General features: G+C 53.7%; 53 protein-coding genes, 3 tRNA genes and 4 pseudogenes (1 of these 60 only partly in view). 32 read left to right on the top strand and 28 right to left on the bottom strand.

All coding sequences use genetic code 11. The annotated features are described in order from the left end of the window. The first annotated feature begins 120 nt into the window (after positions 1-120). From IM317_RS11815 to IM317_RS11805, 3 genes are all read left to right on the top strand, one after another. Positions 121-822, top strand: coding sequence for a phosphohydrolase (locus IM317_RS11815; RefSeq protein WP_033145910.1), 702 nt, complete (start codon positions 121-123; stop codon positions 820-822). A gap of 61 nt (positions 823-883) precedes the next feature. Beyond that, positions 884-2,299 carry a DNA cytosine methyltransferase gene (locus tag IM317_RS11810; protein WP_033145909.1) on the top strand — a complete coding sequence of 472 codons (1,416 nt, stop codon included), beginning with the start codon at positions 884-886 and terminating at the stop codon, positions 2,297-2,299. Then, complete coding sequence (locus tag IM317_RS11805; RefSeq protein ID WP_033145908.1) at positions 2,280-2,771, top strand: very short patch repair endonuclease; 492 nt, start codon at positions 2,280-2,282, stop codon at positions 2,769-2,771. The genes IM317_RS11810 and IM317_RS11805 overlap by 20 nt, the downstream gene beginning before the upstream one ends. Here IM317_RS11805 and yedA read toward each other — a convergent pair. After that, the gene (gene yedA, locus IM317_RS11800) at positions 2,743-3,657 is read right to left on the bottom strand and encodes a drug/metabolite exporter YedA (protein WP_033145907.1); all 915 of its coding nucleotides are present in this window, start codon (positions 3,655-3,657) and stop codon (positions 2,743-2,745) included. The two genes, IM317_RS11805 and yedA, sit on opposite strands and share 29 nt — an antisense overlap. A 178-nt stretch (positions 3,658-3,835) precedes the next feature. Between yedA and IM317_RS11795 the strand changes: the two genes are divergently transcribed. The 3 genes from IM317_RS11795 to dgcQ all read left to right on the top strand — a co-directional run bounded on the left by IM317_RS11795 (position 3,836) and on the right by dgcQ (position 6,770). Continuing rightward, positions 3,836-4,747, top strand: a complete 912-nt coding sequence (locus IM317_RS11795) for a DUF808 domain-containing protein (protein ID WP_032658668.1) — start codon at positions 3,836-3,838, stop codon at positions 4,745-4,747. A gap of 78 nt (positions 4,748-4,825) precedes the next feature. Then, on the top strand, positions 4,826-5,008 hold the full coding sequence (locus IM317_RS11790) for a YodC family protein (protein WP_023312315.1): 183 nt from the start codon (positions 4,826-4,828) through the stop codon (positions 5,006-5,008). 73 nt (positions 5,009-5,081) lie between these two features. Beyond that, on the top strand, positions 5,082-6,770 hold the full coding sequence (gene dgcQ / locus IM317_RS11785; protein ID WP_033145906.1) for a cellulose biosynthesis regulator diguanylate cyclase DgcQ: 1,689 nt from the start codon (positions 5,082-5,084) through the stop codon (positions 6,768-6,770). Here dgcQ and IM317_RS11780 read toward each other — a convergent pair. Further along, the gene (locus IM317_RS11780) at positions 6,767-7,567 is read right to left on the bottom strand and encodes a mannosyl-3-phosphoglycerate phosphatase-related protein (protein WP_033145905.1); all 801 of its coding nucleotides are present in this window, start codon (positions 7,565-7,567) and stop codon (positions 6,767-6,769) included. The two genes, dgcQ and IM317_RS11780, sit on opposite strands and share 4 nt — an antisense overlap. A 301-nt stretch (positions 7,568-7,868) precedes the next feature. Continuing rightward, positions 7,869-8,096: a YodD family peroxide/acid resistance protein gene (gene yodD, locus IM317_RS11775; RefSeq protein WP_008500310.1), complete on the bottom strand. Its 228-nt coding sequence runs from the start codon at positions 8,094-8,096 to the stop codon at positions 7,869-7,871. A gap of 129 nt (positions 8,097-8,225) precedes the next feature. Here yodD and dsrB point away from each other — a divergent pair, with 129 nt between their 5' ends. Next, positions 8,226-8,414 (top strand): protein DsrB, encoded by a 189-nt coding sequence (gene dsrB, locus IM317_RS11770; RefSeq protein ID WP_013097741.1) that lies wholly within the window; start codon positions 8,226-8,228, stop codon positions 8,412-8,414. Positions 8,415-8,514: 100 nt separating this feature from the next. Here dsrB and rcsA read toward each other — a convergent pair whose 3' ends face one another. The 14 genes and pseudogenes from rcsA to fliF all read right to left on the bottom strand — a co-directional run bounded on the left by rcsA (position 8,515) and on the right by fliF (position 20,052). Next, positions 8,515-9,138 carry a transcriptional regulator RcsA gene (gene rcsA / locus IM317_RS11765; protein WP_008500313.1) on the bottom strand — a complete coding sequence of 208 codons (624 nt, stop codon included), beginning with the start codon at positions 9,136-9,138 and terminating at the stop codon, positions 8,515-8,517. A 287-nt stretch (positions 9,139-9,425) separates the two neighbouring features. Further along, positions 9,426-10,218, bottom strand: a pseudogene (fliR, locus tag IM317_RS11760) (flagellar biosynthetic protein FliR); the annotation flags it as partial. A gap of 7 nt (positions 10,219-10,225) precedes the next feature. Beyond that, positions 10,226-10,495 (bottom strand): flagellar biosynthesis protein FliQ, encoded by a 270-nt coding sequence (gene fliQ, locus IM317_RS11755; protein WP_008500315.1) that lies wholly within the window; start codon positions 10,493-10,495, stop codon positions 10,226-10,228. A 9-nt stretch (positions 10,496-10,504) separates the two neighbouring features. Then, positions 10,505-11,242, bottom strand: a complete 738-nt coding sequence (gene fliP / locus IM317_RS11750) for a flagellar type III secretion system pore protein FliP (RefSeq protein ID WP_033145903.1) — start codon at positions 11,240-11,242, stop codon at positions 10,505-10,507. Next, positions 11,242-11,616 carry a flagellar biosynthetic protein FliO gene (gene fliO, locus IM317_RS11745; protein WP_023312309.1) on the bottom strand — a complete coding sequence of 125 codons (375 nt, stop codon included), beginning with the start codon at positions 11,614-11,616 and terminating at the stop codon, positions 11,242-11,244. The genes fliP and fliO overlap by 1 nt, the downstream gene beginning before the upstream one ends. A gap of 2 nt (positions 11,617-11,618) precedes the next feature. After that, positions 11,619-12,032, bottom strand: coding sequence for a flagellar motor switch protein FliN (gene fliN, locus IM317_RS11740; RefSeq protein WP_023312308.1), 414 nt, complete (start codon positions 12,030-12,032; stop codon positions 11,619-11,621). Next, positions 12,029-13,033 (bottom strand): flagellar motor switch protein FliM, encoded by a 1,005-nt coding sequence (fliM, locus tag IM317_RS11735; RefSeq protein ID WP_023336184.1) that lies wholly within the window; start codon positions 13,031-13,033, stop codon positions 12,029-12,031. Before fliM ends, fliN begins: the two co-directional genes overlap by 4 nt. Before the next feature lie 4 nt (positions 13,034-13,037). Then, on the bottom strand, positions 13,038-13,508 hold the full coding sequence (gene fliL, locus IM317_RS11730; protein ID WP_023312306.1) for a flagellar basal body-associated protein FliL: 471 nt from the start codon (positions 13,506-13,508) through the stop codon (positions 13,038-13,040). A 106-nt stretch (positions 13,509-13,614) separates the two neighbouring features. Then, entirely contained in the window at positions 13,615-14,850 is a 1,236-nt protein-coding gene (gene fliK / locus IM317_RS11725) for a flagellar hook length control protein FliK (protein WP_033145902.1), read from the bottom strand. After that, positions 14,847-15,290 (bottom strand): flagellar export protein FliJ, encoded by a 444-nt coding sequence (gene fliJ, locus IM317_RS11720; RefSeq protein WP_023312304.1) that lies wholly within the window; start codon positions 15,288-15,290, stop codon positions 14,847-14,849. The genes fliK and fliJ overlap by 4 nt, the downstream gene beginning before the upstream one ends. Before the next feature lie 21 nt (positions 15,291-15,311). Beyond that, on the bottom strand, positions 15,312-16,682 hold the full coding sequence (gene fliI, locus IM317_RS11715; RefSeq protein WP_023336182.1) for a flagellar protein export ATPase FliI: 1,371 nt from the start codon (positions 16,680-16,682) through the stop codon (positions 15,312-15,314). After that, a complete protein-coding gene (gene fliH / locus IM317_RS11710) occupies positions 16,682-17,389 on the bottom strand; it encodes a flagellar assembly protein FliH (protein ID WP_023312302.1) in 708 nt (235 codons plus the stop codon). The genes fliI and fliH overlap by 1 nt, the downstream gene beginning before the upstream one ends. Next, complete coding sequence (gene fliG / locus IM317_RS11705) at positions 17,382-18,380, bottom strand: flagellar motor switch protein FliG (RefSeq protein ID WP_023312301.1); 999 nt, start codon at positions 18,378-18,380, stop codon at positions 17,382-17,384. Before fliG ends, fliH begins: the two co-directional genes overlap by 8 nt. Further along, the gene (gene fliF / locus IM317_RS11700) at positions 18,373-20,052 is read right to left on the bottom strand and encodes a flagellar basal-body MS-ring/collar protein FliF (protein WP_033145901.1); all 1,680 of its coding nucleotides are present in this window, start codon (positions 20,050-20,052) and stop codon (positions 18,373-18,375) included. The genes fliG and fliF overlap by 8 nt, the downstream gene beginning before the upstream one ends. Before the next feature lie 228 nt (positions 20,053-20,280). Between fliF and fliE the strand changes: the two genes are divergently transcribed. Continuing rightward, positions 20,281-20,595, top strand: a complete 315-nt coding sequence (gene fliE, locus IM317_RS11695; RefSeq protein ID WP_008500329.1) for a flagellar hook-basal body complex protein FliE — start codon at positions 20,281-20,283, stop codon at positions 20,593-20,595. A gap of 26 nt (positions 20,596-20,621) precedes the next feature. Here fliE and IM317_RS11690 read toward each other — a convergent pair. Continuing rightward, positions 20,622-21,181: pseudogene (locus tag IM317_RS11690) on the bottom strand (tyrosine-type recombinase/integrase); the annotation flags it as partial. An 860-nt stretch (positions 21,182-22,041) separates the two neighbouring features. Between IM317_RS11690 and IM317_RS11685 the strand changes: the two are divergent. From IM317_RS11685 to yedD, 8 genes and pseudogenes are all read left to right on the top strand, one after another. After that, positions 22,042-22,344 carry a hypothetical protein gene (locus tag IM317_RS11685; protein ID WP_049015904.1) on the top strand — a complete coding sequence of 101 codons (303 nt, stop codon included), beginning with the start codon at positions 22,042-22,044 and terminating at the stop codon, positions 22,342-22,344. Positions 22,345-22,352: 8 nt separating this feature from the next. Beyond that, entirely contained in the window at positions 22,353-22,595 is a 243-nt protein-coding gene (locus IM317_RS11680) for a hypothetical protein (protein WP_049015906.1), read from the top strand. After that, positions 22,579-22,854 (top strand): hypothetical protein, encoded by a 276-nt coding sequence (locus IM317_RS11675; RefSeq protein ID WP_049015908.1) that lies wholly within the window; start codon positions 22,579-22,581, stop codon positions 22,852-22,854. The genes IM317_RS11680 and IM317_RS11675 overlap by 17 nt, the downstream gene beginning before the upstream one ends. 45 nt (positions 22,855-22,899) lie before the next feature. Further along, positions 22,900-23,259 (top strand): hypothetical protein, encoded by a 360-nt coding sequence (locus tag IM317_RS11670; protein WP_049015910.1) that lies wholly within the window; start codon positions 22,900-22,902, stop codon positions 23,257-23,259. A 163-nt stretch (positions 23,260-23,422) separates the two neighbouring features. Continuing rightward, positions 23,423-23,569 (top strand): annotated as a pseudogene (locus tag IM317_RS24260) (tail fiber domain-containing protein); the annotation flags it as partial. A 271-nt stretch (positions 23,570-23,840) separates the two neighbouring features. Beyond that, complete coding sequence (locus tag IM317_RS11660; RefSeq protein ID WP_049015911.1) at positions 23,841-24,998, top strand: acyltransferase; 1,158 nt, start codon at positions 23,841-23,843, stop codon at positions 24,996-24,998. 111 nt (positions 24,999-25,109) lie between these two features. Continuing rightward, a pseudogene (locus tag IM317_RS23945) lies at positions 25,110-25,495 on the top strand (S24 family peptidase). Positions 25,496-25,723: 228 nt separating this feature from the next. Continuing rightward, positions 25,724-26,137: a lipoprotein YedD gene (gene yedD, locus IM317_RS11655; protein WP_023312299.1), complete on the top strand. Its 414-nt coding sequence runs from the start codon at positions 25,724-25,726 to the stop codon at positions 26,135-26,137. Positions 26,138-26,239: 102 nt separating this feature from the next. On the opposite strand, the gene amyA is transcribed toward yedD, so the two are convergent. From amyA to fliD, 4 genes are read right to left on the bottom strand one after another with little or no spacing between them, the layout of a single operon-like run. Continuing rightward, a complete protein-coding gene (gene amyA, locus IM317_RS11650) occupies positions 26,240-27,727 on the bottom strand; it encodes an alpha-amylase (protein WP_033146551.1) in 1,488 nt (495 codons plus the stop codon). Positions 27,728-27,778: 51 nt separating this feature from the next. Further along, on the bottom strand, positions 27,779-28,153 hold the full coding sequence (gene fliT / locus IM317_RS11645; RefSeq protein ID WP_033145899.1) for a flagella biosynthesis regulatory protein FliT: 375 nt from the start codon (positions 28,151-28,153) through the stop codon (positions 27,779-27,781). Between the two features lie 5 nt (positions 28,154-28,158). Further along, positions 28,159-28,563 (bottom strand): flagellar export chaperone FliS, encoded by a 405-nt coding sequence (gene fliS, locus IM317_RS11640; protein WP_033145898.1) that lies wholly within the window; start codon positions 28,561-28,563, stop codon positions 28,159-28,161. Between the two features lie 21 nt (positions 28,564-28,584). Further along, entirely contained in the window at positions 28,585-30,009 is a 1,425-nt protein-coding gene (gene fliD / locus IM317_RS11635) for a flagellar filament capping protein FliD (protein WP_033145897.1), read from the bottom strand. A 401-nt stretch (positions 30,010-30,410) separates the two neighbouring features. Here fliD and IM317_RS11630 point away from each other — a divergent pair, with 401 nt between their 5' ends. The 9 genes from IM317_RS11630 to sdiA all read left to right on the top strand — a co-directional run bounded on the left by IM317_RS11630 (position 30,411) and on the right by sdiA (position 38,323). Next, on the top strand, positions 30,411-31,235 hold the full coding sequence (locus IM317_RS11630; RefSeq protein WP_033145896.1) for a flagellin: 825 nt from the start codon (positions 30,411-30,413) through the stop codon (positions 31,233-31,235). Between the two features lie 62 nt (positions 31,236-31,297). Next, positions 31,298-32,503: a flagellin lysine-N-methylase gene (gene fliB, locus IM317_RS11625; RefSeq protein ID WP_033145895.1), complete on the top strand. Its 1,206-nt coding sequence runs from the start codon at positions 31,298-31,300 to the stop codon at positions 32,501-32,503. Positions 32,504-32,632: 129 nt separating this feature from the next. After that, positions 32,633-33,352 (top strand): RNA polymerase sigma factor FliA, encoded by a 720-nt coding sequence (locus IM317_RS11620; protein ID WP_014170714.1) that lies wholly within the window; start codon positions 32,633-32,635, stop codon positions 33,350-33,352. A gap of 54 nt (positions 33,353-33,406) precedes the next feature. Next, positions 33,407-33,958 (top strand): flagella biosynthesis regulatory protein FliZ, encoded by a 552-nt coding sequence (fliZ, locus tag IM317_RS11615; RefSeq protein WP_008500339.1) that lies wholly within the window; start codon positions 33,407-33,409, stop codon positions 33,956-33,958. An 86-nt stretch (positions 33,959-34,044) separates the two neighbouring features. After that, on the top strand, positions 34,045-34,845 hold the full coding sequence (gene tcyJ / locus IM317_RS11610; RefSeq protein WP_033145894.1) for a cystine ABC transporter substrate-binding protein: 801 nt from the start codon (positions 34,045-34,047) through the stop codon (positions 34,843-34,845). 108 nt (positions 34,846-34,953) lie between these two features. Continuing rightward, complete coding sequence (gene dcyD / locus IM317_RS11605) at positions 34,954-35,940, top strand: D-cysteine desulfhydrase (protein ID WP_033145893.1); 987 nt, start codon at positions 34,954-34,956, stop codon at positions 35,938-35,940. A 21-nt stretch (positions 35,941-35,961) separates the two neighbouring features. Then, positions 35,962-36,630, top strand: a complete 669-nt coding sequence (gene tcyL, locus IM317_RS11600) for a cystine ABC transporter permease (RefSeq protein ID WP_014884380.1) — start codon at positions 35,962-35,964, stop codon at positions 36,628-36,630. Beyond that, positions 36,627-37,379, top strand: a complete 753-nt coding sequence (gene tcyN, locus IM317_RS11595) for an L-cystine ABC transporter ATP-binding protein TcyN (RefSeq protein ID WP_033145892.1) — start codon at positions 36,627-36,629, stop codon at positions 37,377-37,379. Before tcyL ends, tcyN begins: the two co-directional genes overlap by 4 nt. A 221-nt stretch (positions 37,380-37,600) precedes the next feature. Then, positions 37,601-38,323, top strand: a complete 723-nt coding sequence (gene sdiA / locus IM317_RS11590) for a transcriptional regulator SdiA (RefSeq protein ID WP_033145891.1) — start codon at positions 37,601-37,603, stop codon at positions 38,321-38,323. 66 nt (positions 38,324-38,389) lie between these two features. Here the strand turns inward: sdiA and IM317_RS11585 are convergent, their stop codons facing one another. After that, positions 38,390-38,614, bottom strand: a complete 225-nt coding sequence (locus IM317_RS11585) for a DUF2594 family protein (RefSeq protein ID WP_008500345.1) — start codon at positions 38,612-38,614, stop codon at positions 38,390-38,392. A gap of 466 nt (positions 38,615-39,080) precedes the next feature. Between IM317_RS11585 and uvrY the strand changes: the two genes are divergently transcribed. The 7 genes from uvrY (at position 39,081) to IM317_RS11550 (ending at position 43,515) form a co-directional block, all read left to right on the top strand. Then, positions 39,081-39,737 carry a UvrY/SirA/GacA family response regulator transcription factor gene (uvrY, locus tag IM317_RS11580; RefSeq protein WP_013096026.1) on the top strand — a complete coding sequence of 219 codons (657 nt, stop codon included), beginning with the start codon at positions 39,081-39,083 and terminating at the stop codon, positions 39,735-39,737. Then, the gene (gene uvrC, locus IM317_RS11575) at positions 39,734-41,566 is read left to right on the top strand and encodes an excinuclease ABC subunit UvrC (protein WP_033145890.1); all 1,833 of its coding nucleotides are present in this window, start codon (positions 39,734-39,736) and stop codon (positions 41,564-41,566) included. Before uvrY ends, uvrC begins: the two co-directional genes overlap by 4 nt. A 56-nt stretch (positions 41,567-41,622) precedes the next feature. Next, positions 41,623-42,171, top strand: a complete 549-nt coding sequence (gene pgsA, locus IM317_RS11570) for a CDP-diacylglycerol--glycerol-3-phosphate 3-phosphatidyltransferase (protein WP_028019572.1) — start codon at positions 41,623-41,625, stop codon at positions 42,169-42,171. A 152-nt stretch (positions 42,172-42,323) separates the two neighbouring features. Continuing rightward, positions 42,324-42,399, top strand: a tRNA-Gly gene (locus IM317_RS11565). A gap of 46 nt (positions 42,400-42,445) precedes the next feature. After that, positions 42,446-42,519: transfer RNA gene (locus IM317_RS11560), tRNA-Cys, on the top strand. Positions 42,520-42,531: 12 nt separating this feature from the next. Continuing rightward, positions 42,532-42,618: transfer RNA gene (locus IM317_RS11555), tRNA-Leu, on the top strand. 549 nt (positions 42,619-43,167) lie between these two features. Beyond that, complete coding sequence (locus IM317_RS11550) at positions 43,168-43,515, top strand: hypothetical protein (RefSeq protein ID WP_126327672.1); 348 nt, start codon at positions 43,168-43,170, stop codon at positions 43,513-43,515. 173 nt (positions 43,516-43,688) lie between these two features. Here the strand turns inward: IM317_RS11550 and IM317_RS11545 are convergent, their stop codons facing one another. From IM317_RS11545 to IM317_RS11525, 5 genes are all read right to left on the bottom strand, one after another. Then, positions 43,689-44,405, bottom strand: a complete 717-nt coding sequence (locus IM317_RS11545; RefSeq protein ID WP_033145889.1) for an ABC transporter ATP-binding protein — start codon at positions 44,403-44,405, stop codon at positions 43,689-43,691. Next, positions 44,402-45,277: an ATP-binding cassette domain-containing protein gene (locus tag IM317_RS11540; protein ID WP_033145888.1), complete on the bottom strand. Its 876-nt coding sequence runs from the start codon at positions 45,275-45,277 to the stop codon at positions 44,402-44,404. The genes IM317_RS11545 and IM317_RS11540 overlap by 4 nt, the downstream gene beginning before the upstream one ends. Continuing rightward, positions 45,274-46,548 carry a high-affinity branched-chain amino acid ABC transporter permease LivM gene (gene livM / locus IM317_RS11535; RefSeq protein ID WP_033145887.1) on the bottom strand — a complete coding sequence of 425 codons (1,275 nt, stop codon included), beginning with the start codon at positions 46,546-46,548 and terminating at the stop codon, positions 45,274-45,276. The genes IM317_RS11540 and livM overlap by 4 nt, the downstream gene beginning before the upstream one ends. An 11-nt stretch (positions 46,549-46,559) precedes the next feature. Next, positions 46,560-47,474, bottom strand: a complete 915-nt coding sequence (locus IM317_RS11530) for a branched-chain amino acid ABC transporter permease (RefSeq protein WP_033145886.1) — start codon at positions 47,472-47,474, stop codon at positions 46,560-46,562. 99 nt (positions 47,475-47,573) lie between these two features. Then, positions 47,574-47,944, bottom strand: the final stretch of a protein-coding gene (locus IM317_RS11525) for a branched-chain amino acid ABC transporter substrate-binding protein (protein ID WP_033145885.1). The gene runs 751 nt beyond the window's last position; the window shows 371 of its 1,122 coding nt (coding positions 752-1,122); its start codon lies off the right edge, out of view; its stop codon occupies positions 47,574-47,576.

The following is a 47,944-nucleotide window of genomic DNA, read 5'->3' as shown; positions in this document are numbered from 1 at the left end:
GAATTAATTCATTGAATTTATACGGTGTAATTATTATTAAGTATTTCGTGGCTCTATTTTTAAATTGATTTAATTCGGCTATGTTATAATTGATTCTCTTTTAAACAACAGGATATGACGATGGAACTTGCCCGGTGGCAGCAGCGATTTGAGCGCTGGCTTGAGGAAAACCACAGCACCGACGATACCGCACATGATATTTCGCATTTTCGTCGGGTCTGGATGACGGCGCAAAAAATAATGGATCACCAGGCGGTGGAACCGCTGGTGATCCTGACCGCATGCTATTTCCACGATATTGTCAGCCTGCCGAAAAACCATCCCGAACGCGGCCGGTCATCCCAGATGGCAGCGCGCAGGACGTGTGACATTCTGCGCCGCGACTTCCCGGACTTTCCGCCAGAGCATACTGCCGCCGTCGCGCACGCGATTGAGGCGCACAGCTTCAGCGCCGGGATTGCGCCGCAGTGCATGGAAGCCAAAATCGTGCAGGACGCAGACCGGCTGGAAGCGTTAGGCGCTATCGGCCTGGCGCGCGTCTTTGCCGTCTCGGGCGCGCTGGGCGTGCCGCTTTTTGATGCAGACGATCCCTTTGCCGATGCGCGTATCCTTGATGACCGTGCGTTTGCCCTCGACCATTTTCAGACCAAGCTGCTGCGATTGCCTGATACAATGCAAACGGAAATGGGCCGCGAGCTGGCACGCCACAATGCCGATTTCCTGATCCAGTTTATGGCGAAACTCAGTGCCGAATTACACGGCGACTGCATCGGGCTGGATAGCCAGGTGTTGAGCCGCTTCCGTCGCAGTTTGCGCAACTGAACTGTGGTAATCTGTTTCCAGTCTTTACTCTCCGGTTAAAAGAATGCAGGAAAATCGATCAGTGACAGAGCCCGCGCCCGAGCAGGCTGAGAAATCAACGGCAACGGTGCAGGCGTTGCTGCGCCAGCTGTTGGATATCTATGATGCTAAAACGCTGGCCAATCTGCTGGTGGCGCACGGCGAGAGCCACTGGAGCCCGGCGATCCTTAAGCGTCTGCTGACCAGCGAACGCGCAGGGCGTCGCCTGAGTGAAGGCGAGTTTCGTTATCTGCAAAACCTGCTTCCGCGTCCTCCTGCCGCGCACCCGAACTATGCCTTCCGCTTTATCGATCTGTTCGCCGGTATCGGCGGCATCCGGTACGGTTTTGAAGCTATCGGCGGACAGTGCGTGTTTACCAGCGAGTGGAACAAACATGCCGTCCGGACCTACAAGGCCAACTGGTACTGCGATCCGCACGAGCACCAGTTCAACGCGGATATCCGCGATGTCACCCTGAGCCATAAAAGCGGCGTGAGCGATGAACAGGCCGCCGAGCACATCCGCCAGACGATCCCGGCGCATGACGTGCTGCTGGCCGGCTTCCCGTGTCAGCCCTTCTCGCTGGCCGGTGTCTCCAAAAAGAATGCCCTTGGACGTGCCCACGGCTTTGCCTGCGATACCCAGGGAACGCTGTTTTTTGATGTGGCGCGCATTATTGACGCCCGTCGCCCGGCCATCTTTGTGCTGGAAAACGTCAAAAATCTAAAGAGCCACGACGGCGGAAAAACCTTCCGCATTATTATGCAGACCCTGGATGAGCTGGGTTATGACGTGGCCGACTCGCAGGACATGGGCGCGGACGATCCCAAAATCATTGATGGGAAACATTTCCTGCCCCAGCATCGCGAACGTATCGTGCTGGTGGGTTTCCGCCGCGACCTCAATCTCAAGGGGGATTTCACCCTTCGTGATATTCCGTCTTTGTATCCCGAGCGTCGTCCTACTGTTGCCGACCTGCTGGAACCTGTCGTTGACGCGAAATTTATTCTTACCCCGGTGCTGTGGAAATACCTCTACCGCTATGCCAAGAAACATCAGGCGAAGGGCAACGGCTTCGGTTTTGGGATGGTCAACCCCAACAATCCGCACAGCGTGACCCGTACGTTGTCCGCTCGCTACTATAAGGATGGGGCAGAGATCCTGATCGACAGAGGCTGGGACAAGGCGCTGGGTGAAAAAGATTTCGACGATCCGCACAACCAGCGCCACCGTCCGCGACGCTTAACGCCGCGGGAATGCGCCCGGTTGATGGGATTTGAGACCCCGCAGGGTTACCGCTTCCGCATTCCTGTTTCGGATACCCAGGCGTACCGCCAGTTTGGTAATTCGGTGGTGGTTCCCGCGTTCGCGGCCGTGGCAAAACTTCTGGCCTCGCGCATCAGACAGGCGGTGGCACTCCGTCAGGGTGAGGCCGTCAATGACGGATGTTCACGATAAGGCCACGCGCAGCAAAAATATGCGTGCCATCGGCACCCGTGACACCGCCATCGAAAAGCGCCTGGCCGGGCTGCTGACGCAGGCGGGGTTTGATTTCCGCGTGCAGGATCCCGCGCTTGCGGGTCGCCCGGATTTCGTCATCGACGCCTGGCAGTGCATCATCTTTACCCACGGCTGTTTCTGGCATCACCACGACTGCTATCTGTTTAAAGTCCCCGCGACGCGCACCGATTTCTGGCTGGATAAAATTGGCAAGAACGTCGAGCGCGACAGACGGGATCTCACCGCGCTGATTGCGCAGGGCTGGCGGGTGCTGATCGTCTGGGAGTGTGCGCTGAGAGGCAGATTAAAACTGAACGATACCGATCTGACCGAGCGGCTGGAGGAGTGGATCTGCGGCGGCGGCCAGACCGCGCAGATCGACACGCAGGGTATTCACCTGCTTACGGTTTCTCCACCTCGCAAGGCGTGACCACCGGTTTTGCGGGCAGTAAATATTTGCCCAGAGTGACCAGCACGACGGCAAAAACAATCACCCCTAATGCCAGCCATTCAACGGAAGAGAGCGTTTCTCCCCCCAATCCCGTCCCGAGCAGCACGGCCACGACCGGGTTGACGTAGGCATAGCTGGTGGCGACTGCCGGCGAGACATTGCGGATCAGGAACATATAGGCGTTAATGGCGATGATGGAACCAAACAGCGCCAGGTAGCCTACCGCCAGAAAGCCCGACAGCGGCGGCAGGGTCGTCAGCTTTTCTCCCGTCAGCGTGGAGGCGAGCAGCAGTACAATCCCGGCGGCGAGCATCTCAATCGCGCCCGCCATCATGCCGGTCGGCAGTTCGATACGCGAACCGTAGACGGAACCAAACGCCCAGCTCATCGAGCCAATCAGAATGATGATTGCGCCCCACGGATTCCCGCTCAGGTTACCGCCGCTGTTCAGCAGAATGATGCCGGCAAGGCCAATACCAATCCCCAGCCATTCCAGCTTGCGGGTGCGGATACCGAAAAGGCGGCTAAAGCAGAGGGTAAACAGCGGTACGGTGGCAACGACCACGGCGGCGATCCCGGACGGTACGTTCTGGTGCTCGGCAATCGTTACAAACCCATTTCCCACCGCCAGCAGCAGCAGGCCGATCAGGGCGGCATTCAGCATCGGGCGCAGCGGGGGAAGCTTATGCCCGCGCAGCAGCAGGAAGGCCAGCAGCAGCACGCCAGCCGAGAGAAAGCGGATGCCCGCCATCATCAGTGGCGGCCAGCTTTCCACGCCGATGCGAATGACAAAGTAGGTTGAGCCCCAGATGATGTACAGCGAAAAGAGTGCCCCAATGAGCGGTAGCAATTGCCGGAAACGCATAATCCCTCACGACGAAATAAAAAGGTCGCTGATAGTAAACGCGAAAACTATCTCGCTGGCGAGCCCTTTAATCGTGTGGCAGATGTGAATTTTTTGTTGACGTGAGGTGGGTGTTTCCGGGTTTGCGCTTTTGCTCCATACTATTCACCTAATTACCAAAAAATGAAGGATTAAGATTTTGGCAGGAAGTAGCTTATTAACATTGCTGGATGATATTGCGACCTTACTGGATGACATTTCAGTGATGGGGAAACTGGCGGCGAAAAAAACCGCAGGCGTGCTGGGAGATGATTTATCGCTTAACGCCCAGCAGGTGAGTGGGGTAAGGGCTAACCGTGAACTGCCGGTGGTGTGGGGCGTGGCAAAAGGCTCCTTCCTGAATAAGGTGATTCTGGTCCCGCTGGCGCTGCTGATCAGCGCGTTTATTCCCTGGGCCATCACGCCGCTGCTGATGATTGGCGGGGCGTTTCTCTGCTTCGAGGGCGTAGAGAAGGTCCTGCACTCCTTTAGCGCGCGCAAGCAGAGCGATACGCCGGAGATGCGCCAGCAGCGTCTTGAAGCGCTGGCCGCTCAGGATCCGAAAACCTTCGAGCGCGATAAGGTCAAAGGCGCCATTCGGACCGACTTTATCCTGTCCGCAGAGATTGTCGCCATTACGCTGGGCATCGTGTCTGACGCGCCGCTCCTGAATCAGGTTCTGATCCTCTCCGGCATCGCCATTCTGGTCACGGTCGGCGTCTACGGCCTGGTGGGACTGATCGTCAAGCTGGATGATATCGGCTACTGGCTGGAGGAGAAATCGAGCGCGGTGGCAAGAGGCATCGGCAAAAGCCTGCTGGTGCTGGCCCCGTGGCTAATGAAGAGTTTGTCGGTGGTGGGCACGCTGGCGATGTTCCTCGTGGGCGGCGGGATCGTGGTGCACGGTATCGCGCCGCTGCACCATGCTATCGAACATTTTTCCTCGGCGCAGGGGGCCGTTGTCGCGGCGATTCTGCCCACGCTGCTGAATCTGGTGCTGGGCTTCATCATTGGCGCTATCGTGGTCGCGGCGGTGAAGCTGGTTGAAAAAATTCGCGGCACGTCGCACTAATTGTTACCCGTTATGGGATGCAAAAAGACCATTCCTCGTCTAAATTGAAACAGTTTCACCCTGATACAGGAGGCAGGTATGGTCTTTTTGGTCAGTGATGAAGTTAAGCCTAAGAAGGGCGGCCCACGTATGATTGTCACCGGGTATTCCAGCGGAATGGTGGAATGTCGGTGGCACGATGGCTATGGCATCAAGCGGGAAGCATTTCGTGAAGATGAGCTTCAGCCGGGGGACGGGCAGCACCAGCGGGACAAGGCTTAATCACATAACGCCCGGCTTTGCCGGGCGTTTTTATCTCCAGTACCGGGTGTAAGGCAGCGATCAGGGAGTGTGTGTGCAGCGCGATACCTTTGTTGTAAGACAATCTTTTTTGCAATGGCTGCATAAGCGTAGCAATCCGGGGTTGATTGTTAATCTCTGTTTTCTGGTTGTTCTGGTATTTTCGACTCTACTGACCTGGCGTGAAGTGGTGGTACTGGAAGAAGCGTACATCTCCAGCCAGCGTAATCATCTGGATACGGTCGCCAGTTCGCTGGACAGGCAGCTGCAGAACAGCGTCGACAGGATGCTGTTGTTCCGTCAGGGCATGCATGATGCGATCCAGACGCCGCTGGCATTTGATGTACTCCAGAAGGCGGTGTCACGCTTTAGCTCAGTCCGCATGCTCCCCACCTGGCAGCTTGCCGTTGATAAAAAACGCACCCTTCCCATTAACGGTGTCTCGGATGCCTTCGTCGAGAAAACCACGTTTCTGAATCGTGACGCCGAACGCCTCAGCCACGAGATTTCTGCCACGCTCGAAGTGGGGTATCTGCTCAGGCTGGCGTCGTCCAGAGCACAAACGGAAGCGCGCGTGATCTACGTCTCCCGCGCCGGGTTTTTCATTTCCACCGATACGCCGGATCAGGCGGGCGACATTACCTCCCGCTATTACCATCTTGTCACGCAGTCCTGGTTTACCCAGCAGTCAGAACGGAACAATCGCGCTCGCGCGGTGCGCTGGTTCATCTCCACCCCCTCATCCTGGACCAATGATGAACGTATGATCACCGCCAGCGTTCCCATCTATTTCGACCATTACTGGTATGGCGTCGTGGCGATGGATTTTACGTTGGGCACCATGCAGCGTCTGCTGGCCGATGCGACGGAAGACCGAACGGAAGGGGAGTATCAGCTGTACGATACCCGGCTCAATATGATTGCCACCTCTGCCCATACGGAAAACGCGGTTAACCATTTTGACGAACGCGAAACGGCGCAGATTGCGCAGGCGATTGAGCACGCCACCGGCGGCGGGATCCGCCTCGGAAGCCGTTTTGTGAGCTGGGAACGACTCGATCACTTCGACGGCGTTGTCCTGCGGATCCACACCCTGCACGAAGGGGTACAGGACGACTTCGGCAGCATCAGTATCGTGCTGGCGCTGATGTGGGCGCTCTTTACCGCCATGCTGTTGATCTCGTGGCTGGTGATCCGCCGCATGGTGAGTAACATGTACACGCTTCAGCACTCGCTCCAGTGGCAGGCCTGGCATGATCCGCTTACCCGGCTGAATAATCGCGGCGCGCTGTTCGACCGCGCAAAATTGCTGGCGGAAACCTGTCGCCAGCAGTCGCTTCCGTTCTCGGTGATTCAGATCGATCTCGACCATTTTAAAAATATCAACGACCGCTTCGGCCATCAGGCCGGAGATAAAGTGCTCTCCCACACGGCAGGGCTGATTGCCAGCGCGTTACGCAAGAATGATGTGGCAGGGCGCGTAGGCGGGGAAGAGTTTTGCGTCGTCCTGCCGGGGATTGGTCTGGAGGAGGCGAGAAGCGTCGCGGACCGTATACGTTGCCGGATCAACAGTAAGGAGATCCTGGTGAAGAAGAGCACGACCCTGCGCGTCAGCGCGTCGCTTGGGGTCAGTAGCGCGGATGAAGCGGGTAACTACGAGTTTGAACAGCTGCAGTCCGTGGCGGACGTCCGGCTGTATCAGGCCAAACAGAGCGGGCGTAACCGGGTCGTCTGGCGGGATTAGGAGAGGAAGTGATCCAGCCCCTCCTGCCAGCCCGCCGGGCCGGGCTGCCGGGTGTGATAAACCCGGGCAGGGTTATCGTCCCGTAGCGTGATGCCCTGGCGGTTAATGCCCTTAATCACCACCGCGAAGTCAACGCTGTCGAGCAGGGGCGCATCATTGGGACCGTCGCCGAGCCCCAGCGTGGTGGGTTCAATCTCTTCCAGCTCGCGGTATTGCTCAATCAGCCAGTTCACCGCAACGTCTTTGCCGCAGCGAGCGTCCAGAACATGCCAGAAGCGCGCGCCCTGCAGGCATTTCAGGCCGACATTCGCCAGCTCCTCTTCAAACTGGACCAGTTTCTCGTCGGTATCGCGCCAGATGAGCGTGACGGACGCTTCATGCTTGCGGGCAAGCGCCGAACGGTAGCGCGTCAGGCCGGTCCACTCGCTGATAACGTGCTCATCCACGTCGTCAAAGGTAGTGAATTTATAGCCCGTCTGCAGGCGAATTTGTTCGATTCGCGGGCGAATATCCCGGTGCGTCATCCCCCTTATCTGGCGCTGAACCTTATCCCAGCGCACGTCAGGCTGAATCACCGCGCCGTTCTCGGCAATAAAAGGCAAGCCTTCCAGCCCCAGATCCAGCTGGAGATCGAGCATCTCTGCCGCGGTCTTGCTGCTGCAAAGAATAACCGGAACCTGATTATCCAGCAGCCTGTCCAGCCAGGGCATGGCGGGTTGCCACTCATAGGTGTGAATATCCAGCAGTGAACCATCCAGGTCAGAGAAAATCAGCAATGTATCCCGCAGTGAAGGCATAGCGACTCCTGGTAACAGATGCGTCTCGCTCTAAGAAAATTCCTAAAAAATAATGAAGGCGAAAACCGGAGAAAAGAGGAATGCTCCTGGCAAACCCGCATTCGGCGTGTGTTATTGCTCATAACAAAAAGCATTATGTTAAAAATATTATATTCATCGTAAGAATATATGCTTGTCAGCCAAATTCGTTGGGGATAGTGTGGCATGAACATCAGATTTCCTGGTGTAACGAATTTTCAAGTGCTTCTTGCATAAGCAAGTTTTGATCCCGGTCATCCCCATGGCCGGGATTTTTTTCGCCCTACCGATTGGCTTCAGACACGCTAAAATCGTGAATATCAAGCTCGAAGGCCTCCGCCAGCTCGCGATAGGTGTGATAATCCCTTCCGTTGACAATGACGCGGTCCGAATTGTCGTCCGACCGGCGGACTTCAGACTCACTGATCTCATTGATGGCGGCCAGCAGGGCATCGACATCCACCTCGACTTCGCGCTTGATGGTGTCGCTGTACTCTTTATCGGTCTTCATTACGGGGTTCCTCTTTCAGCCGTGTCCAACGGTAAGTATAGACTGTGTATAAAAACGCCAATCACGCCGGGCGGCGATGTGCGTTTTTGCGTTTTGTTCTACACTGGCTCAAAACCAGAGGAGGAATGTATGAAGGTCAACGATCGGGTAACCGTTAAAACGGACGGTGGGCCGCGCCGCCCGGGTGTGGTGCTGGCAATTGAAGAGTTTAGCGAAGGCACAATGTACTTGGTATCGCTTGAAGACTACCCGCTCGGCATCTGGTTTTTTAACGAACTGGGGCATCCGGACGGCATTTTTGTCGAGAAGGCGGAGTAACACGGCGTCGGGTAGCACAGCGCGTGCCCGACAACCTTTCCAGAAGCAAAAATCTCTGGCCAGGCCAGAGATCAAGGTAGGGTGCACAGGTCTTAAGCGACTAACGCATGTTGACGAAAATCCCGTTCGTCACATTATCGGTCAGGCGTACCACGTGGTAGATCACTTGCTTATTATGCGTTTTAATTTTCCTTTTAATATTTCCTTTGTGTGACGAAACGGTTTTCGCTTTAATATTCATCTGGTCAGAGATCTGAATAGTTCCTTGTCCCGCCATCCACATTCGCAGCATACTTGATTCAGTCCTGCTTAATGATAGGGTGGGTAAGTTAACCGCTCCTACATTTTTAACTTCTTTATTCAAATAATCACCCAGAATGTCATCCAGCGACTCGGGTTTAATCGATTTAGAACTGATCAATAAATTTTTACGGACCAACAAATACTCATCGAAATGGATATTCGCGATCGCCATAAAAACAATAAACAGGGTTTTTGGATGCTGATTAATGATTTGCTTAATGTGCTGACTGTTGGCTGGATCGTGAATGAAACAGTCCTCATTAATAAACACCACGCCTGGTTTTAGTTCGTCACAAGCGGCTGCGAGTTCGTCAACGGTGTGTGCATCGTTGATGTCTCTCTTTCTTACCCCTCTGCTTGCCAGGTACCCGGTTAACCCTAGCCGGGTGTAGCTGCATAAATCCATAATGATCGTTGACATGGCATACCCTCACTCAATGCGTAACGATAATTCACCATCTGCCTGAGAGCTCAAAACAGCCATACGGGATGGAAAAAAATAATAAACCTGTGAGCATGACAAAGACTTTCAGGCGGACTCACTATCCCGTAAAGTTACGTATAATTTGCCAGGAATCTTCTTAAAGTAAAGTAAATATTAAGTATTGTGAGATGGTTAGAAACAATTAAACCGCGTCAGATATATCCTGGAAGATGTTTTACGCGTTTTATTTTAGGAATATCCTCAGAAAGACAATAGCAACAGTGAGGGCTATTATTTACGTGGCAGCTCGCTGACAATATCCGCTAACAGGTTGAATATCTCGCCGAATAAATGTTCACAGAAGGGAGCGATAAGTGGCATCAGTAATGACATTAATAAAATCCCAACCGTCAGCGTCAGCGGAAAACCAATGACAAACACCGAAAGCTGCGGCGCCATTCGGTTGAGTAAACCTAACGCCAGGTTGACGGTCAGCAGCAGGGTGATGATCGGCAGCGCCAGCATCAGCCCGTTGAGGAAAATCAGCCCCGCAGCGCGGGTAAGCGCGAGGAAAGCGTTGCTGTTCACCGGATTTTCGCCAATCGGCAGCGTATGGAACGTATCCACCAGCATGGAGATAAGCCAGAGATGGCCGTTGAACGACAGGAACAGCAGCATGGCGAGCAGATCGATAATACGCGCCAGCACGGGCATGTTGAGATGACTGCCAGGGTCAACAAACGTGGCGAACGATAGCCCCATCTGCAGGCCGATCAGTTCACCTGCGGTACGCACCGCGGCAAAGGCGAGCTGCATGGTAAAGCCGACGGCGACGCCAATCATCACCTGCTGCAGGGCCACCCACACCGCGTTCGCCGAGAAGATCGGAATATCCACGGGGGGAAGAGAGGGCGCGACGATAATGGAGATGATGATGCCCAGCCCCACCTTGACGCGCTTGGGTATCGATTTCTCACTGAGAATCGGGGCGGTGGATATCAGCGCCATGATGCGCAGCATCGGCCAGAAATAGACGCCGAGCCACTGAACCCACTGGTCGCTGGTGAAGTGCATCATCGTCAGGTCAGCCGATGATGTACGGCAGATTGGTAAACAGGTTGCGCATATAGTCCAGCAACAGATTCAGCATCCACGGCCCGGCCACGATAATCGCCACGAACACGGCAATGATTTTCGGGATGAACGACAGCGTCATTTCGTTAATCTGCGTGGCGGCCTGCAGGATACTGATAATCAGACCGGTAACCAGCGCGACAAGCAGCAGCGGCGCGGCAACGGCAATCGCGATTTTCATCGCTTCCGTGCCCATCATCATGACCGATTCGGGTGTCATTGCCGTTCCTTAACTGTAGAAACTCTGCGCCAGCGAACTGACCAGCAGCTGCCAGCCGTCGACCAGTACAAAGAGCATGATCTTAAAGGGCAGGGCAATGGTCGCGGGCGGCACCATCATCATCCCGAGCGCCATCAGGACGCTGGCGATCACCAGGTCGATAATCAGGAACGGAATAAAGATGGTAAAGCCAATCTGGAACGCGGTTTTCAGCTCGCTTGTGACATAGGCAGGCAGAAGAATACGCATTGGCACCGCTTCCGGTCCCTGCATCTCGCCGGTGTTGGACAGGCGGGCAAAGAGGGCCAGGTCGGCTTCGCGCGTCTGGCGCAGCATAAATTCCCGCAGCGGCTGCGCGCCTTTATCCAGCGCCTCCTGCATGGAGATTTTGTCTTCGCTGAACGGCTGATAGGCGTCGGTATAAATCTTGTCGATCACCGGCGACATAATGAAAAAGGTCAAAAACAGCGCCAGCCCCAGCAGAACCTGGTTTGGCGGCGCGGAAGGGGTTCCCAGCGCGTTTCGCAGCAGACCAAAGACGATGATGATGCGGGTGAAGCTGGTCATCATCAGCAGGATGGCCGGAATAAACGTCAGCGAGGTGATGAACACCAGCGTCTGCACCGGAAGCGACCAGCTTTGTCCGCCGCCCGCGAGAGGGGTGGAGACCAGACCGGGCAGCTGTGCATAGACCGCGGGAGCAAACAGGCCAACGCCCGCAAGCGTCAGGGATAACAAACGGCGCATCAGGATCTCCCGGAACGCTTAAGCAAACTCTTCATGACGGACTGAAAATCCGCAGGGGCGTCTGCGCGCTCGTCCACCACAACAGGGGCGGGCGGCAGCTTATGTAATACGCTGATGTTTGAGGCCGTGACGCCCAGGACCAGACGCGCATCGTCTACCTCGACGATGACCACGCGCTCGCGTGGACCCAGCGTGGTGCTGGCGCTGACCTTCAGGCCGCGGGCACCGGCGGTTTTACCCGCCAGGCCAAAGCGCTTCGCCAGCCAGGCGGCGATAAGAATAAAGGCAATAATACCGAACAATGCCCCGCTCACCTGGAGCAGAGGCGAGCCGGGAACGGCAGAAGGCTGTGATATTGTTGCCTGGGTTTTCATGCTTAACGGCTCAGACGACGCATACGTTCAGACGGGGTAATGATGTCGGTGATGCGTACGCCGTATTTATCGGCAACCACCACCACTTCACCCTGGGCAATCAGATAACCGTTGATCAGAATATCCAGCGGCTCGCCGGCCAGACCGTCAAGGGCCACCACGGAACCCTGCGTCAGGCGCAGCAGCTCTTTAATGGTCATGCGGGTGCGTCCCAGCTCAACGGTCAGCTTAACCGGGATATCCATAATCAGGTCGATGTCCTGCAGCGTGCCGCTGACGTCACCGCCGCCGAGCTGCTGGAATACGGCATCCGCTGCACTTTTGGCCGGGGGTGCTTTTTGCTCGTTTAACGCGTCAGCCCACAGATCGTCCAGTGCTCCGCTGTTCTCATCGGACGGATTGTTCATGTCACTCATTTGGGCTGTTCCTCATTCAGCGAATTCAAAATCGGGTTGATCAAGTGCTCAACGCGTAACGCATACTGACCGTTAATCGTGCCGTACTGGCTTGTCAGCACGGGGACACCATCCACATGGGCAATAATGCGGTCGGGTTTTTCTATCGGCAAAACATCACCGGGTTGTAATTTCAGGATCTGAGATAACCGCAGCGGGATATCGGCGAAGCTCGCCACCAGCTCAAGCTGCGAATGCTGGACCTGGCGGACCAGGTTTTCACGCCAGTTCTGATCTTCGTTGCGGGAGTTCTCCAGCGGCGGGTTCACCAGCAGCTCGCGCAGCGGTTCGATCATGCTGAACGGCAGGCAGATGTTGAACTCGCCGGTCAGGTTACCGATCTCCACGTGGAACGGCGTGTTAACGACGATATCGTTCGGGGAGGTGGTGATATTGGTAAATTTCACCTGCATCTCAGAACGGACGTACTCCACTTCCAGCGGGTTAATCGCTTTCCACGCGTCGCTGTAAGACTCCAGCGCCAGCTTCAGCATGCGGTTAATGACGCGCTGTTCGGTATGGGTGAATTCACGACCTTCTACTTTGGTCGGGAAACGCCCGTCGCCGCCGAACAGGTTATCCACCGCGATGAACACCAGGCTTGGCGAAAACACCACCAGACCGGTGCCGCGCAGCGGCTTCAGATGAATCAGGTTAAGGTTGGTTGGCACCGGCAGGTTGCGGGCAAACTCGTGATACGGCTGAATGCGGATCGCACCCACCGTAATATCCGGGCTACGACGCAGCAGGTTAAACAGCCCCATACGGAACTGACGTGCAAAACGTTCGTTAATGATCTCCAGCGCCTGCAGACGTTCACGTACCACGCGACGCTGGGTATTCGGGTCATAGGGACGAATATCGCTATCGCCGCCGATACCCGGTTTAGGATCATCATTGTTATCGCTGTCGCCGTTGAGCAGCGCATCGATTTCTGCCTGAGAAAGAATACTGTCGCCCATGTCGTTACCGCAGAATGAATGCTGTATACAGAACGTCAGTGACTTCCTGCTTAGGTTGGCCGTTTACCAGCGGGGTCGCCAGCGTTTGTTTAATGGCGTCGACCAGCTTTTGCTTACCCACATCGGTAGCCAGCGCCGAAGCGTCCTGACGAGAGAACAGCAGCAGAAGGCGGCTACGCACTTCAGGAAGGTAATCGTTCAGACGTGAACGGGTGGCTTCATCTTTCAGGCGCAGCGTAATGCCAACGTAAAGCACGCGATCCGCATCACCCAGGTTGACGGTGAAGGTATCCAGCGGGAAGAACACTGGAGCCGGCGGAGGAGGTGCTTCAGCTTTGGCTGCAGCGGTGGTCGGTTCCTGCTGCATACGCCAGTAACTATAGCCCGCGGTAGCGCAGGCGGCGAGCGTGATCAACACCAGCAGCGGGATCCAGATGGAACGCTTACTTTTTTTGGTGATAGCGGAGTCAGTCATCTGATACGAGCTTCCTGTTTCGGTACAGCTTAATAAAGTGATTATCCCGTGTCCTGCTGTCGTCAAAGCGTGGAAAAGACGGGGATAATCACGCTACCTCTGGCGTTTAGGCGAAGATGTCTACGGCACTGTTACCGCGCGCTGCGGACTGCAGGGCGGCAGGAACAGGCAGTAGCTCATCGCTCTCTTCATTAAAACCGCCGGTGTTGCCGGAACGCGAAGCCTGGTGCTGCTGCTGGGACGAGGACTGCTGCTGCCCGGCGAAGCTCTCGCTGCTGATGCTGCTCTGCGCAAGCTGAATGCCGTTTTCCGCCAGTGAGGTCCGCAGTACCGGCAGCGCGGCTTCCAGTGCCGCACGAACATGGCTGTGCGCAGAGACCATCTGCAGCTGGGCCTGGTTATCATCCAGCTTAAGCGAAATTTGCACCTGACCCAGATCTTCCGGGTGCAGGCGCAGCTCTGCCGTCTGCTGGCCCTGCTTAGTGAACAGGGTGATGTGCTGGCTCAGGGACTGCTGCCATTCGTGGGTCCCCAGAGGCTGGCTTAATACCGGCGCGCTGGCGACGGTGGCGGCCGTCTGACTGGTCGCATGGCTGGACATAATCGGTGCCAGAGTAGCTGTTGGTGATGATGATGATGAGGACGAACTGGCGAGCTCCTGCTTCTCTGCCGCCGCGGCTACGGCCGGTGTAGCAGGCGCGTTGCCCTGCAGGGCCGGCTCGTGATTTTTCACCTGGTTCTGATAAGGCGTAGCACTCTGCGCTTTATCGTGGCTTCCCGCAGACGCGTTCAGGGACGGTTGGCCCGCACCGTTTGAAAGCGTCGCGGAATTCAGCGTTGAGGTGGCGGAAACGCCCTCGCTGCCTGCCGCGCGAGAGGCGGTAGTTTGCTGCTGGTGCGGCAGCATCGCCATCAGGGCGCTTAATCCGGCCAGCTCTTCTTCGCTCAGCTCGCTTTTACCGTCATCTTTGCTGTTCGCCGCATTGAGCGTCTTCAGCGCGTCGCCCTTAGACAGCGGCACCAGCCCGGAAACCAGCGTATCAAGCGACGTGACGGGCGACGTTTCATCGCCGTTCAGCGCGGTCTGGCGCGAGAGCAGGTCGGCAATTTTGGCCTGCAGGGTGGTATCCCCTTTGGCGTCCTCAGCCACTTTTGACAGTTTACTGCCGGCGGCTTTCAGATCAGCCAGGGTCAGCGGCGCATCTTTGCCCTTGCCCGTTGCGTCCGACAGGGCGCCCGCCAGCAGAGAGAAAAAGTCCTGTGCACCGTCGGTGCCTTTCCCCGTTTGCGTGCCGCCTGACAGGTCGCTGTCGCTCATCAGCAGTTGTTGCAGTGTGATCATTCCGGTTTCCTCATTGATGCGCGCTGGGCAAACTCATCCATTTTCTTCTGATCCAGACGGTTTTCCGCCAGGGTCGTTGCCGCGATCTGTCTGTCCTGTAAAGTCTGCCAGGCCTGCAGTCGCTGCTTCTTCTCGCGCCAGAAATTCAGCGCGGTATCGACTTTCTGGGTCCACTGGTTAAGCTGCTGGCGATGCTGATCTATCGCCTTCTCCAGCGTCTGGATAAACTGCTGATAGTTAATCCAGCGCTGGCTGCCAATGCCCTGTGTCATATCGGTATTGAGGTTGGTGCGATATTCATGCTGATAGTCGATCAACATCTTCAACTGTTCTTCAGCCTGCTGGCACCCGCGTCGCATTGCGCCTAGCTGCAATGCGGCATCATCAACTTCTTTTTCAGCCAGATCTTTCAGCGTTGATAACGCGCTGTTTTGCGCCATGACCTTCGCCCTCCACCTGTGTTACACCTGCGGGAAAATCAGCTCCAGTGCCTGAATTGAATCTTCCCAGTCGGCGCGTTCAAAAATGCCTTGTTGCAAAAATGCCTCCAGCTGCGGCCACAGGCTAATCGCCTTGTCGAGCATCGGGTCGCTGCCTTTGGCATACGCCCCCACGCTGACCAGATCGCGGTTGCGCTGGAAGCTGGAAAGCAGTTGTTTGAAGTTACGCACGCGGGCGTAGTGCTTCTCGGTTATCAGCGCCGTCATTGCGCGGCTGATAGAGGCTTCAATATCGATGGCCGGGTAGTGCCCGGCTTCGGCCAGACGGCGCGACAGCACAATATGACCGTCAAGGATCGCGCGCGCGGAGTCGGCAATCGGGTCCTGCTGGTCATCGCCTTCCGTCAGTACCGTATAGAACGCGGTGATGGAGCCGCCGCCGCTGATGCCGTTCCCCGCGCGTTCCACCAGCGCAGGGAGTTTGGCGAATACCGAAGGCGGGTAGCCTTTGGTCGCCGGTGGCTCACCGATGGCCAAGGCGATTTCACGCTGCGCCATCGCGTAACGGGTCAGGGAATCCATGATCAGCAGCACATGCTTGCCGCGGTCACGAAAATCTTCGGCGATACGGGTGGCATACGCGGCACCCTGCATGCGCAGCAGCGGCGACACGTCTGCCGGTGCGGCGATCACCACCGAGCGGGCGCGGCCTTCCGCACCCAGAATGTTTTCAATAAAGTCTTTTACTTCACGACCACGTTCGCCGATCAGCCCCACGACGATCACGTCGGCCTGGGTATAGCGCGCCATCATGCCGAGCAGGACGGATTTACCTACGCCTGAGCCGGCGAACAGGCCCATACGTTGTCCACGTCCCACGGTCAGCAGGGCGTTAATCGGGCGCACGCCGGTATCCAGCACATGCTCGATAGGGGTACGCTGCAGGGGGTTGAACGGTTGGGTGATCAGCGCGCCGGTTTCGGTGGTGTCCGGGGAGGGCAGTCCGTCGAGCGGTTTCCCGCTGCCGTCCAGCACGCGGCCCAGCAGGGCAGGACCGAGCGGCAGCTGTTTCCCGCTTTGCAGCCCATCGCCAGAAATGTTTTTGGCATACACGCGCGCGCCGGGCAGAATGCCTTCCACCTCTTCAAGCGGCATCAGGAACAGGCGCTGGCCGTTAAATCCGACCACTTCGCTTTCAACTTCACGCGTTTCCAGTCCATCCTGACGCTCAATGACGCAGGTCGCGCCCAGCGGAAGCTGCAGGCCGGTGGCTTCGAGAACCAGACCGGTGGCGCGCGTCAGTCGCCCATAACGACGAACGGATGGCAGTTGCGCCATCTTCGTCTCAAAGTTGTCGAGCGTGGTGAGCCAGCGGGTGAGGCGCGCGGTCATCAGACGACTCCCGGTGCCGCCAGGCGGCACAGTTCCTGCCAGCGGGTGGCGACGCTGGCATCCAGATCGCCTTCATCGGCAGAGACTTTGCAGCCGCCGTGATGTAGCGACGGGTCGCCGCGCAGACGCCAGCCGTGCAGGTTAAGCGTCGCGCCCAGGCTCTCTTCAACGCGCTGCAGGTCGTCCGGATGGACGCGCAGCTGAGGTTTCCCGCTGAACAGCGGCTCCTGCTGAAGCAGACCCTGAATTTGTTTGATCAGCGCGGTGTTATCCACCACGGGCGTCTGGCCGATGACCTGACGCGCGGCTTCCAGCGCCATCTGCATCAGTCGCGAGGCAATCACGCTGTCCAGCGCGTCCAGGGTGTGCTGGAACTCGCTGACCAGCTGCTGCATGCGGGCATGGATCGGCGCCTGCTGCTGGCGCGCCTGATCGATACCGTGCTCTAACCCTTTCGCCAGACCTTCCTGATACCCCTGCTCGTGGCCTTTCTGGCGGCCTTCGTTCAGACCGGCGTTATAGCCCTGCTCGTGCGCCTGCATTTGCAGCTGCGCCAGCATCTGGGCCTGCTGCTCCTCTTCGGTCAGCTCGGGCTGCTCGACGTCCGGGTCAAGCTCTTCGGTTGCGATGACGGCCGGCGTGAACTCGGAGAGGGGAGGCGCCAGATCGTCCGGCGTCCAGCGCTTCCAGGGCAGCTCATTAGACATAGGTGTCGTCTCCGCTGCCAATCACCATCTCGCCGGTTTCCGCCAGACGACGAACAATAAGCAGAATGGCTTTCTGTTCGTTTTCCACCTGAGACAGACGAACCGGGCCGCGGTTGGCAAGGTCGTCGCGCAGGATATCGGCCGCACGCTGAGACATGTTGCGCAGGAACTTCTCGCGCAGCGGCTGCTCGGCGCCTTTGAGGGCGATAAGCAGCGACTCGGAATCCACTTCCTGGAGCAGGCGCTGGATGCTGCGGTCGTCCACTTCCACGAGGTTTTCGAACAGGAACATCTCGTCGATGATTTTCTGTGCCAGCTCGCCGTCGAATTCGCGAACCGCCGTAATGACGGCCTCTTCCTGCTGCGTTTTCATCAGGTTGATGATTTCCGCCGCCGTTCTCACGCCGCCCATTTTGCTGCGCTTGAGGTTCTGACCGTCGAGCAGATTGTTCAGCACTTCGGTCAGCTCCGCCAGCGCGGCCGGCTGGACGCCGCCGAAGGTCGCGATACGCAGCATCACATCGTGACGCAGGCGCTCTTCGAACAGCGCCAGAATATCGGCCGCCTGACCACGTTTGAGGTGGACAAGGATGGTGGCGATAATCTGCGGGTGCTCGTCGCGGATAAGGTCGGCGGCACTCTGCGGCTCCATAAAGTTGAGCGTTTCGATACCGCTGGCGGTATCGCGCGTTTCCAGAATGTCTTCCAGCAGGCTGGAGGCACGCTCTTCGCCCAGCGCCTTGACCAGCACGGAGCGCAGGTAGTCGTTGGCGTTGATGTTCAGCGCGGCAAACTGTTCCGCTTCCTGTTCAAACTCTGCCAGCACTTCGGTCAGCTGCTTGTTGGAGATCTGACGCACGTTGGCCATGGCCGCACTGAGAATTTGCACTTCTCGCTGGGAGAGGTGTTTAAACACCTCTGCCGCACGATCTTCGCCAATGGTCATCAGCAGGATGACGCTTTTATCGGTGCCCGTAAGCGTATTACTCATGTTCGTTACCCATCCACTGGCGGATGACCAGCGCCACGACGCGCGGATCGTTATCTGACATTTCGCGAATGCGCTGGCTCATGACCTCAGCGCCCATGCGCTGGTTAGCACGACGCTGCTGTATCTGTTCATCTTTGCTGAGGCGCACTTCAACCGCTTCTTCCGTTTCCTGACGCGTGTTCATCTGTTCGCGAGCCGCTTTCTCGGCTTCAGCACGGCGCTGGAGCTGCGGACGAACGCCCTTACGCCACAGCAGCCACGCGACAATCAGCACCAGCAGCCAGCGTCCTGCGGACATCAGCTGGTCGATAAACGCCTGCTGTTGCCAGAACGGCAGTTCACCGCCGGTCTCATCAACCGAGTTGAACGGTGAGTTCACCACGTTGAGGGTATCGCCGCGCTTCTCGGAGTAACCCATCGCTTCACGGGTCAGGTTTTCAATCTGCTTCATCTGCTCGGCAGTCAACGGCAGCGGTTTGCCGTCCGCCAGCGTTTTGTAGTTCACCACTACCGCAACGGAAAGACGCTGAATATCGCCCACGTTCAGTTTAGTGTGGCGAATCGTCCGATCCACTTCGTAGTTCGTGGTTTCGTTACGGCTGCTGGTGCGCGGACCGGCGTTATTGGTCGTTGAGGTGGTCTGCTGATTATTTTGCTGACCGTTCTGCTGATTGGCCGGCGGCGTAGAAATCGGTGCCGCGTTAGCCGGGGCAGGCTGGTTAGACAGCGCGCCAGGCACGCCGCCCGGGTAGGCACCGCCGACCTGCTCGTTCGAATTGATCTGGCGTGAACGCATCACCGCCTGAGCCGCATCGCCGTTCGGGCTGTACTGCTCTTCAGTTTGTTCTTTGTTCGCGAAGTCGATCTGTGCAGTTACCTGCGCGTGCACGTTGCTGTTACCCACCACCGGGCCGAGGATGGCTTCAATACGGCGCTGGAGTCGGCTTTCGACATCGGCGGCATACTTCAGCTGCGCATCATTCAGATCGCGACCGGCGGTATTGGACTGCGTCAGCAGGTGACCGCTTTGGTCAACCAGCGTCACGTTACCCGGCGGCAGACCGGCAACGGCGCTGGAAACGAGGTGCGTCACCGCGCTGATTTGCCCTTCGTCCAGCGCGCGGCCGGGTTCAAGGTTCACGGTAACGGAAGCTGAAGGTGATTTCTGTTCGCGGACAAATAAAGAAGGTTTAGGCATCGCCAGGTGCACGCGGGCACTCTTCACCGGGCCTAATGTTTCAATGGTGCGGGCCAGTTCACCTTCCAGCGCACGCTGGTAGTTCACCTGCTCGCTGAACTGGCTGATACCGAATTTTTCCTGATCCAGCAGCTCAAAGCCAACGGCACCGCCTTTCGGCAGCCCCTGCTGAGCCAGACGCAGACGCAGCTCGTGCACCTTATCAGCCGGGACCTCCAGCGCACCGCCATTATCGGCAAAGCGATAAGGGATGTTCATCTGGGTAAGCTGGGTGACGATGGCGCCGCCATCCTGATCGGAAAGGTTGCTGTAGAGCGTCCGGTAATCAGGGCTTTTCGCCCACAGGACCATCGCTACAAGGATCGCAATTGCGGCAGCGCCTGCCACGATCAACGGGATTTTAGGATTCGCGCGAAGGCGGTTCATCCACTCGAGTGATTTATTCTGCGGCGCTGTCGATGCTGTTGCACTCATTGCGCACCTCTTAAATCCTGGTGGTTTACGTTATTCGTGTAGAGAAACAAAACTGACTCCCGGGTCGGCAAACACGACAAAAGTTCCATATTGATGGCCCTGCCATTATTTGATGATTCGTGATTTTCTATGCGTCAAATAACCTGGTTTTTTCATGCTATTTACCGCCATTATCTTATTGACAAGCTGTTAGTCTTGACCGCGTAAAAAACCATCCAGGGGAGAGTCATGGCTATACAGGGCATTGAAGGGGTAATCAGTCAGTTGCAGGCAACGGCGATGACGGCCCGTAATCAGAATGTGGCAGATCAGCAGCCGAGCATCAGCTTCGCGGGGCAACTGCATGCCGCTCTTGACCGTATCAGTGATACCCAGACCGCAGCACGCACTCAGGCAGAAAAGTTCACCCTCGGTGAGCCGGGCGTGGCGCTGAATGATGTGATGACCGATTTGCAAAAAGCCTCGGTTTCCCTGCAGATGGGGATCCAGGTGCGTAACAAGCTGGTGTCTGCGTATCAGGAAGTGATGGGGATGCAAGTTTAGGTTTTATAACCTGATGCTATTTATAATTAATAACCATCCGATCCCACAGTCTGGGGCATGGATGGGGCAAACTCACTCAATTTCTGGTTGAGGATGAGTACCTGGTCCTGGTTATTTTCAGCCATCCAGGATCCGTACACCCGGTAAACCATTTGCGCGTCGGTGTGGCCCATTTGCTTCGCGATGAAGTTAGGGTTAGCACCGGCAGCTAACGACCAGCATGCATACGTGTGTCGGGACTGGTATGCTCTGCGATAGCGAATCCCGGCGCGCCGCATTGCTGTCTCCCTGGACTGGTTGATCGACCCCACAGCGTAATGATGCCCTGCACGGCCTTTACGCAATCCGATTTGCGGGTTGAACACGAACGTGCACGGATGCACATCGGTACGACCATACTCACGCAGTTTCGCCTCAACCTGATACTGCTTGCCCAGACGTGTTAATCCTGGCTCTTAAGCACATCGTTCGCCGGCTGAATAAGGTTAATGATGCGGTCCGTTTCGGCCTCAGTTTTCGGAAGGGTGAACTGCTTCGTTAACTTGTGGTTTCGACGGATCATTATCGTACCGGCTTTCAGGTCGATGAAGCTGCAGCCCAAAATCTTCTATCGGAAGCTGCAGAGAACGCCAATTACAAACAGGATATTGAGGATCTGAATACTACCCTGACTGCGAAGGAAATCAGCCAAGAGCAGTACAACCAGACCTCAGAAAGGCTGGCGACAACGCATCATGCTAACCTCGCAAAAATCAGTCTCAACAGGTAGTGACTCCACAGTAGGAAACAGTCGGCGGAATTGACCCTATTCAGCAGCTGGCTAACGAGAACTTCCTTGAGCTCGCGCTGATTCTTGTATACGAGCCGCAGGGGCTGAATTACCGCCATGTTATGGGTACTGAGATTTATCAGTCAGCAGATTACGAATGCGGGCGCGACTTCATACGTGCTATGACGCTGATGTCTTTTTCTGGCAGCCCGGCGCCACGTTCACCAAAGACGGGGCTTCGTCGCCTGGGTTGGCAGCCAGCCTGTGCATGTCTGCCTGATTGCCGACGGTCGCGCGCTGAACAGCCGAAGGGAAAATGGACACATACGGTTCGACGCAATTCGGACAATTCAGAAGCTATTCACCAGAGTGGAGTTTTACCAGTATGCTGGTAATCGAAATTTAGCGCGTTCCGGGGATACCAAAGGACCTGGCGGTAGTTAAAGCCGGCACGGTATTTTCGGAGTGGCTTGAGCATGAAAGTTTTCACCGCGATATCCGCATCAACGTTAACGGCAAAGAGCTGCTGTCTGATGATGAGCTGCAATTTGCACTTCTGGAAAACGACCGGTAATTATTTTCGACCAGCCAAAAGGTGACGGTCTTGTCGGAACGCTGCTAAACCGCTCGAGCACCTTAACCCGATCAAGTTTACCCAAAAAGTGTTGTCTTCGCTGATGCCGAAGCCAAACACGATCGCAGGCGGCGGGAACAGCAAGACATCACCGAATAACAATCTGAAGGGACAGACTAACATCGCGCGCAATGGCGAGGCGAAATCGGACAACTTCGGCCAGGTCCGTTTCTTCCTGGATCTGGCTCAGAAATCGCTATTCGAATATATCAACAATCTGAAATACATCATTGAGCTGATGGTATTCGGTATTGGTAAATACGACGTAACGTCATTGCGCTTCTCTGAGTCTAATCTTGGTTCTATGGCCGGTGCCAGCGACACCATTTCCAGCCCGGAGAAGTAATCCCGGTAGTGAAAGATGGCTATCAGTTCGACGATGTCGACGGACAGGAAGTACCTGGGCTGAACGAGAGCAGCGATTTCCCGATTGAAATGGCGACGGCATCCACTGTCATCAGTGGCGCTTATACTGGCGGGCAGATTGGGATAAAAATCTTCAAACAGGCTGGTTTCGACTTCTTCACTGAGCTGACTTTCCCGCACCCGGTCACGTTCACTATCAACGTGACTTATCCGAATGTCGGAGACGTTTAACCGGACTGACAAACTCACCGCGGTGGGCGGGTTTGGGCGATACTCGATTACCTTCCAGAGAACAGATAATAGCAGCGACGCGAGCAAGCTGCAGGTTGAGGAGACTCATACGATAAACGTCAGGACGAACATTGTTCACGCTGAATATTTGCTGGTGATGGTGAAGGTCCGGGCAACCGAGAACGCCACAAGCTGGCGTGACAGGAAGTGCAACGCTCTGATCACCCGCCACGTCATCAGCTACAACATGACGATGTAACAGGTCGACTACACGCTGAGGCCATCGCGTAAATTCGCTGATATCGTGTTATTTAACTGGTTGGTCGTCAGGCAGCAGTCGGAGTCGAGCATTGATATTTACGGCCTGTGCCAGATCCAGGCTGAAATTGACGCTATCGATCCGCGCCTCGGGTATTTTGATTATACCTTTGACGATGAGGATGTGCCGCTAGGATCGCGTATGGAGACCATCTGTGACGCCGACAGCGTCTCGGTTTATGACAATAACGGCGTGCTGTCTTTCACCTGGGACGGCAAAAAGACGTCTGCGGCCACGATATTTAACCGCTCAAATACCAAACCTGATTGTTACTCGCTTTCTTACGATATTACTAACCGAAGGTTGTATCTAATAGTGGGGACCGGTCAGCAGTGTGCACTATGATTTCGTTTCAAAAAATGCTTTTCGCCACCGAACGCAATGTGAAGATGGAGTCGGGAAATACCTCAGGGCTCTACCCAACAACTGACAATTCAATAGGCATAGGACTACCCTCAAACAGATGAACTGCAGTGTATGCCGCTAATGGAACAATTCAGACGGTAGGCTTAAGAGTGATGAGAGAAGCATTAGTGATGCGGAACTTTCCACTGCAAGGTCGTTAACAAACATGATCAAGGCCTTTAGATTTACTGATTCGGTTGATACTAAAAGCGATGGTGCAAGGATTCATTTTGGCGTTATTGCACAATAAGTTATTGAAGCGTTTACAGTTAATGGTTTTGATGCGTTCGACTACGGTACGGTTTGCTATGACAAATGGGATGAAGAAGTGGAAGTGGTTGATGAACTTGAGTTTGTCCTTAACCCTACCTGGAAAACAGGCAATCGATATGGGATCAGATACGATGAATTGATCGCATTCATAATTCTTGCACTGTGAAAACAACCTGAGGTCATAGAATATTGCGTTACATCTACTTTCCTGTATCATGAACGTCAATATTAATCATGGTATAGTAAATATGATATTATCAATTCATTATTTGAGAGGGATAGCCGCGTTACTGGTTGTTCTCTTTCATTATAGGGATAGATTAAATAATGTATACGCCCAAAAAGATTTGGGTGATTTATTATTTGGTGGTGGACTTGCTGGCGTGGATTTGTTTTTTCTTATAAGCGGCTTCATAATAGTATATTCAACAAAAAAGAAAGAGATTAATAATGTTTTGTTCTTTTTTGTAAGAAGAGTCTTTAGGATATATCCATTGCTCATTGTTTCATGCGTGTTTTATTATCTGGTAATCACGGAAATGATGAAATATTCAACGGGTGAAGGGTTGGCTAAATTGTTTGTTTCAATGATTCCCTTCAATTTAAATTGGTCTGGAGAGGCTCCTTATTTTGGATATAACTTATTATACCCTGCTTGGACGATTACTTATGAAATAGCGTTCTATATTGTATTTGGACTGTCGATAAGTATTAGTCATAGATATAGGACGATTGTCTCTTCGACATTCTTAATCGCTCTTGTATGTTTGTCACAGTATTATTCGCGCGGTGAATTAAGCATGAGTGGTTCTGTTTCTGCTGGTTTGCTCGAGCATAATACGCTTTTGGGATATATTAATGTCTTCACCTCTCCAATGATGTTTGAATTCGTCGTTGGTATGATGATTGGTGAATTATATATTAAAGCAATACGGATTGAAGCAATATCACAACATATTAAGAATATCTCAACCATATGCCTTTTGCTTGCTTTGTCTATGTGCTTCATTATGTTTTTCTCTAAGGTTCCATATGGACATGGGTTGTTTGGTTTTGGCGTCTTCTCTTTTGTCATAATAACGTCATTTCTTTTTTATGAAAGAACAAATGATATATCTAGAAACAAAGTGCTATCATTTTTGGGAGATATTTCATATTCATTGTACATGTGCCATGCGATTATACTGGCAGCATATCTGTATCTATATACTCGCATGGGTTTTTTACAATATATAAATGGATTTTCTCTTGTGGTCATGCTGTGTAGTGTTTCATTGGTAACTGCGTTCTTAATGCATATATATATAGAATTACCATGCATAAACTATGGCAAAAGAATACTGGTCAGATACGCATCTGAAAAGGAAACGAGCTCAGAGAAAGTTTCCATATTAAATAAAATTTAAAGAAATTAAGGATATAGCCCACCTCGGTGGGCTTTTTTGCTGTAAGTGCCTTGATCGACGTCATCGAACAACAACACTGTATTCATATACAGTTACTGTCATAGTTGCATCATGGGATTTCCATCGGCAGCAGCGATTAAGTTGAGCAACGTATATCACTAGACAAGCGTATCATCACAAGACCAGCGGCTACGTATTTCATGTGAGCCGGTTCAACACACTATCACTAAGGCATCATCAACGGTGCGCTACTCGTCGTCGATGAATCACTCAGCCCGTGTGACGGTTCTTTGCTGGTTTGCAGAAGGGGATGGAGAGGTGAGGATAAAGCGGTATCGCAAGTCTCCAAAGCCACACCTTGAGAATTTGCAGACCGCAGGTGGGAAGTGATACCGGTTCACGATGATGGAACGAGCCCGGATGCGATATTTGGTGTGCTCACCTACAGCATCAATGATGCGCGCTGTGGCGAATTCGACGACTGCCCGGTGATGTGATGGGGCAGGGATGGGGCACAAAACAGCACAAGCTCTAAGGTGAACATAGACGACTGATGTTTTCGACGACTCTAACCATCTATTATTTAGTGCGCTCTTTGACGATCTTCGTCGATTAGAAAAATTATATGCTCATATTGGATAGTAGGTTTCAGACCTGTCGATCTTCGCTGGCAGCCGCAGCGCTTTAATGCCACAATATTTTTTTCTTCGAATGCAGGAAAGATGATGAAAAAAATAGCAATTGCTGGCGCGCTGCTGGCACTGACCGGGTGCGTTCAGGTCGATAACTATAACGACGTGATCAAGCATCCTGTCCCGGCGCATCTGGCGGGATACTGGCAGTCGAAAGGGCCGCAGAGCAACATGGTCAGCCCGAAGGCGATTGCCACGCTGGTGGTGACGGAAGAGGGCGATACGCTGGACTGCCGTCAGTGGCAGCGCGTGATTGCCGTGCCGGGTAAAATCATGCTGCGTTCAGACAGTTATTACAACGTGACGCGTAAGCTGGATATCTATCCGCTGGAGCGCGATGGCTCGACGCTGGAGTATGACGGGCTGGAGCTGCAGAAGGTCGACCGTCCAACGGTTGAGTGTGCCGATTACCTGAGTAAAAATCCGCTAGAGAGTAAACTACCCTAAGGGTAAACGCAAAACGGCAACCTCGTTGCCGTTTTTGGTGTTAGCGCCCTCTCCCTGTGGGAGAGGGACGGGGTGAGGGCATCAGGCCGCACGTTTCCCGTTCTACAGCGCATCCTCTATCACCCAAACGCTGACGCTTCCCCCATTACAGGTAAACGTCCCTTCGCCATCCGCCGCCGTGGTGATGGTTTCTTCGCGATTGCCGAGAAAATCCCTCCACGTTTTGTTGCCGTAGTTTTCCCCAAGACAAATCACCTTCTCGCCGTCGTCCCCGTTCGACATCACCACCACGCAGCCGGGATCGTCATCGGTGCCGCTGCGGCTGAAAGCGATGCAGTTAGGATGGTCGAAAAACAGCGTTTGCACGCCGTGGGCAAAACGCTGGCGCGCGAGGATCAGCTCGTGAAGCTGCTCAATGACCGGCATATCAATATGGTACGTTTCACCGTCGCCTCCCGCGTCGTCATAGCTGGCGCCGAAGAGATCCGGATAAAAGACGCTCGGCACGCCATTTTCCCGCAGCAGGATCAGCGCGTACGCCAGCGGTTTAAACCAGGCTTCGACCGGTGCTTCCAGCGCCTGCAAAGGCTGGGTGTCGTGGTTCGCGACGAGGGTGACCGCATGAAACGGATCGGCTTCCACCAGGGTACCGGTGAAGATTTGGCTCATGTCGTAATCCCGACCCTGACGTGACGCTTCGTGGAATTTCATCTGCAGAGGGGCATCAAAGAGCATGGTTTTGCCTTCGACCTGGTCAATATAGGCCTGAAGTTTATCCACTTCATGGGACCAGTATTCCGCCACGATAAACAGCGGCTGGTCGGCGATTTCCTGGACGTGCTCAATCCACTCTTTGTAAAACCAGGCGGGAATATGCTTGACGGCGTCCAGACGAAAACCGTCGCAGCGCGTCTGTTCCATGACCCAGCGGGCCCAGTATTTGATCTCCTCGGTCACGGCGTGATTGCGAAAGTCGATATTTTCGCCCATCAGGTAGTCGAAGTTGCCCATCTCATCATCAACCTGATCGTTCCAGCCTTCGCCGGTGTAGTCGTTGACGATTTTAAAGATGCCATCTTCATCGGGGTTTTCAATGTGGTCGACGCCGCTGAAGCATTTGTAGTCCCAGATAAACTGTGAGTATTGCCCGGCCCGGGCAGGGAAGGTGTAGCGAGTCCAGGCTTCGCATTCAATGACCTCGTCATCGATTTGCGTGCGGTCCTGTTCGTTCACGCGCTGAACGCGCACGGGCTCTTTTTCATCGGCGCCCATTTTGTGGTTGACCACCACGTCCAGCAGCACGGCAATGTCGTTGCTTTTAAGGGCATCAATAGCCTCCAGCAGCTGCGCCTTGTCGCCGTATTTCGTGGCGATACTGCCTTTCTGGTCAAACTCGCCAAGATCGAACAGGTCATAGGTGTCATAGCCGACAGAATACCCGCCGGATGCCCCTTTACAGGCGGGCGGCAGCCAGATCATGTTGATGCCGATTTCGTTAAGATTGGGAGCTAACGCCGTGACCTCTCGCCACAATTCACCGCCAGCAGGGTAGTACCAGTGAAAACATTGTAACAGGGTGGGGTTTTTCATCATCCTTGCTCCAGAAGCCATTGGCAGACTTCTGGAGTATGGATGAAGAAATCATAGTTGTGTGTCGCGGGTCAAACTTTCTGGATAAAGAATATTCCCTGACAGCTTTCCATAGGTAGACGTGATGGATTGCTGTTTGCCGGTTTGATCAATCAGATTACGCAGTTCGTCCATGCGGACCTTCAGCAGTGCCTTTAGCGCATTCTCGTTTTCAAGGATCATTTCCAGCAGCGCACGCGCTTGCTCAACCTGAGCCGGAGGGCATGACATGATGGGCGTTTGAGATATCTTTTCCACCAGTTGAACATAATGCATTTCCTGCTCGATAAGCGCATCCCATTGACCAGAATGTGCGAGATTTAGCATAGCAATGCTCTGAGCATGTAACGCCTGCCAGTGGCTAAGCGCTGCGCTGGGATTATTCATCAAAATTATCCTGAAATAGAGGACGCATTGGGGCCGATTTGCTTCCACGCATCCGCAATGTTGTTTAATAAACCCTCGACTTCAACAATTGCGTCTACGTCGTTACTGACATTCGCCAGCAACAAACGTCGAACCATATATTCGTACAAGGAGGCAAGATTACCGGACAACTCGCTCTCAACCTCCATGTTCAGTCCTGCTTTTAAACCGTTGTCGATGATATTGATGGCTTTCGTTAACGCTTCGCCTTTCTCACGAATTTGTCCGGCTTCCATGAACAAACGCGCGCGAACAAGGGCGCTATGCGCCCCGTCGAACAACATGACAATCAGCTGGTGTGGACTGGCATTCATGACTGCGCTTTCGACTCCTATCTGCTGATAGGATTGAACACCAGAGGTCTTATACATATCCACTCCTGAAGGCTACGACTATTTTTGTGAGAACTGTTGGGTCAGGTAGTTGGCTGTATTGGTCATTTTGGTGACTAATACGTCCAGACTGGTGAACTGGGTTTTGTAACGCGCCATGGTGGCATCAATAGTGGCTTCCATAGCATCGTAACGCTCACCCAGCGTTTTCAGCGTTTTGTTGATCCCGTCTTTCGCGTTCTGGATCACCCCGGCGCTGCCGGTACTGGTGCTGAGCATGGTGGTCAGCGTGTTGTTCATCTGGGTCGCCATACCGGTTTTCTTGCCGTCACCGACAAAATACTGCTGTACGGCGTTCGGGTTCTCGGTCAGCGCTTTTTTCAGCTTATCGGTATCGACTTTCAGGTTACCGACGGTACCGTCAGAACCTTTTACCGGGTCCTGGGTAATTCCCAGTTGGGCCATGATCTGTACCGAGCCGCTCTGCACTTCGGTCAGCAGGCCGCGCAGCTGAGACTGGATCCCGCGCACGTTTGCATCACCAACAAGTGCCCCGTTGCTGGCTGACTGGCTGCCGGCGCCTGCATCAACCGGAACATACTTCGTCAGGCTGTTAATGGTGGACTGCAGCGAGTTATACGCCGTGACCCAGTCGGTGATCGCCTTCTGGTTCGCATCCGTTGCGCGAGTCACCTCCAATGTTTCATCTGCCTTGCTTTCTGCTTTCAGCGAGAAAGTCACGCCAGGCAGGGCATCGGTAATGGTATTCGTCTGGCGCTCAATCGAAATGCTGTTCACTACCACAATTGCGTTTTGAGCTCCGGTGTTAACCGTCAGTGCGCCCGTTTTTGTGGTTGAGTTGTAACCAATTGCGTTTTGCAGCTTATCGTCGCCAGTGACGCTGATCGTCATTTCACCATCCGTACCGGTGGTTTTAGATGACAGCATCAGGCGGTAATCACCGTCTTTCGCTTTAATGACGCTGGCGGTGACGTTGCCGTTCGCTTTATTAATGGCGCTCGCAATCCCGGCCAGAGACGTATCGCCATCCGCCAGGGTGACCTCTAAAGGCGTTTTCGTGCCCGGCTGGGTGATGGTGATTTTACGCGTCGTACCTGTCGTATCGCCCAGCAAATCCGTGTTGTTTGCATAGGAGCCGGTAGTCAGTGCCTGTGCTTTTGCAACCTGGTTGACGTTGACAACAAAGGAACCCACGGACGCGTCTGCCGTTGTCGTGGCGGTAAAGGCCGTGTTGGTGCTGCTAACGGACGTTGAGTTCCAGGTGGTTGCTTTACCCAGCGCAGCGGTCGCAGTCTGCAGCGATGTCATGGCGCTCTGCAGTTTGCCGTAAGCGCTTAACTGTGCGTTATACGTTGATTGCTGGGAAGTAATCGTCGTCAGCTTGGTTCTTTCTGCTGCATCCAACTGATTATATAAATCCCCGAGTCCTGCAGAACCTATCCCGAGGTTACTGATAGTAGCCATGCATATTTTCCTTAAAATACGAAAGTAGTTCAGGACTCTTATCGGCCTCTCAACGTAAAAGTTTACGATGGTGAGAAAAAAATAATCCAAAGAATAGGCACGTCCTGGCGGGGTAAATGAAAGGATTGCACTTTAGGGTCATTATCCGTGCATTGAAAACACGAATAAGTGTGTGCCTTTTTTGTCATCTCTTTGCGCGTTAAAAAAGCATAAATAATAACGCTCTGATGGACCTTAATTGATTTTTTAAAAATAAAATAATTAAAAATCAATGTGTTGCAATTTTTTCAAAATTGATTCTAAAGTCTTTTGGGGACCCGTCGATAACCTTGTTGACGGTGAGAGACGCTGTGAGTGTTAGGCACCGGACCTAAAACCCAATTTTTGAAGGAAACAAAATTATGGCAGTTATCAATACTAACCTGTTGTCCCTGACCACTCAGAACAACCTGAACAAATCTCAGTCTTCTCTGGGCACTGCTATCGAGCGTCTGTCCTCCGGTCTGCGTATTAACAGCGCGAAAGACGATGCTGCTGGCCAGGCGATTGCAAACCGCATGACCGCTCAGATTAAAGGCATGAACCAGGCTGCGCGTAACGCCAACGACGGTATCTCCATGGCGCAGACTGCTGAAGGTTCTCTGAACGAAATCAACAACAACTTGCAGCGCGTTCGTGAACTGGCTGTTCAGGCAAGCAACGGCACCAACAGCACCTCTGACCTGGCCTCTCTGCAGGATGAAGTTACCGCTCGTCTGAATGAAATCAACCGTGTTGCAGGCAAAACTGACTTCAACGGCATCAAACTGCTGGACGGCACTGCAGGTACTGCTGGTGTGGTTAAAATTCAGGTTGGCGTGAACGACGGCGACACCATCGATCTGGACCTGAGCGGTGCAAAAGCTGACACCACGACTCTGGGTGTTGCTGCTATCGACCTGAAAACTATGACCGCTACCGACCTGGGCACCATCGACGCAGCTATCGCTAAAGTTGATAAAGCACGTTCTGGTCTGGGTGCTGTGCAGAACCGTTTCACTTCTGCAATCAACAACCTGAACAACACCTCAACTAACCTGTCTGCTGCTCAGTCCCGTATCCAGGACGCTGACTACGCAACTGAAGTTTCCAACATGTCCCGCGCGCAGATCCTGCAGCAGGCTGGTACTTCTGTTCTGTCTCAGGCAAACCAGGTTCCACAGACCGTTCTGTCTCTGCTGCGTTAATTTTACGCGTGAAACCCCGCTTCGGCGGGGTTTTTTTATCTCTGCTATTTGAGAATCCGCCTGTGAAACAAATCAGTGTCACTCAACCAAAGCTGGTCGCAGATTTTTCATGTGTCGGTGGGGAATGCCGTGAACATTGTTGTCAGGGCTGGACCATCGCGTTTGATAAATCCTCCGTTAATCGCTATCTGAACAGTAAAAATGCCGCTATTCGTCAGACGGCGAAAACGGCGATAAAAGTCACCAAAAAAAACTATGACCACTGGGGTGAAGTGATTTTCCATACGGAAAGTAAAAACTGCCCGTTTATGGATACGGAAAAACTCTGTTCTGTTCATAGCGCCATGGGCATCCAGGCCTTAAGCCCAACCTGTACGTCGTTTCCGCGGACAAACCGGGTCTATAAAAATGAAATCGAAAAATCGCTGAACCTCTCGTGTCCGGAAGTGACCCGACTTCTGTTGAACGATCGGGAGTCTATGTCGTTGATGGAATCTGTCATTGTTCAGCAGGACGTCAATAATGCGCCGATGATTGATTTGAAGGCAAAGGTCATCAATCTCTTCTGCCAGAATATTTTCAGCGTTGAGGGCGTCAGCGTTGAAGAACAGGTTTACGCCGTGGTGAAATTCCTCATGGTGGCGGAAAAGCTCGATAATCTCGAAGAGAATATTGGCACACTCGAAACGGTCTATTTCTCGCTGGTTAACGAACTGGTGAGTGGTAAAATCAAAACGGAATTAGGCGGATTTAATCAGAACTACAGCCTGAAATTCGCGTTAATTTCGCTCATCCAGAGCTACTTCACGAAGAAAGTGACAGCCCGCGGTGGTGCGGTATTAAACCGTTATTTTACTCAGCTTTATCAACAATTTGAGACTGCGGGTGACACCGTGCCGGCAGAGAAGGTCATGGAGAACATCGAGTCCGTCTGGCGCGATGTGGCGGGCAGTTACCTGGCGACCCATGACCATTTATTCAAGAACTTTTTTAAATACAAACTCTGGGAGCAGGGCTTCCCGCAGAACAATGGCCGCAGCATGTTGAATAACCTTTATTTAATCGTCGCGGAGTTCTATTTCCTTAAAACGTTACTTGCCGGTCAGGCGATCGTGGCGGGGAAAATTGAACAAGATAATATTATTGATGTTATTTACAGCTTCCACTCCCTTAGCCAGCATAATCAGGAAGCGGGAAAGCTCTTTCATCAACATATAGATAGCGTCAAACTGGGCGACGATCTTTCATTGTTACAACTGTTAATTTAGCCAGAAAAGTTGCCCCTGTTGTGGGCAACCTCAGAATAACCTCACTTTATCCCCCTTTTTCATCCAATTGAACGCCCTGCAGAATCGGATAATCATGCCGATAACTCAACTAACGCAGGGCTGTTTATCGTGAATTCACTCTATACCGCTGAAGGTGTAATGGATAAACACTCGCTGTGGCAGCGTTATGTCCCGCTGGTGCGTCACGAAGCATTGCGCCTCCAGGTGCGCTTGCCGGCGAGCGTGGAACTCGACGATCTGCTACAGGCGGGCGGTATCGGGTTATTGAATGCAGTTGACCGATACGACGCTCTGCAAGGAACGGCATTTACGACTTACGCAGTTCAGCGTATTCGTGGTGCGATGCTGGACGAGCTGCGCAGCCGCGACTGGGTGCCGCGCAGTGTTCGCCGCAACGCGCGCGAAGTGGCGCATGCGATGGGGCAGCTGGAACAGGAACTGGGACGTAACGCAACGGAAACCGAAGTGGCGGAACGTCTTGGCATTGCTGTTGAAGAGTATCGTCAGATGTTGCTCGATACCAATAATAGCCAACTCTTCTCTTATGACGAGTGGCGCGAAGAGCATGGCGATAGCATCGAGCTGGTGACGGACGAGCACCAGCAGGAAAACCCGTTACACCATTTAATGGAAGGGAATTTACGCCAGCGCGTCATGGAGGCTATTGAAGCTCTGCCTGAACGCGAACAGCTGGTATTGACCCTTTATTACCAGGAAGAGCTTAACCTCAAAGAGATTGGCGCTGTTCTGGAGGTGGGAGAGTCGCGGGTGAGCCAGCTGCACAGCCAGGCCATTAAACGCTTACGAACCAAGCTGGGTAAGTTATAGGTGATTGATTCACCTTAAAAATGCCGCACAACGTATTGACAACCAGGAGTTATCATGACGGTGCAGCAATCTAAAAGACGGCCTTTAAGCCGCTACCTGAAAGACTTTAAACACAGCCAGACGCATTGCGCCCACTGTAACAAGTTACTCGATCGTATCACGCTGGTTCGCCGGGGCGAAATCGTCAATAAGATTGCGATTTCGCGTCTCGACACGTTGATGGACGAAGCAGCATGGCTCGAAGAGCAAAAAGAGTGGGTGGCGCTTTGCCGTTTCTGTGGGGATCTCCACTGCAAAGAGCAAAGCGACTTCTTCGATATTATCGGCTTCAAGCAGTTCCTGTTTGAACAAACGGAGATGAGCCACGGCACCGTTCGCGAATATGTCGTTCGCCTGCGCCGCCTTGGGCAACATCTGACCGTAAACAATATTTCTCGCGATCTGCTGAAAACCGGTTATCTGGATGAAAATCTGGAGCCGTGGCTGCCTGCGACCAGCACCAACAACTACCGAATTGCGCTGCGCAAGTATGCGCAATACAAGGTACAAATGCCGGGTGCCATAAAGCAGAAAGCCCACGCCGGAACAACTTCTGATATATATTAAAAAAGAATAAGATGTAGCGCAGTCGCCTTTGACGTTGCAGGCGATTTCTCTACACTACGTAAAAATTCCACTATATCGGGGTATTTATGAAATTTGCACTTCTGGGTCGTCAGGCGCTGATGGGTGTTATGGCCGTTGCGCTGGTTGCGGGTATGAGCGTGAAAACGTTCGCCGCAGAAAACCTGCTAAATAAAGTAAAAGAGCGCGGTACGCTGCTGGTCGGGCTGGAAGGAACCTATCCTCCGTTCAGCTTCCAGGGCGATGACGGTAAGCTGACCGGTTTTGAAGTGGAGTTTGCTGAAGAGCTGGCGAAGCACCTCGGCGTTAAAGCGTCACTGAAACCGACCAAATGGGACGGTATGCTGGCGTCGCTGGATTCCAAACGTATTGATGTGGTGATTAATCAGGTGACCATTTCTGACGAGCGTAAGAAGAAATATGATTTCTCTACGCCGTACACCGTGTCCGGTATTCAGGCGCTGGTGAAGAAAGGCAACGAAGGTGGAATTAAAACTGCCGCGGACCTGAAAGGGAAGAAAGTCGGTGTCGGTCTGGGTACCAACTACGAAGAGTGGCTGCGCCAGAACGTGCAGGGCGTGGATATCCGTACCTATGATGATGACCCGACGAAATACCAGGATTTGCGCGTAGGTCGTACCGACGTCATTCTGGTTGACCGCCTGGCCGCGCTGGATCTGGTGAAGAAAACCAACAATACCCTGGCGGTAGCGGGTGATGCGTTCTCTCGTCAGGAATCAGGCGTTGCCGTTCGTAAAGGTAACGAAGACCTGGTCAAAGCGATTGATTCCGCGATTGCTGACATGCAAAAAGACGGCAGCCTGAAAGCGCTCTCCGAGAAGTGGTTCGGTGCAGACGTCACCAAATAAGTCTTTGACGTAAAAAAAAAGGCGCTTTTAAAAGCGCCTTTTTTATTTCTTTCGCGTCTGCGTGCATAATGAAAAATATCACATTTTGTCAGAGTTACCGGAGAACCCATGTCACTACAGAATTTAACGCGCTTTCCCCGCCTGGAGTTCATCGGCGCGCCGACGCCGCTGGAGTACCTGCCGCGATTTTCTGATTATTTAGGGCGCGATATTTTTATCAAGCGTGACGACGTGACGCCGATGGCGATGGGGGGCAATAAGCTGCGCAAGCTGGAGTTTCTGGCGGCTGACGCACTGCGCGAAGGCGCGGATACGCTCATTACCGCCGGGGCTATCCAGTCCAACCACGTTCGTCAGACGGCGGCAGTGGCGGCAAAGCTTGGGCTCCACTGCGTGGCGTTGCTGGAAAACCCGATTGGCACGCGGGCAGAAAACTATCTGACCAACGGCAACCGCCTGCTGCTGGACCTGTTTAACGTGCAGGTCGAAATGGTGGATGCGTTGACCGACCCGACCGCCCAGCTCGACGAGCTGGCGACGCGTCTGGAAGCGCAGGGGTTCCGCCCCTACGTTGTCCCCGTCGGCGGTTCGAACGCGCTGGGCGCGCTGGGGTATGTGGAAAGTGCGCTGGAAATCGCGCAGCAGTGCGAGGGCGCGGTGAGCCTCTCCTCCGTGGTTGTCGCGTCCGGCAGCGCGGGCACGCACGCCGGGCTGGCGGTGGGGCTCGAACAACTGCTGCCGGACGTCGAGCTGATTGGCGTGACGGTATCCCGCAGCGTCGCGGAGCAGAAGCCGAAAGTGGTCACTTTACAGCAGGCGGTAGCCGCGCAGCTGGAGCTGAAGGCCAGGGCCGATATTCTGCTCTGGGACGACTATTTTGCGCCGGGTTACGGCACGCCTAACGAAGAGGGCATGGAGGCGGTGAAGCTGCTGGCGCGCCTCGAGGGGATACTGCTCGATCCGGTCTATACCGGCAAAGCGATGGCCGGACTGATTGACGGCATTGCGCAGAAACGCTTTAAGGATGAAGGGCCGATTTTATTTGTCCATACCGGCGGGGCGCCTGCGCTGTTTGCCTACCATCCTCACGTCTAAAAATCAGGTCGAAAAATAATAATGCAAGAAAGTATTCAACTGGTTATTGATTCTCTGCCGTATCTGCTAAAAGGTGCGGTATTTACGTTACAGCTCAGTATCGGCGGGATGTTCTTCGGGCTGGTGCTGGGATTTGTGCTGGCATTAATGCGCATGTCACCCATCCTGCCGGTACGCTGGCTGGCGCGCTTTTATATCTCCGTATTTCGCGGCACGCCGCTTATCGCCCAGCTCTTTATGATTTACTACGGCTTGCCGCAGTTTGGTATCGAGCTGGACCCGATCCCCGCAGCGATGATTGGTCTGTCGCTCAATACCGCGGCGTACACCTCTGAAACCCTGCGAGCGGCGATCTCCTCCATTGACAAAGGGCAGTGGGAGGCGGCGGCCAGTATCGGGATGACGCCATGGCAGACGCTGCGTCGGGCCATTCTGCCGCAGGCTGCGCGCGTGGCGCTTCCACCGCTCAGCAACAGCTTCATTAGCCTGGTGAAAGATACGTCCCTGGCGGCAACGATTCAGGTACCGGAACTGTTCCGTCAGGCGCAGCTCATTACTTCGCGCACGCTTGAAGTCTTTACCATGTATCTGGCCGCCTCGCTGATTTACTGGGTGATGGCGACGGTGCTGTCTGCTCTGCAAAACTACTTCGAAAACCAGCTTAACCGCCAGGAGCGTGATCCAAAATGAGTGCTATCGACGTCAAAAACCTGGTGAAAAAATTCCACGGTCAAACGGTGCTCCACGGAATCGATCTTGAAGTCGGGCAGGGTGAAGTGGTGGCGATTATCGGACCAAGCGGTTCGGGAAAAACGACGCTGCTGCGCAGTATTAACCTGCTTGAACAGCCGGAAGGCGGCACTATTCGGGTAGGGGAGATAACGATTGATACCGGGAAATCCATTAGCCAGCAGAAAGGGTTAATTCGCCGCCTGCGCCAGCATGTCGGCTTCGTTTTCCAGAGCTTTAATCTCTTCCCGCACCGTACGGTGCTGGAGAACATTATTGAAGGACCGGTCATTGTAAAAGGTGAATCGAAAGAGGACGCGACGGCGCGCGCGCGCGAACTGCTCGCTAAAGTCGGGCTGGCGGGGAAAGAGACCAGCTATCCGCGCCGTCTGTCGGGCGGGCAACAGCAGCGCGTGGCGATAGCGCGCGCGCTGGCTATGCGCCCTGACGTGATCCTTTTTGATGAACCGACCTCTGCGCTCGATCCGGAACTGGTGGGTGAGGTGCTTAACACCATTCGCCAGCTGGCGCAGGAAAAACGGACGATGGTGATCGTGACGCATGAAATGAGCTTTGCACGCGATGTGGCTGACAGAGCCATCTTCATGGATCAGGGGCGGATTGTGGAGCAAGGGCCAGCGAAAAGCCTGTTCGCTAATCCTCAGCAGCCGCGAACCCGTCAGTTCCTTGAAAAATTCCTGATGCAGTAGCATTTTTGCACTAATTTGCTCCAGAAATTTAGGCTGGAGCAAATTATTCTCCCTTCGGGGGCAGTCGTTTGTTTTTTTATTCCATCCGGCCCGGCTAAACCTTATCAATAGTAAAGTTAATTGTGCTAATGCCGATATTTTGTAGTTAGAAAAAAGTTTTATGTGTTAGGTTATATTCACCATAATAATGATTATCTTTTCAGAGGCTTCATTTAGTAAGTATGAAGGATTCAGACTTTTTCACCTGGCGACGGGATTGCTCCCTCCGGTTTCAGGAATTGACCTGTGTCGACGAGGTATATCAGGAATTACAGCGACAAACTCAGACGCTTGAATTCGATTGTTACTCGCTCTGCGTGCGCCATCCCGTGCCGTTTACCCGGCCTAAGATCTCTGTGCATACCACTTACCCAAAGCAGTGGATGGCGCAATATCAATCCGCGAACTATTTCGCTATTGATCCCGTCTTAAAGCCGGAGAATTTCATTCAGGGTCATTTACCCTGGACAGACGCATTATTCGCTGACGCGCAGGAATTATGGCACAGCGCGCAGGACCACGGTTTACGCGAGGGAATAACGCAGTGTCTGATGTTGCCTAATCATGCGCTCGGCTTCCTGTCTGTTTCCCGTACTAGTGTACTGGAAGGGCCGTTTGCCCGTGAGGAAATAGAACTGCGGTTGCAAATGCTGGTGCAAATGGCCTTAACTTCTCTGGTGCGTTTTGAAGATGAGATGGTCATGCCACCTGAAATGAAATTCAGCAAACGCGAGCGCGAAATTCTGAAATGGACTGCGGAAGGGAAGACGTCAGCGGAAATAGCGATCATTCTCTCTATCTCAGAGAATACCGTTAACTTTCATCAGAAAAATATGCAGAAGAAATTCAACGCGCCTAACAAAACCCAGATTGCGTGCTACGCGGCGGCAACGGGACTGATCTGACGGGATAATACGTTCTGCGTGACAGACGAGCAAACGGCTGAATGCACTGCATCCAGCCGTTTTTTGTTACTGGCGGTAGGCTTGTTTGATTTGCTTAACGGTGTTAGCAAATACCGCAGATTCAGCCTGGTCTTCCATCTCCGCGATTTGTTTTTCCATTTTAATGATCACACGACCGGCATCCGCCTGGCCCATCGCCTGCAGCATCAGCGTCAGCAGTGCTTTCAGGCAGTTTACTTCCTGTGCCAGTTCCTGGTTATTCTCCGCAGTGGCAAATTCAGGTGTGCTCATTTATTTTCCTCATTATTTAACGGCGCTAAAGCGCGACGACGAAAGTCAAGGCGGCGGAGTATACCACAAGCTGCAGCAAAAAATGCAGCGGTTGTTTTTCGTACTTTTACGTTGATGTTTAATTGCGTAAACAGAACGTACCGGTAAACTAAACCGCCGTGAAAGGCTATTAATTGTTTATGCCCGGTTCGCTTGCCGTTAATTATTGTTACAAAAATTTGAGAACTGTTTTTTTGCAGGAAAAGCCTGCAAGTTTTTTGTGACTTTTTGAATACAGATGCTTAAAAAAAGCTGCAAAAGCGCGGAATGCGTGGTCTCTCTTTCCACGGACTGTACAGCCTAATTTCCAAAAACGAGAGCAAAATCGAATAGCCGGTTTTTTAACGTTTTAATCTTGCGAGGAAAACCGTTAATATAAACCAAATTATCACTCAGTAGCGTTATCCCTATTCTGGAGACATTTCCTTTGATCAACGTCCTTCTTGTTGATGACCACGAACTGGTGCGCGCAGGGATACGACGCATTCTTGAAGATATTAAAGGTATTAAAGTTGCCGGTGAGGCGTGCTGTGGCGAAGATGCGGTAAAATGGTGCCGCACAAACTCGGCCGATGTGGTACTGATGGATATGAACATGCCCGGTATCGGTGGCCTTGAAGCAACACGCAAAATCGCGCGTACCTTTGTTGATACCAAAGTCATCATGCTGACCGTGCATACCGAAAACCCACTGCCCGCGAAAGTGATGCAGGCGGGCGCAGCGGGCTACCTGAGTAAAGGTGCTGCGCCGCAGGAAGTCGTCAATGCAATCCGTTCCGTGTTTGCCGGACAGCGCTACATAGCGTCCGACATTGCCCAGCAGATGGCGCTGAGTCAGATTGAGCCCGAAAAAACCGAATCACCGTTTGCCAGTTTGTCCGAGCGTGAATTGCAGATTATGCTGATGATCACCAAAGGTCAGAAGGTGAATGAGATCTCGGAGCAGCTGAATCTCAGCCCGAAAACGGTGAACAGCTATCGTTACCGGATGTTCAGTAAACTGAACATTCATGGTGACGTTGAACTGACGCACCTGGCCATCCGGCACGGTTTGTGTAATGCGGAGACGTTGTTAAGTCAGTGAGTGATGTGTTCGATTCAAAAGCATTTCTGAAAACCGTAACCAGCCAGCCTGGCGTCTATCGCATGTATGACGCTGGCGGTACGGTTATCTACGTGGGGAAGGCAAAAGATCTTAAAAAACGCCTCTCCAGCTATTTTCGCAGTAACCTGGCCTCCCGAAAGACCGAAGCGCTGGTCTCACTCATTCAGAATATTGATGTCACCGTCACGCACACCGAGACAGAAGCGCTGCTGCTTGAGCACAACTATATTAAGCTCTACCAGCCACGCTATAACGTCCTGCTGCGTGATGATAAGTCCTACCCGTTTATTTTTCTGAGCGGCGACACCCACCCGCGCCTCGCGATGCACCGCGGTGCAAAACACGCTAAGGGAGAATACTTCGGGCCGTTCCCTAACGGCTATGCCGTGCGTGAAACGCTGGCGCTGCTGCAAAAAATCTTCCCTATCCGCCAGTGTGAAAACAGCGTTTACCGTAACCGCTCTCGCCCGTGCCTGCAGTACCAGATTGGACGCTGCCTGGGGCCTTGCGTGGAAGGGCTGGTAAGTGAAGAAGAGTATGCCCAGCAGGTGGATTATGTGCGCCTGTTCTTAGCCGGAAAAGACGATCAGGTCTTAACGCAGCTGATCGCGCGGATGGAAAAAGCCAGCGCCGCACTCGAGTTTGAAGAGGCCGCGCGTATCCGCGACCAAATCCAGGCGGTGCGCAGAGTCACTGAGAAACAGTTTGTCTCGAATACCGGTGACGATCTCGACGTCATCGGCGTAGCCTTTGACGCCGGGATGGCCTGCGTGCACGTGCTGTTTATTCGCCAGGGCAAAGTGCTCGGCAGCCGCAGCTATTTCCCGAAAGTACCCGGCGGTACTGCACTGGGTGAAGTGGTGGAAACCTTTGTCGGCCAGTTCTATCTGCAGGGAAGCCAGATGCGCACGCTGCCTTCTGAGATCCTGCTCGATTTTAATCTTGACGATAAAACCCTGCTGGCCGATTCGCTCTCTGAACTGGCGGGCCGCCGGGTGAATGTACAAACCAAACCGCGCGGCGATCGTGCACGTTATCTTAAGCTGGCGCGAACCAATGCGGCGACGGCACTCACCACTAAGCTGTCGCAGCAGTCGACGGTCAACCAGCGTTTAACGGCCCTGGCGACGCTGCTGAAGCTTCCGGAAGTGAAACGGATGGAGTGTTTCGACATCAGTCACACGATGGGAGAACAGACGGTGGCCTCCTGCGTGGTGTTTGATGCGAATGGCCCACTGCGCGCCGAGTATCGCCGCTACAACATCACCGGGATCACGCCGGGCGATGACTATGCGGCCATGAATCAGGTGCTGCGTCGTCGCTATGGTAAAGCCATAGAAGAGAGCAAAATTCCGGATGTGATCCTGATTGACGGCGGGAAAGGGCAGCTCGGCCAAGCGAAAGCGGTATTTGAATCGCTTGATGTCAGCTGGGATAAAAACCATCCGCTGCTGCTGGGTGTTGCAAAAGGGGCCGATCGTAAGGCCGGTCTGGAGACATTGTTCTTCGAGCCGGAAGGCGAGGGCTTCAGCCTGCCGCCGGACTCCCCGGCGCTGCACGTCATCCAGCATATTCGCGATGAATCACACGATCATGCCATCAGCGGTCACCGCAAAAAACGGGCGAAGGTGAAAAACACCAGTAGCCTGGAAACGATCGAAGGCGTGGGGCCAAAACGTCGCCAGATGCTGCTGAAATATATGGGCGGATTGCAAGGATTACTCAACGCCAGCATGGAGGAAATTGCAAAAGTGCCGGGTATTTCGCAAGGGCTGGCAGAAAAGATCTACTACTCGTTGAAACATTGAGGGCTCTGTAGCAACATAGAGCTAAATTTTACTGACAACAAACAGTTACCGTCATTATGCAATTTAATATCCCTACGTTGCTTACTCTCTTTCGTGTTGTACTCATCCCTTTCTTTGTACTGGCGTTTTACCTGCCGGTCGTCTGGGCACCTTTCGCCTGCGCATTGATCTTCCTGATCGCAGCGGTCACCGACTGGTTTGATGGCTATCTGGCGCGCCGCTGGAATCAAAGCACCCGTTTCGGTGCCTTCCTCGATCCGGTGGCAGACAAAGTGATGGTTGCTATCGCCATGGTGCTGGTAGCCGAGCACTATCATACCTGGTGGGTGACGCTGCCCGCAGCAACCATGATCGGCCGCGAGATCATTATCTCTGCGCTGCGCGAATGGATGGCGGAACTGGGCAAACGCAGCAGCGTGGCGGTCTCGTGGATTGGTAAAGTCAAAACGACGGCGCAGATGGCGGCGCTGGTCTGGATGCTCTGGCGTCCGAACGCCTGGGTTGAATGGGCGGGAATTGGTCTGCTGTGGGTGGCGGCAGTGCTGACGCTGTGGTCCATGCTGCAATATTTGAACGCTGCGCGCGGGGATTTGCTTGATCAGTGATCGTTTCGCCGTAATTTTCAGCAAACGATCCGGGGATGCAAAAAATAACGTTGACTCATAACGTCATATCAGTAGAATGCAACGCATCGAACGGCGGCACAGCAAGCCGGACGATAATGAAATCAAGTGGTTAGATGTTTACTTGATGACATGCGGGAATAGCTCAGTTGGTAGAGCACGACCTTGCCAAGGTCGGGGTCGCGAGTTCGAGTCTCGTTTCCCGCTCCAGATTAAAGACATGCGCAGTAGCGGGTGTCAGTTTTAAAAGTTTTACGGCGCGTTAGCAAAGCGGTTATGTAGCGGATTGCAAATCCGTCTAGTCCGGTTCGACTCCGGAACGCGCCTCCACTTTCTTCCCGAGCCCGGATGGTGGAATCGGTAGACACAAGGGATTTAAAATCCCTCGGCGTTCGCGCTGTGTGGGTTCAAGTCCCACTCCGGGTACCATGGGAAACAAAGAATAATCAAAGCAATAAGCAGTGTCGTGAAACCACCGAAAGGTGGTTTTTTTGTGCCTGTAATTTCTGTTCACTTTTTTCGTCAGCTTGACTCGCCACAGGAAAAGGACAATCCTGTCCCGTACACTCTACATCAACCATTTTTCCTTTTTTATTAAATAGATAGTCATGTTTAAAGACGGTTGTGTTTTAGTCGAGTATCTTCAAGTTTCGAATGAAACACGGTTCGCATAAATTGATGCAAATCAAACTGATTTAAGTTAATGCATTTCTAATATTAATTAATTCGCGCAAAAAAATAATAGTGATGTATCTTAGCCGTAGCGAGAAGACGTTTAATTTGATAATTGCTGGTGGCGATTCGCTATATTGTCGGATCAAACCGTCAGTCTTATGTTCACGGGGTTAAGTCCTGGCAAGGAATGTCTTTACCAGAAACACACCTATTTCAGTTAACAAAATGTATATTTTACAATAACAAGAAGCCGTATCCCTGTCGGGAAAGACTCTAGATTTTAAAAGAATTGGATAATTAAAAATGAAAAAAATAATGATAGCTGCTTTTTTATCAGTAGTGATGACGGGATGTGCTAATAATCCTAACGCCTCTGACTATGAATTATGTCAGGCTATGAGCGGTGACACGTTCACCAGCGGGTCGGAAGCGGCTCAAATGATGCAAGCCAGAATACAGGCGGGCACTTCTACGGTCAGTGCGGCAGATTGTGCGGCTATTGCACAAAGTACGGCAGCAGGATGGCAACAAAAGGCGGCTAACCTGAATGCAGCTAGCGCTGCATATAATCAAAGTATTCAACCTAAACCTACCCTGGAAACTAATTGTAATCCGACTATAAACGGCGGTTTTACCTGTACGCAGCAATAATGAGTCCTTATAGCTTAACTTTGTGATAAAACGCGTTATTCACAATCCTCATCGTTCGCGCTATATGGGTGCAAGTCCCATCCGGGTTCCATGATAAACAAAGAATAATCAAAGCAATAAGCAGTGTCGTGAAACCACCGAAAGGTGGTTTTTTTGTGCCTGATATCAGCCAGTCAAACCCCGCCCAAATACGCCTTCCTCACCTCCTGATTTCCCAGCAGCTCCTCGCCGCTGCCGCTCAGCCGGATCTGCCCGTTAACCATCACATACCCGCGGTCGGAAAGCTTCAGCGCGTGATGCGCATTCTGCTCCACCAGAAAGATGGTCATGCCGTTGCGGGCCAGCTCGCGCAGCGTCTGGAAGATCTGTTTCACCACAATCGGCGCCAGCCCGAGGCTCGGTTCATCCAGCAGAAGCAGCTTCGGACGGCTCATCAGCGCCCGGGCGATCGCCAGCATCTGCTGCTCTCCGCCGGACATGGTCATCGCGCGCTGCTTGCGTCGCTCCTTGAGGCGCGGGAAGAGGTCGAACATGGTTTGCATATCCTCAGCGGCAAACTGGCTGCCGATGGGGATGGTTCCCATCAGCAGGTTCTCTTCAACGGTCATATCCGGGAAGATTCGTCTGCCTTCCGGCGCCTGCGCAATGCCGCCGGACGCGACGTAGTGGGTGGATTTATGGCTGATATCTTCACCGCCGAAAAGGATCTGTCCGCTGCGAATACGGGGCTGGCCAAAGATGGACATCAGCAATGTCGATTTACCCGCGCCGTTTGCGCCAATCAGCGCCACGGTTTCACCCTTATTGACCTCGAGGGAAACCTGTTTAAGCGCCTGAATGACGCCATAAAACACATCCACCTCGCGAAATGCCAGCAGCGGTTCGCTCATAGGTTGACCTCGCTTTCATCCGTACCCAGGTAGGCGGCAATGACCTTTTCATCATGCTGGATCTGCTCGGGTTTTCCCCTGGCAATAACATCCCCGTGGTCGAGCACGATAATTTCGTCCGAAATCTCCATCACCATCCCCATATCATGCTCAATCAGTAATACCGTGATGTCATGATGATCCCGCAGAAAACGAATAATGCTGCTGAGCTTATGCGTTTCAACCGGGTTAAGCCCGGCGGCGGGTTCATCCAGACAGATCATTTCCGGGCCGGTGCACATTGCTCGCGCAATTTCCAGACGCCGCTGCTGGCCGTACGACATCTCTCCCGCCAGACGATTGGCGCACTCCACCAGATCCACCACTTCCAGCCAGTAGAAGGCCCTGTCCAGGGCGTCGCTTTCCGCGCGCCGGTATGCCGGCGTATTTAAGATCCCGGCGAGCAGATTGCGGTTAACGCGCATATGCTGCGCAACCAGCAGGTTTTCCACGACCGACATCTCGCGAAAAAGACGGATATTTTGAAACGTGCGCGCCAGCCCTGCGCGGTTGACCAGATGCGTTCCGCCGAACATTTTGTAGAAAAGACGCTGCCCGAACTGCGCGGGGTTAATCCAGTCTCCCGGCTGGAATTTTTGTCCGAGCACCTGAATAACGTTGGTCGTTTTATGGCGGGTATTAAATAAAATGTTTCCGCCGGAGGCCCTGTAGAAGCCCGTCAGGCAGTTAAACACGGTTGTTTTTCCCGCCCCGTTTGGCCCAATCAGGGCGGTAATTGAGCCACGCTGTACGTCCAGGTTGACGTCGTTTAGCGCCTTAATCCCGCCGAAGTGCATCATCAGATGTTCAACGCGTAATATCGTTCCGTTCATGGTGCGACACCCTTACGCACGGCGAACCCGCTGCGGTTAATGCGGATCAAACCGCGCGGACGCCAGATCATCATCACCACCATGAGCATGCCAAACAGCAGGACGCGGTACTCGGCAAAACTGCGCAGCAGTTCCGGCGTTACGGTGAGCACAAAAGCGGCCAGCACTACGCCAAGCGTCGAGCCCATCCCGCCCAGCACCACGATGGCGAGGATCAGCGCCGATTCAAAGAAGGTAAAGGAGGTCGGGTTCACGAACCCCTGATAGGTGGCGAAGAACACCCCGGCAATGCCCGCGGTCGATGCGCCCAGCGTAAAGGCCGACAGCTTAACCAGAACATGATTTAACCCCATCGAGCGGCACGCTATTTCGTCTTCACGCAGCGCTTCCCACGCCCGACCAATCGGCATCCGCGTCAGGCGGTGCTTGATGTAGAGCACCAGCATCACCACCAGGAACAACACCGCGTAGATAAAAATAAACTTCATGTTCGGGTTGTAGGTCAGGTGGAAAAATTCGTGGAAGGGCACGCCGCCTTCTTTCGCGCGTCGACCAAATTCCAGACCGAAAAAGGTGGGGGGAGGGGCCGACACGCCGTTTGGTCCGCCGGTGAAGGTCAGCCAGTTGTTCAGTATCAGGCGAATAATCTCCCCGAACCCGAGGGTGACGATGGCCAGATAGTCACCGTGCATGCGCAGCACCGGGAAACCGAGCAGGGCGCCTGCGGCGGCGGCCATGATTGCCGCCAGCGGCAGCATGCTCCAGAAACCTAAGCCGAGATACTGGTATCCCAGCGCCAGACCGTACGCCCCAATTGCGTAGAACGCGACATATCCCAGATCCAGCAGGCCGGCCAGACCCACGACGATATTCAGCCCCAGACCGAGAAGCACGTAGATCAGCCCGAGAATGGCGACGGTCAGCACATATTTCGTGGCGACAAACGGAAAGCAAATCGCAAGAGCAATTACCAGAGGAATAATCCAGCGCATGCGGCTTTTGTATTCCGGTGGCCGGACATATACGCCCGCGCTATCGGCTTCGAAGCGTGCCTGGAAACGGGCGCCCGCGGCGATACCTAAAAAGGCGCTCAGCAGAAAACGCCCGAGCATGACGATGCCGACCATCCAGGCCAGCCGTTGCCCGGCGAAGTTAAAGCTGTAACCGTCTAGCACCACGCCCGCAATGGGGCCGAAAATAATCAGCGCAATCAGCCCGGAAAAAATCGCGTCCAGCATGCAGCGTTTAAGTGAAAAACCGTGTGATGTCATCATTCTCTTCCTCACACTTTGGCCACAAACGGGCGCCCAAGAAGGCCCTGGGGGCGGAAAATCAGGATCATGACCAGCAGGCCGAACGAAAAGACATCTTTATAGTCCGAGTTCACCATGCCCGAGAACTGGGCTTCCGCCACGCCCAGGATAAGGCCACCGAGCATCGCGCCAGGGAGGGAGCCGATGCCGCCGAGTACCGCCGCGGTAAAGGCTTTAATGCCGATCACGAACCCGACGTAGAAATCAAAGGTGCCGTAATTCATGGTGATCAGCACGCCTGCCAGACCGGCCATCGCCGCGCCGATCACAAAGACCAGCGAAATAATCCGGTCGGTGTTAATGCCCAGAATGGAGGCCATCTTACGATCCTGCTGTACCGCGCGGCACATCCGGCCCAGCCGGGTATGGTTGATAATCCAGGTGAGCACCAGCATGCCGGCAAACGAGGCAACCAGAATAAACACTTTGGTGTAGGTTATCTGTACGAACCCGTCGCCCAGATGCAGGCGAATCACGCCGTCCAGCATGGTCGGCACCCCTTGCTGACGCGGACCCTGGCTCAGCTGCGCGTAGTTTTGCAGGATAAGCGACATCCCGATGGCGGAGATCAGCGGCGCCAGGCGCGTGGAGTTGCGCAGCGGCTTGTAGGCGATACGCTCGATGGTCCAGCCGTACACACCGGTTACCACGATGGTGAACACCAGCGTCCCGAGGATCAGCAGCGGGAACGACTGCAGACCGAAGAACGAGAGCAGCGCCAGGCCGATGGCGCAGAGATAGGCGGAAATCATATACACTTCGCCGTGGGCGAAATTGATCATCCCGATAATGCCGTACACCATGGTGTAGCCGATGGCGATTAAACCGTAGACGGAGCCCAGCGTTAAGCCATTGATTAACTGTTGCAGGAAGAATGTACTCATCTTAGCGCGCTCGTTTTATAGGCTGCGCGATGCGCGCAGCCTGATGTTTATTACGCGCCGACGGGCAGGCCCGCCGACGTTGAGCGTGACTCCGTCCCGTTACTGCACTTCCTTATATTTGCCTTTGTCGTCCCACTGGTAAACCACGTAGTCAGACACTTTCAGATCGCCTTTGCTGTCCCAGGCTTTTTTGCCCATCACCGTGTCGACGGAATTGGCTTTAAGCCACTCGCTGGCTTTGGCGGAGTCCTTGCCGCCGGTGGCCTTGAAGGCTGCGGCAATGGCCTGTACGGAGGCATAGGAGTAAAGGGTGTAACCTTCCGGCTCGAATTTACCGGCGCGGAATTTCTCGATAACCGCTTTACCGTCCGGGATAAGGCGCGGATCTTTACCAAAGGTCATGTAAATGCCGTTGGTATATTGCGGGCCACCCGCGGCGGTCACCATCTCTTCGTTGACAATACAGTCGC

The sequence above is a fragment of the Enterobacter cloacae complex sp. S3 genome (genome assembly GCF_014930495.1).
GTDB classification, from domain to species: Bacteria; Pseudomonadota; Gammaproteobacteria; order Enterobacterales; family Enterobacteriaceae; genus Enterobacter; species Enterobacter asburiae_B.
Note: the sequence above shows the minus strand (reverse complement) of the source record. Positions and strands in the feature narration are given on the sequence as shown.

What these genes read in the sequence shown, in the direction of transcription:
- IM317_RS11805 (WP_033145908.1), top strand. Translation starts at nt 2,280, where the DNA reads ATGACGGATGTTCACGATAAGGCCACGCGCAGCAAAAATATGCGTGCC.
- fliK (WP_033145902.1), bottom strand. Translation starts at nt 14,850, where the DNA reads ATGATCACACTGCAACAACTGCTGATGAGCGACAGCGACCTGTCAGGC.
- fliJ (WP_023312304.1), bottom strand. Translation starts at nt 15,290, where the DNA reads ATGGCGCAAAACAGCGCGTTATCAACGCTGAAAGATCTGGCTGAAAAA.
- fliE (WP_008500329.1), top strand. Translation starts at nt 20,281, where the DNA reads ATGGCTATACAGGGCATTGAAGGGGTAATCAGTCAGTTGCAGGCAACG.
- dsrB (WP_013097741.1), top strand. Translation starts at nt 8,226, where the DNA reads ATGAAGGTCAACGATCGGGTAACCGTTAAAACGGACGGTGGGCCGCGC.
- pgsA (WP_028019572.1), top strand. Translation starts at nt 41,623, where the DNA reads ATGCAATTTAATATCCCTACGTTGCTTACTCTCTTTCGTGTTGTACTC.
- fliH (WP_023312302.1), bottom strand. Translation starts at nt 17,389, where the DNA reads ATGTCTAATGAGCTGCCCTGGAAGCGCTGGACGCCGGACGATCTGGCG.
- rcsA (WP_008500313.1), bottom strand. Translation starts at nt 9,138, where the DNA reads ATGTCAACGATCATTATGGATTTATGCAGCTACACCCGGCTAGGGTTA.
- fliL (WP_023312306.1), bottom strand. Translation starts at nt 13,508, where the DNA reads ATGACTGACTCCGCTATCACCAAAAAAAGTAAGCGTTCCATCTGGATC.
- tcyN (WP_033145892.1), top strand. Translation starts at nt 36,627, where the DNA reads ATGAGTGCTATCGACGTCAAAAACCTGGTGAAAAAATTCCACGGTCAA.
- fliG (WP_023312301.1), bottom strand. Translation starts at nt 18,380, where the DNA reads ATGAGTAATACGCTTACGGGCACCGATAAAAGCGTCATCCTGCTGATG.
- IM317_RS11545 (WP_033145889.1), bottom strand. Translation starts at nt 44,405, where the DNA reads ATGAGCGAACCGCTGCTGGCATTTCGCGAGGTGGATGTGTTTTATGGC.
- IM317_RS11540 (WP_033145888.1), bottom strand. Translation starts at nt 45,277, where the DNA reads ATGAACGGAACGATATTACGCGTTGAACATCTGATGATGCACTTCGGC.
- fliQ (WP_008500315.1), bottom strand. Translation starts at nt 10,495, where the DNA reads ATGACACCCGAATCGGTCATGATGATGGGCACGGAAGCGATGAAAATC.
- IM317_RS11530 (WP_033145886.1), bottom strand. Translation starts at nt 47,474, where the DNA reads ATGAGTACATTCTTCCTGCAACAGTTAATCAATGGCTTAACGCTGGGC.
- fliT (WP_033145899.1), bottom strand. Translation starts at nt 28,153, where the DNA reads ATGAATAATCCCAGCGCAGCGCTTAGCCACTGGCAGGCGTTACATGCT.
- IM317_RS11685 (WP_049015904.1), top strand. Translation starts at nt 22,042, where the DNA reads ATGCCGAAGCCAAACACGATCGCAGGCGGCGGGAACAGCAAGACATCA.
- fliN (WP_023312308.1), bottom strand. Translation starts at nt 12,032, where the DNA reads ATGAGTGACATGAACAATCCGTCCGATGAGAACAGCGGAGCACTGGAC.
- yodD (WP_008500310.1), bottom strand. Translation starts at nt 8,096, where the DNA reads ATGAAGACCGATAAAGAGTACAGCGACACCATCAAGCGCGAAGTCGAG.
- IM317_RS11630 (WP_033145896.1), top strand. Translation starts at nt 30,411, where the DNA reads ATGGCAGTTATCAATACTAACCTGTTGTCCCTGACCACTCAGAACAAC.
- fliS (WP_033145898.1), bottom strand. Translation starts at nt 28,563, where the DNA reads ATGTATAAGACCTCTGGTGTTCAATCCTATCAGCAGATAGGAGTCGAA.
- fliZ (WP_008500339.1), top strand. Translation starts at nt 33,407, where the DNA reads ATGACGGTGCAGCAATCTAAAAGACGGCCTTTAAGCCGCTACCTGAAA.
- yedD (WP_023312299.1), top strand. Translation starts at nt 25,724, where the DNA reads ATGAAAAAAATAGCAATTGCTGGCGCGCTGCTGGCACTGACCGGGTGC.
- fliO (WP_023312309.1), bottom strand. Translation starts at nt 11,616, where the DNA reads ATGAAAACCCAGGCAACAATATCACAGCCTTCTGCCGTTCCCGGCTCG.
- fliP (WP_033145903.1), bottom strand. Translation starts at nt 11,242, where the DNA reads ATGCGCCGTTTGTTATCCCTGACGCTTGCGGGCGTTGGCCTGTTTGCT.
- tcyJ (WP_033145894.1), top strand. Translation starts at nt 34,045, where the DNA reads ATGAAATTTGCACTTCTGGGTCGTCAGGCGCTGATGGGTGTTATGGCC.
- IM317_RS11815 (WP_033145910.1), top strand. Translation starts at nt 121, where the DNA reads ATGGAACTTGCCCGGTGGCAGCAGCGATTTGAGCGCTGGCTTGAGGAA.
- tcyL (WP_014884380.1), top strand. Translation starts at nt 35,962, where the DNA reads ATGCAAGAAAGTATTCAACTGGTTATTGATTCTCTGCCGTATCTGCTA.
- sdiA (WP_033145891.1), top strand. Translation starts at nt 37,601, where the DNA reads ATGAAGGATTCAGACTTTTTCACCTGGCGACGGGATTGCTCCCTCCGG.
- fliM (WP_023336184.1), bottom strand. Translation starts at nt 13,033, where the DNA reads ATGGGCGACAGTATTCTTTCTCAGGCAGAAATCGATGCGCTGCTCAAC.
- IM317_RS11780 (WP_033145905.1), bottom strand. Translation starts at nt 7,567, where the DNA reads ATGCCTTCACTGCGGGATACATTGCTGATTTTCTCTGACCTGGATGGT.
- fliD (WP_033145897.1), bottom strand. Translation starts at nt 30,009, where the DNA reads ATGGCTACTATCAGTAACCTCGGGATAGGTTCTGCAGGACTCGGGGAT.
- IM317_RS11550 (WP_126327672.1), top strand. Translation starts at nt 43,168, where the DNA reads ATGAAAAAAATAATGATAGCTGCTTTTTTATCAGTAGTGATGACGGGA.
- IM317_RS11585 (WP_008500345.1), bottom strand. Translation starts at nt 38,614, where the DNA reads ATGAGCACACCTGAATTTGCCACTGCGGAGAATAACCAGGAACTGGCA.
- dcyD (WP_033145893.1), top strand. Translation starts at nt 34,954, where the DNA reads ATGTCACTACAGAATTTAACGCGCTTTCCCCGCCTGGAGTTCATCGGC.
- yedA (WP_033145907.1), bottom strand. Translation starts at nt 3,657, where the DNA reads ATGCGTTTCCGGCAATTGCTACCGCTCATTGGGGCACTCTTTTCGCTG.
- IM317_RS11675 (WP_049015908.1), top strand. Translation starts at nt 22,579, where the DNA reads ATGTCGGAGACGTTTAACCGGACTGACAAACTCACCGCGGTGGGCGGG.
- fliF (WP_033145901.1), bottom strand. Translation starts at nt 20,052, where the DNA reads ATGAGTGCAACAGCATCGACAGCGCCGCAGAATAAATCACTCGAGTGG.
- IM317_RS11790 (WP_023312315.1), top strand. Translation starts at nt 4,826, where the DNA reads ATGGTCTTTTTGGTCAGTGATGAAGTTAAGCCTAAGAAGGGCGGCCCA.
- IM317_RS11660 (WP_049015911.1), top strand. Translation starts at nt 23,841, where the DNA reads ATGATATTATCAATTCATTATTTGAGAGGGATAGCCGCGTTACTGGTT.
- livM (WP_033145887.1), bottom strand. Translation starts at nt 46,548, where the DNA reads ATGACATCACACGGTTTTTCACTTAAACGCTGCATGCTGGACGCGATT.
- fliI (WP_023336182.1), bottom strand. Translation starts at nt 16,682, where the DNA reads ATGACCGCGCGCCTCACCCGCTGGCTCACCACGCTCGACAACTTTGAG.
- amyA (WP_033146551.1), bottom strand. Translation starts at nt 27,727, where the DNA reads ATGAAAAACCCCACCCTGTTACAATGTTTTCACTGGTACTACCCTGCT.